General features: G+C 29.3%; 55 protein-coding genes (1 of these 55 running past the window's edge). 12 read left to right on the forward strand and 43 right to left on the reverse strand.

Going from position 1 to position 57,671, the window contains the following annotated elements:
• Positions 1-563, forward strand: a 563-nt coding sequence (locus BUB51_RS00020) for an integrase core domain-containing protein (RefSeq protein WP_073194330.1), incomplete at its 5' end; no start/stop codon positions are given.
• 34 nt (positions 564-597) lie between these two features.
• On the opposite strand, the gene BUB51_RS00025 is transcribed toward BUB51_RS00020, so the two are convergent.
• From BUB51_RS00025 to BUB51_RS00055, 7 genes are all read right to left on the reverse strand, one after another.
• Positions 598-813 (reverse strand): hypothetical protein, encoded by a 216-nt coding sequence (locus BUB51_RS00025; RefSeq protein WP_073194333.1) that lies wholly within the window; start codon positions 811-813, stop codon positions 598-600.
• Between the two features lie 41 nt (positions 814-854).
• Positions 855-1,037, reverse strand: a complete 183-nt coding sequence (locus BUB51_RS00030; protein ID WP_073194335.1) for a hypothetical protein — start codon at positions 1,035-1,037, stop codon at positions 855-857.
• A gap of 742 nt (positions 1,038-1,779) precedes the next feature.
• Positions 1,780-2,598: an ABC transporter permease gene (locus tag BUB51_RS00035; RefSeq protein ID WP_073194340.1), complete on the reverse strand. Its 819-nt coding sequence runs from the start codon at positions 2,596-2,598 to the stop codon at positions 1,780-1,782.
• Positions 2,591-3,280, reverse strand: coding sequence for an ATP-binding cassette domain-containing protein (locus BUB51_RS00040; RefSeq protein ID WP_073194343.1), 690 nt, complete (start codon positions 3,278-3,280; stop codon positions 2,591-2,593). The genes BUB51_RS00035 and BUB51_RS00040 overlap by 8 nt, the downstream gene beginning before the upstream one ends.
• Complete coding sequence (locus BUB51_RS13525) at positions 3,244-3,516, reverse strand: ATP-binding cassette domain-containing protein (protein ID WP_073194345.1); 273 nt, start codon at positions 3,514-3,516, stop codon at positions 3,244-3,246. The genes BUB51_RS00040 and BUB51_RS13525 overlap by 37 nt, the downstream gene beginning before the upstream one ends.
• 356 nt (positions 3,517-3,872) lie before the next feature.
• Complete coding sequence (locus BUB51_RS00050) at positions 3,873-4,283, reverse strand: transposase (RefSeq protein WP_143153522.1); 411 nt, start codon at positions 4,281-4,283, stop codon at positions 3,873-3,875.
• A complete protein-coding gene (locus tag BUB51_RS00055) occupies positions 4,210-4,611 on the reverse strand; it encodes a hypothetical protein (RefSeq protein WP_073194348.1) in 402 nt (133 codons plus the stop codon). The genes BUB51_RS00050 and BUB51_RS00055 overlap by 74 nt, the downstream gene beginning before the upstream one ends.
• A gap of 744 nt (positions 4,612-5,355) precedes the next feature.
• Here BUB51_RS00055 and BUB51_RS00060 point away from each other — a divergent pair.
• The 6 genes from BUB51_RS00060 to BUB51_RS00085 all read left to right on the forward strand — a co-directional run bounded on the left by BUB51_RS00060 (position 5,356) and on the right by BUB51_RS00085 (position 10,190).
• Positions 5,356-5,772, forward strand: a complete 417-nt coding sequence (locus BUB51_RS00060) for an acyl-CoA thioesterase (RefSeq protein WP_035164049.1) — start codon at positions 5,356-5,358, stop codon at positions 5,770-5,772.
• Between the two features lie 105 nt (positions 5,773-5,877).
• Positions 5,878-6,273 (forward strand): FxsA family protein, encoded by a 396-nt coding sequence (locus BUB51_RS00065; protein ID WP_035164048.1) that lies wholly within the window; start codon positions 5,878-5,880, stop codon positions 6,271-6,273.
• 12 nt (positions 6,274-6,285) lie between these two features.
• Positions 6,286-7,302 carry an aldo/keto reductase gene (locus BUB51_RS00070; RefSeq protein WP_073194351.1) on the forward strand — a complete coding sequence of 339 codons (1,017 nt, stop codon included), beginning with the start codon at positions 6,286-6,288 and terminating at the stop codon, positions 7,300-7,302.
• 122 nt (positions 7,303-7,424) lie between these two features.
• Positions 7,425-8,786, forward strand: coding sequence for a 23S rRNA (uracil(1939)-C(5))-methyltransferase RlmD (gene rlmD, locus BUB51_RS00075; RefSeq protein ID WP_073194354.1), 1,362 nt, complete (start codon positions 7,425-7,427; stop codon positions 8,784-8,786).
• Between the two features lie 498 nt (positions 8,787-9,284).
• Positions 9,285-9,635 (forward strand): hypothetical protein, encoded by a 351-nt coding sequence (locus tag BUB51_RS00080; RefSeq protein ID WP_073194357.1) that lies wholly within the window; start codon positions 9,285-9,287, stop codon positions 9,633-9,635.
• Positions 9,636-9,779: 144 nt separating this feature from the next.
• The gene (locus tag BUB51_RS00085; RefSeq protein WP_035162931.1) at positions 9,780-10,190 is read left to right on the forward strand and encodes a hypothetical protein; all 411 of its coding nucleotides are present in this window, start codon (positions 9,780-9,782) and stop codon (positions 10,188-10,190) included.
• Positions 10,191-10,415: 225 nt separating this feature from the next.
• Here the strand turns inward: BUB51_RS00085 and pyk are convergent, their stop codons facing one another.
• The 10 genes from pyk to BUB51_RS00135 all read right to left on the reverse strand — a co-directional run bounded on the left by pyk (position 10,416) and on the right by BUB51_RS00135 (position 25,834).
• Positions 10,416-12,173, reverse strand: coding sequence for a pyruvate kinase (pyk, locus tag BUB51_RS00090; RefSeq protein WP_035162930.1), 1,758 nt, complete (start codon positions 12,171-12,173; stop codon positions 10,416-10,418).
• A gap of 18 nt (positions 12,174-12,191) precedes the next feature.
• Complete coding sequence (gene pfkA, locus BUB51_RS00095) at positions 12,192-13,151, reverse strand: 6-phosphofructokinase (protein WP_035162929.1); 960 nt, start codon at positions 13,149-13,151, stop codon at positions 12,192-12,194.
• Positions 13,152-13,330: 179 nt separating this feature from the next.
• The gene (locus BUB51_RS00100) at positions 13,331-16,816 is read right to left on the reverse strand and encodes a DNA polymerase III subunit alpha (protein ID WP_073194359.1); all 3,486 of its coding nucleotides are present in this window, start codon (positions 16,814-16,816) and stop codon (positions 13,331-13,333) included.
• Positions 16,817-16,855: 39 nt separating this feature from the next.
• Positions 16,856-18,154, reverse strand: a complete 1,299-nt coding sequence (locus BUB51_RS00105) for a DRTGG domain-containing protein (RefSeq protein ID WP_035162927.1) — start codon at positions 18,152-18,154, stop codon at positions 16,856-16,858.
• A gap of 84 nt (positions 18,155-18,238) precedes the next feature.
• Complete coding sequence (locus BUB51_RS00110) at positions 18,239-19,297, reverse strand: HD-GYP domain-containing protein (protein WP_073194362.1); 1,059 nt, start codon at positions 19,295-19,297, stop codon at positions 18,239-18,241.
• A gap of 190 nt (positions 19,298-19,487) precedes the next feature.
• The gene (locus tag BUB51_RS00115; protein WP_035162925.1) at positions 19,488-19,754 is read right to left on the reverse strand and encodes an HPr family phosphocarrier protein; all 267 of its coding nucleotides are present in this window, start codon (positions 19,752-19,754) and stop codon (positions 19,488-19,490) included.
• Positions 19,723-20,715 carry a DNA-binding protein WhiA gene (gene whiA / locus BUB51_RS00120; protein ID WP_035162924.1) on the reverse strand — a complete coding sequence of 331 codons (993 nt, stop codon included), beginning with the start codon at positions 20,713-20,715 and terminating at the stop codon, positions 19,723-19,725. The genes BUB51_RS00115 and whiA overlap by 32 nt, the downstream gene beginning before the upstream one ends.
• Positions 20,716-20,743: 28 nt before the next feature.
• Positions 20,744-21,148 carry an NUDIX hydrolase gene (locus tag BUB51_RS00125; protein WP_035162923.1) on the reverse strand — a complete coding sequence of 135 codons (405 nt, stop codon included), beginning with the start codon at positions 21,146-21,148 and terminating at the stop codon, positions 20,744-20,746.
• A gap of 169 nt (positions 21,149-21,317) precedes the next feature.
• Positions 21,318-22,370, reverse strand: a complete 1,053-nt coding sequence (locus BUB51_RS00130) for a DmpA family aminopeptidase (protein ID WP_073194364.1) — start codon at positions 22,368-22,370, stop codon at positions 21,318-21,320.
• Positions 22,371-22,405: 35 nt separating this feature from the next.
• Complete coding sequence (locus BUB51_RS00135; protein ID WP_073194367.1) at positions 22,406-25,834, reverse strand: pyruvate carboxylase; 3,429 nt, start codon at positions 25,832-25,834, stop codon at positions 22,406-22,408.
• Positions 25,835-26,408: 574 nt separating this feature from the next.
• Here BUB51_RS00135 and BUB51_RS00140 point away from each other — a divergent pair.
• The 4 genes from BUB51_RS00140 to BUB51_RS00155 all read left to right on the forward strand — a co-directional run bounded on the left by BUB51_RS00140 (position 26,409) and on the right by BUB51_RS00155 (position 29,812).
• The gene (locus tag BUB51_RS00140) at positions 26,409-27,233 is read left to right on the forward strand and encodes a transporter substrate-binding domain-containing protein (protein WP_073194369.1); all 825 of its coding nucleotides are present in this window, start codon (positions 26,409-26,411) and stop codon (positions 27,231-27,233) included.
• Between the two features lie 29 nt (positions 27,234-27,262).
• Entirely contained in the window at positions 27,263-27,922 is a 660-nt protein-coding gene (locus tag BUB51_RS00145) for an amino acid ABC transporter permease (protein WP_073194373.1), read from the forward strand.
• Positions 27,906-28,628, forward strand: coding sequence for an amino acid ABC transporter ATP-binding protein (locus BUB51_RS00150; protein ID WP_073194376.1), 723 nt, complete (start codon positions 27,906-27,908; stop codon positions 28,626-28,628). Before BUB51_RS00145 ends, BUB51_RS00150 begins: the two co-directional genes overlap by 17 nt.
• 89 nt (positions 28,629-28,717) lie before the next feature.
• Positions 28,718-29,812 (forward strand): glycerol dehydrogenase, encoded by a 1,095-nt coding sequence (locus BUB51_RS00155; protein WP_035162915.1) that lies wholly within the window; start codon positions 28,718-28,720, stop codon positions 29,810-29,812.
• Between the two features lie 66 nt (positions 29,813-29,878).
• Here the strand turns inward: BUB51_RS00155 and BUB51_RS00160 are convergent, their stop codons facing one another.
• From BUB51_RS00160 to uvrC, 10 genes are all read right to left on the reverse strand, one after another.
• Positions 29,879-31,258: a tryptophanase gene (locus BUB51_RS00160; RefSeq protein WP_073194378.1), complete on the reverse strand. Its 1,380-nt coding sequence runs from the start codon at positions 31,256-31,258 to the stop codon at positions 29,879-29,881.
• 198 nt (positions 31,259-31,456) lie between these two features.
• The gene (locus BUB51_RS00165) at positions 31,457-32,488 is read right to left on the reverse strand and encodes a gluconeogenesis factor YvcK family protein (RefSeq protein ID WP_081943509.1); all 1,032 of its coding nucleotides are present in this window, start codon (positions 32,486-32,488) and stop codon (positions 31,457-31,459) included.
• Between the two features lie 18 nt (positions 32,489-32,506).
• Positions 32,507-33,358 (reverse strand): RNase adapter RapZ, encoded by an 852-nt coding sequence (gene rapZ / locus BUB51_RS00170; protein ID WP_035162913.1) that lies wholly within the window; start codon positions 33,356-33,358, stop codon positions 32,507-32,509.
• A gap of 4 nt (positions 33,359-33,362) precedes the next feature.
• Entirely contained in the window at positions 33,363-34,109 is a 747-nt protein-coding gene (locus BUB51_RS00175) for a PHP domain-containing protein (protein ID WP_073194381.1), read from the reverse strand.
• Positions 34,110-34,125: 16 nt separating this feature from the next.
• Positions 34,126-35,040 carry a UDP-N-acetylmuramate dehydrogenase gene (gene murB, locus BUB51_RS00180; RefSeq protein ID WP_073194384.1) on the reverse strand — a complete coding sequence of 305 codons (915 nt, stop codon included), beginning with the start codon at positions 35,038-35,040 and terminating at the stop codon, positions 34,126-34,128.
• A 109-nt stretch (positions 35,041-35,149) separates the two neighbouring features.
• Entirely contained in the window at positions 35,150-36,490 is a 1,341-nt protein-coding gene (locus BUB51_RS00185) for an ABC transporter substrate-binding protein (RefSeq protein ID WP_073194387.1), read from the reverse strand.
• A 98-nt stretch (positions 36,491-36,588) separates the two neighbouring features.
• Positions 36,589-37,539: an ROK family protein gene (locus BUB51_RS00190; RefSeq protein WP_073194390.1), complete on the reverse strand. Its 951-nt coding sequence runs from the start codon at positions 37,537-37,539 to the stop codon at positions 36,589-36,591.
• Between the two features lie 13 nt (positions 37,540-37,552).
• On the reverse strand, positions 37,553-38,302 hold the full coding sequence (locus BUB51_RS00195) for a phosphatase (protein ID WP_035162906.1): 750 nt from the start codon (positions 38,300-38,302) through the stop codon (positions 37,553-37,555).
• Between the two features lie 32 nt (positions 38,303-38,334).
• Complete coding sequence (hprK, locus tag BUB51_RS00200; protein ID WP_073194392.1) at positions 38,335-39,261, reverse strand: HPr(Ser) kinase/phosphatase; 927 nt, start codon at positions 39,259-39,261, stop codon at positions 38,335-38,337.
• 194 nt (positions 39,262-39,455) lie between these two features.
• Positions 39,456-41,321: an excinuclease ABC subunit UvrC gene (gene uvrC / locus BUB51_RS00205; RefSeq protein ID WP_073194396.1), complete on the reverse strand. Its 1,866-nt coding sequence runs from the start codon at positions 41,319-41,321 to the stop codon at positions 39,456-39,458.
• A 168-nt stretch (positions 41,322-41,489) separates the two neighbouring features.
• On the opposite strand from uvrC, the gene BUB51_RS00210 reads away from it, so the two are divergent.
• A complete protein-coding gene (locus BUB51_RS00210) occupies positions 41,490-42,179 on the forward strand; it encodes a hypothetical protein (RefSeq protein WP_073194399.1) in 690 nt (229 codons plus the stop codon).
• Between the two features lie 63 nt (positions 42,180-42,242).
• On the opposite strand, the gene BUB51_RS00215 is transcribed toward BUB51_RS00210, so the two are convergent.
• From BUB51_RS00215 to uvrA, 16 genes are all read right to left on the reverse strand, one after another.
• Entirely contained in the window at positions 42,243-44,033 is a 1,791-nt protein-coding gene (locus tag BUB51_RS00215) for an ABC transporter ATP-binding protein (RefSeq protein WP_073194401.1), read from the reverse strand.
• On the reverse strand, positions 44,023-45,813 hold the full coding sequence (locus BUB51_RS00220) for an ABC transporter ATP-binding protein (protein WP_073194405.1): 1,791 nt from the start codon (positions 45,811-45,813) through the stop codon (positions 44,023-44,025). Before BUB51_RS00220 ends, BUB51_RS00215 begins: the two co-directional genes overlap by 11 nt.
• 223 nt (positions 45,814-46,036) lie before the next feature.
• Positions 46,037-46,465 (reverse strand): NUDIX hydrolase, encoded by a 429-nt coding sequence (locus BUB51_RS00225; protein WP_073194407.1) that lies wholly within the window; start codon positions 46,463-46,465, stop codon positions 46,037-46,039.
• 13 nt (positions 46,466-46,478) lie between these two features.
• Positions 46,479-46,598, reverse strand: coding sequence for a GNAT family N-acetyltransferase (locus BUB51_RS13650; protein WP_200791861.1), 120 nt, complete (start codon positions 46,596-46,598; stop codon positions 46,479-46,481).
• Between the two features lie 157 nt (positions 46,599-46,755).
• A complete protein-coding gene (locus BUB51_RS00235; protein WP_073194410.1) occupies positions 46,756-47,427 on the reverse strand; it encodes a LiaF transmembrane domain-containing protein in 672 nt (223 codons plus the stop codon).
• A gap of 57 nt (positions 47,428-47,484) precedes the next feature.
• A complete protein-coding gene (locus tag BUB51_RS00240) occupies positions 47,485-47,880 on the reverse strand; it encodes a hypothetical protein (protein ID WP_073194413.1) in 396 nt (131 codons plus the stop codon).
• A 1-nt stretch (position 47,881) separates the two neighbouring features.
• Positions 47,882-48,637, reverse strand: a complete 756-nt coding sequence (locus BUB51_RS00245) for a hypothetical protein (protein WP_073194415.1) — start codon at positions 48,635-48,637, stop codon at positions 47,882-47,884.
• Positions 48,638-48,676: 39 nt separating this feature from the next.
• The gene (locus BUB51_RS00250) at positions 48,677-49,447 is read right to left on the reverse strand and encodes a hypothetical protein (protein WP_073194418.1); all 771 of its coding nucleotides are present in this window, start codon (positions 49,445-49,447) and stop codon (positions 48,677-48,679) included.
• Between the two features lie 22 nt (positions 49,448-49,469).
• Entirely contained in the window at positions 49,470-49,976 is a 507-nt protein-coding gene (locus BUB51_RS00255) for a hypothetical protein (RefSeq protein ID WP_073194421.1), read from the reverse strand.
• A 56-nt stretch (positions 49,977-50,032) separates the two neighbouring features.
• Positions 50,033-50,530, reverse strand: a complete 498-nt coding sequence (locus BUB51_RS00260) for a hypothetical protein (protein ID WP_073194424.1) — start codon at positions 50,528-50,530, stop codon at positions 50,033-50,035.
• 176 nt (positions 50,531-50,706) lie between these two features.
• The gene (locus BUB51_RS00265) at positions 50,707-51,621 is read right to left on the reverse strand and encodes a Cof-type HAD-IIB family hydrolase (RefSeq protein WP_073194477.1); all 915 of its coding nucleotides are present in this window, start codon (positions 51,619-51,621) and stop codon (positions 50,707-50,709) included.
• Positions 51,622-51,824: 203 nt separating this feature from the next.
• On the reverse strand, positions 51,825-52,487 hold the full coding sequence (locus BUB51_RS00270) for a hypothetical protein (protein ID WP_073194427.1): 663 nt from the start codon (positions 52,485-52,487) through the stop codon (positions 51,825-51,827).
• Positions 52,488-52,520: 33 nt separating this feature from the next.
• Positions 52,521-53,300, reverse strand: a complete 780-nt coding sequence (locus tag BUB51_RS00275; RefSeq protein ID WP_073194429.1) for a sugar phosphate isomerase/epimerase family protein — start codon at positions 53,298-53,300, stop codon at positions 52,521-52,523.
• A gap of 242 nt (positions 53,301-53,542) precedes the next feature.
• The gene (locus BUB51_RS00280; RefSeq protein ID WP_073194432.1) at positions 53,543-54,088 is read right to left on the reverse strand and encodes a copper amine oxidase N-terminal domain-containing protein; all 546 of its coding nucleotides are present in this window, start codon (positions 54,086-54,088) and stop codon (positions 53,543-53,545) included.
• 65 nt (positions 54,089-54,153) lie between these two features.
• A complete protein-coding gene (locus tag BUB51_RS00285; protein ID WP_200791862.1) occupies positions 54,154-56,019 on the reverse strand; it encodes a YgiQ family radical SAM protein in 1,866 nt (621 codons plus the stop codon).
• 11 nt (positions 56,020-56,030) lie between these two features.
• Positions 56,031-57,671: the 3' portion of an excinuclease ABC subunit UvrA gene (gene uvrA / locus BUB51_RS00290; protein ID WP_073194437.1), read on the reverse strand. The gene runs 1,185 nt beyond the window's last position; 1,641 of the gene's 2,826 nt are visible here — the last part of the coding sequence; its start codon lies beyond the right edge, outside the window; its stop codon occupies positions 56,031-56,033.

Genomic DNA, 57,671 nt, shown 5'->3' on the forward strand with positions numbered 1-57,671 from the left:
CAAGAAAGATAGCAATAAATAGAACTATTACAGGTTCTAATCAGCTTTGGGAAGCTGATGTAAAGTATGGCTATATAGCTAGTAGTAAAAAGTTTTTTTATATTTTATCTATCATTGATGTATTTGACAGAAGTATTATAGATTATCATATTGGTTTAAGTTGTACTGCAAAAGATGCAAAAGCAACTTTGATAAATGCATTGATAAAAAGAAATTTGTTATCTAGTAAAACTAAGCCAATTATACGTACTGACAATGGTTCACAATTTGTAAGCAATATATTCAAATATACTTGTGAAAAACTTAATATGCATCATGAGCAAATTCCTGTTAAGACACCAAATAAGAATGCTCATATTGAATCTTTTCATAACCTGCTTCAGAATGAATGCTTAAGATATTTTAGTTTTACAAGTTTCAAAGAAGCTTATAAAGAAGTTATGAAATATATTGATTACTATAATAATATAAGAATTCATTCAGCTATTGGTTATATGACACCTATGGAATTTTATAGAGAAAACTCAAGCAATATTAAGAAAAAGTTAGTTGTTAGAGTTTAATTGTCCAAATTTAAGGGGTCAAACCGAATGCCTTTTAATCGCAAATTCCATTTTTCTTAAAAAATTCTATAGATTTAATTTGCCTCTCTTTATTACGAGCATACTTAGCTGCAACCATAGGCACCCTTAGCCTTTTTAACTTAAATGTATCTATAAACTCTTCTTGAGTAAGAATTTTACTTTCTCTTAAAAAAATATATTTATCTCTTTTTAAATAAACTTGCCAACATTGATGTGGTGATGGAATCATATTGATTAATTCTTGTTCAAATTCTGTTAATTGATCTTTTACTATAAAAAAATTTTCTTCCCATTATAGGTAGTCATCCACCACCCATTACTGAATGAAATATTCCCATTCGATAAAAATTGATTGTAAAAAAGCTGTTCAGTTACATATCCTTCAAGTAATGTGTGTTTGTCTTTTAACAATTGTTGAACTGCTATTTTCTCATTATCAAAAATATTATCCATAATAATGCTCTCCTAATTCCAATTCAAAAAAATAAATTAATTCAAGTTTGTCCGTATTTTTTGTATTATAAACTCACTTTTCAAAATTGTTCTAATGAATCTATTCGTGTTCTTTCTCTCATTCTTATATTAAAATTTTAAATAATTTTTTATTGAATTTATAGCAATCTATTATTTAAAAATCTGTAATTTCTAATTATATTAGATAATGTTCACTTGCTTTTTTTATATTAAAAATGGATCTACAAGTTTAACACATAATTCATTTACTAATAACTGTAACTACTAATTCTATAACTACTACAATTTTTAAATTCTATTATTACAGTTAATTTCCAATAATAGATTTATAGAGTATTCTATATCATTTTAACATATATAAGTGTTTTGTTTTTATATAATTAAGCAACCCCTTTCTGCATAAATGAACTTAACTCAAAAATACTTTTCACATTTATATTCATTAATTTAAATTAATTATGATAAATAACTAGTCGTTTTCTCTACTCGACCAAGGAAACATATCAAAACAATAAAAACCCCGCAATCACTTGCGGGAACTTACTTTCTAACTGTGTTTTCTTTTAATCAATACTACTGGCTCCACATGCATAGTTATTGTATTTTGGATTAAAAGAAAACACCTCATGAATATTTCTACATATGAGGTGTTCAATCCTGATGTCCCATTTGTTTTGTAATTTGTGAATTTGTAAATCCTGACTCATTAATTTTCAAACTATCAAAAGCTCTGAGATTTCATTTCGGTCTTCCTAATTGCATATATTGCTATGTTAACTAAAAAGCATGTAATTATCAATGCTATACTGAGTATTAGCATGTTAGGTTTCCTCAAAAGAATGCTTCTAATTAGCTCTACAAAATAGGTTAAGGGATTAATTTTTGATATGATATTTACATATAATGGAACATTATCTAACGAATAAAATATTGGGGCTGTAAACGTTATAGGTAAAATTATAATACTTATTAATAAATCACGTTGATGATAATTTTTTACTATCATAGCTAATACTATTCCTAAAGAAGTCCAAAATAAAATAGCTATATAAGATAATACATATGCAATTAAAATGGTTTTTATCGAATATTTTACTAAAAACATAATAAAAGATAATAATATAATAATTGTGCTTTGTAAAGTGAAAACCACAAATGGATATATAGACATTCCTAATATATATGTCAGAGGAGATACACCATTTAGTAACTTCAAACCTAAGAGCCCCCATTGCTTGTCTATAATTGCTCTAAATAAAGAATGCGATAAAAAATTAGTCATAAATATACAAATTAACCCTGGAACTACATAATCTAAATATTGAACATTAAGACCATTATATGTAACCTCTTTCCCAATTAACGACTTAATACCTACCGCAAAAAATAGTAAATAAACCATTGGATTAGTCAACTTTGCAATAAAATCTCCTTTTCTTCCCGATACTGCCCGAAATTCTAAATAAACTACTACTAACAATTTTCTGAAATCTAGCATTTTACTAGTTCTATATTTTGAAATATTTATTGTATTATCCATTGTATGCCTCCTTATTTATAAATAAATATACATCTTCTAGTGATAAATCATCTATTTTTGTTTGTGTTATCTTAACATCATCATTAAGAATATTAAGAATAGTTGTAATCGGAAACTCATCTATCATAATAATTTGCAAAGGTTTAATATTTCTTACAATTTTACATTTGGATTTAATTTTTCGTAAAACTTCCTCTGAGATTTTTCCTTCATATTCAATATAATATTTATTAAATTTGCCATACTTCTTCTTAAAATCATTCATATTTGAGTAAGTAATCATATTCCTTTTTGATAGAAAAATAATACTATCACAATAGTTTTCTAATAAGGATAATTGATGAGACGATATTATTACAGTTTTTCCCTCACTATGAGCTTTTTCTCTAAGAAATGATAATACTTCTATACTTGACGTTAAATCCATTCCTACTATAGGTTCATCAAGAATCATAATCTTAGGGTCATGTACAATAGCTCTTGCTACTTGCACTCGTTGCTGTTGACCTCCTGATAAAGTTTCAACCCCTACATCTTTCTTGGAGTACAAACCAAATTTTTCAAGAATGAAAGAAGTATCTTTTCTTGCTTTAGATAACTTATTCCCTGCTAATAGAGAACCCATTAAAACATTATCATATACATCTAAATACCAATCAAAATCGATAAGTTTTGTGTACAAAATCCAATATTATTAAATTCTCTATTGCCAAGATACTCTTTGTTATAATGGATTGTGCCTGTTGTAGGTATTAACAAACCAACTAACATGTTTATTAATGTAGATTTGCCAGCACCATTTTCTCCAGCTAGTAAAATCATTTTTCCTTTTGGAATATCTAATGTTATATTTTTAACTCCCCATTCACCATTCTTATACCTTTTTGATATATCTTTAATACTAATTACTGTAGTCATATATCCTCCTTCTTTCTTATAAATCTTATTTTGTATTAAATATCTATTCTTTCTTATGAAATCAGCTTCTGTATAACCATAATATTAAATGCTTTTAATTAGCTATTCATTTTATATCAATATAAACTAATATTATCTTCAATTCGTAATATGAAAAATCAAATTTATCTATGCTATACTAAAGCTAAAATAGGTTCAAAGAGTGATTGAATTCCTTCACTACAAGAACTATACAATTTTATAAATTCAAGAAAATTGAAAATTAAAAATACCTATCTCTATAAATTATTACTTTCTTTTCTTTCTTTACATACATACTTCTTTATAGACACTAGTAAACTCTTTTTGGCACACTTTTACCCTTCTTCTGTGTTTTTGTATAGTTGAAAATACATATATTCTATCAATAACATAACTATATGGAATACTATAAAGTTGTATTTTATACTTTTAAAATCTTCTAATTCCCAAAATACTTTTATTTGTCTATAATCTTCTTCTATTTCTGGTCTTAATTCATATGTCTTTATTATTTGCTTTGCTGTCTTGTCTGTATCTGTTGTTAAAAATACAAAGTATTCTTTTTTCTTTTTATCATACACCACACATACATTTATTTTTATATCTTCATCAGGTTTATCACTCTGCCAAAACCTTTCTACAGCTTTAATTAATTGTATTTCTTGTTTTTTTCTACTCTTTGTAGGATGCTTGTGCCATTTTCCTTCTTCTTTTGCTATTTCTACTGCTTGTTTGTATATATCCATATTTTTCTTTGCTGGTACATATACATCTACTTTCCTTTTTTAGCTTGTTTACTATTTCTCTTGATATAAACCCTCTGTCATTTATTAGTATATCTCCCTCTTTTAATACTTTGCTTTTTAATATTAAGTCCCTACATAATTCTAAATCATGTATTTTCATTGAACCAATTACTGTCTCTTCTATTATTCCACTATTGTCCAATAATCCCCTTAAACTTCCTATCTTTATATCTCTTTCTGTATCCCATATATTCCATCCTATTTCTGATAATAATTCTGCATCTGTTATAGCATATGGTATATCTGTTAAACTTGTTTTTATCTTCATCTTTGCTGCAATTGATAAAACTTAAAAGTTAATATTTAACCATAAACTTGTACAAGCTATTTTTAGCATATACAAAATATAGCTGTAGATCAATCACCTTTTTTCTAGTATTTTCTACATTATTCTACAATTCACTTCACTAGAGGAAAATTGAATAATAATAGTATCCTGAATCCGTGATACAGGAAAATAATTATAAAAATAGTACAATTCAACCAGAATATATTTTAAAAAAGGTGCGCTATCCCTAGGGACTAGTATAATTGTAAATTTATTCAGCAAATATGCATATTTAAAGATAATATTAAAGTTTCTTTGATTTTCTTATGTTTTGCTTGCAAAGTTATATCTGTAATAAAATATTTCATATAAATTTTTTATAAGCTCGAACCATTTGCATCATCTACCAAACTCTATAAAATGTCTTCTAGCATGTTTGATCAGTTTTTCAGCCATCAAAACTATATCCCTTATTACTGATTTAAGCCTTCTTCTATGAATTTTTTTCTTAGTTGGAGCATTAGAGCCATTTAGACTACTTTACCCAATGAAATGTAATATATTGTATGCAAAGATTCCTAACGCATTAATCTCCAATGTTTTAAGTAGGCTTCTCTTATTTTATCACTTTCTACAAAGGCCTCAATCACAATGAGGTTTACCAAAATATACTATATCCACAACATATACAGAGTATTTTTTATGATATAATATTTTTAAAGATTGAAAAAAGGGGTGAAAGCTTTGAATTCGACTGAAACAAAGATAATTGCAAGATATTCTGAAACAGATCAGATGGGTATAATATATCATGCAAACTATTTTATTTGGTTTGATGTAGCTCGTACAGATTATTTAAAGAAACAAGGAGTAAATTACAGACAAATGGAGGAAAATGGTATATTACTTCCTGTAATTGAAGCAAACTGCAAATATAAAGTATCTGTAAAGTATGACGATGAGATTATTGTAAAGACACGTATAAGTGAATTAAGCCGAACAAGAATAAAGTTTTATTACAAAATATATAGAGAGGATATTTTTATAGCAGAAGGTTTTACTGAACATGTATTTTTAAGCAAAGAAAAAAACAAGGTAGTAAATTTAAAAAAAGAGAGAAAAGATTTATTTGAAAAACTTTTTAATATATATAATAGTTAGAATATCAAATGTACTTTAAATAGTGATTTTATTCTAGCAATAAATTTATGTTCTTTGGAACCCATTAATTTTAATAGGATAATTATTATATGTTAGGAGGTAAATATGTTTTTTAAATTAATTTTGCTTTTTACAATAACCCCGATAATCGAATTATTTATACTAATACAATTGTCGAAAATAACTAGTGTATGGACTACTATTGGAATCGTATTGGCTACAGGTATAATAGGTGCATATCTTGCTAAAAGTGAAGGTAAGTTAGTTTTAAGTAGAATCAGAACTGAACTAAACTATGGAAGAATACCTGGCAATGAACTTCTAAACGGACTCTGTATTTTGATAGGTGGTGCATTATTATTAACTCCTGGTTTAATAACCGATACATTAGGTTTTGTATTAGTAATACCGGGTACAAGAGAGATATTTAAAAGTATTTTAAAGAAAAAGTTTAAAAAAATGATTGAATCAGGAAATATATATTTTTACTTTAGAAGGTAAGGGGGATTTTGAATGCACAAAAGAAGGCTGGGAAAAACCAATTTTGAAGTTTCTATAATAGGTTTTGGGGGAATTCCGATTCAAAAGGTAAGCAAAGAAGAAGCAATAGAACTAATTATGACTGCAAATAAACAAGGGATAAACTTTATAGATACTGCCAGAGGATATGGAAAAAGTGAAGAGCTAATAGGTTACGGTATTGAAAAATGTGGAAGAGATAAATTTATAATAGCGACTAAATCACCGGTTAGAGATTATGAAGGAATGAAAAAAGAAATAGAAACTAGTTTAAAAGCATTGAGAACTGATTTTATTGATTTATATCAATTGCATTTGGTTAGAACAGAAGAACAATATAAAATGGTTATGAGTGAAAATGGTGCATTAAGAGCTTTAAAAGAAGCGAAATCTAAAGGACTTATAAAGGAAATAGGAATTACAAGCCATGATGTTTCTATATTAGGAAAAGCTATTGAAACTGGAGAGTTTGCTACTATTCAGTTTCCATATAGTCCAGTTGAGAGACAAGGTGAAAAATTATTTGAAAGAGCTAATAAGCTAGATATAGGAGTAATTATTATGAAACCTGTAGCAGGTGGGGCAATAAAAAATGTTACTCTTTCATTAAGGTTTATAATAGAAAATCCTAACATTTCAGTAGTAATTCCAGGAATGGATAAAATAAATCAGGTTATTGAAAACAGTAGTGTAGGAAAAGATGTAAAACCTTTAACCGATGAAGAAAGAACAGTTTTAATGAAGGAAGCAGAAGAATTAGGCAGCGAATTTTGTAGAAGATGCGGATATTGTGCTCCATGTCCTCAAGGCATAGATATACCTACTCAATTTGTACTAGAAGGCTACTATTTAAGATATGATTTAAAAGACTGGGCTAAAGAGAGATATCAAAAATTACAGTATAAAGCTAGTGATTGTATTGAATGTGGGCAATGTGAACCTAAATGTCCTTATAATTTACCTATAAGACAGATGCTTAAACGTGTATCAAAAAATCTTGGTGATGATTAGAAAAATAAAATCTTGTTAATAATATATAGATAGTTTGGTATAATAAGGGCATACTGATTCTAATTTATCGGCACACCATAGGTGTGTCTTCTTTTTGATTATATTTGGGAAGGAGTTAAGGGATGAGCGTAATTAAATTAAATGAAATATATGAAGTAAAAATAGAAGATATTAATCATAAGGGACAGGGAGTAGCTAAAATAGAAGGGTTTACAGTATTTATAGATGGAGGATTACCAGGAGATAAATGTAAAGTTAAACTAGTTAATATTAAGAAAAATTATGGAGTTGGAGAAATTGTAAGTATAATAGAACCTTCAACAAAGAGAGTTATACCTAAATGTAAAATTAGTTATGCTTGTGGGGGTTGTCAAATACAAGGACTTGATTATCAAGAGCAATTAAAAATAAAAACTAATAAGGTTAAAAATGATATTAAAAAGATTGGACATTTAGAAGATGTTTTAATACATGATACTTTAGGTATGGATAACCCTTACAGATATAGAAATAAAGCACAATTCCCTGTAGGAAGAAGAAATAAGAAGATAGCAATAGGTTTTTATAAAAGAGGAAGCCATGAAATCGTTGATACTAATTCATGTATTATACAACATGAAGTAAATGACAAGGTAATAAAGTTAATTAAAGCATATATGAAAACATATAACATAAAGCCTTACGATGAAAAAACAGGAACGGGTTTAATTAGACATATACTCACAAAAACTGCATTTAAAACAGGAGATGTAATGGTTGTTATTATAACAAATGGTGAAAAACTACCATATAAAGATAAACTAATTGAAATTCTTAAAAGCAATATAACAAATTTAAAGAGTGTAATACAGAATATAAATACCAAAAAAACTAATGTTATTTTAGGGGATAAAACTAATGTGTTATTTGGCACAAAAAAAATTATAGATTATATAGGAGATTTAAAATTTAATATATCAGCAAAATCATTTTTTCAAGTAAATCCAGTGCAAACAGAAGTGCTTTATAACAAGGCTTTAGAGTATGCAAAACTTGAAGGAAATGAAATAGTATTTGATTTATACTGTGGCATAGGAACAATCTCGCTATTTTTAGCCCAAAAAGCAAAAAAAGTGTATGGAATTGAGGTTGTAAAGGAAGCTATAGTTGATGCTATGGAAAACGCTAGGATAAATGGTATTGAAAATGTTGAGTTTTATGAAGGTACAGCAGAAGAAATATTCCCAAAGCTATATAATCATGGTATAAAGGCAGATGTAGTTGTAGTTGATCCACCTAGAAAAGGGTGCGACAAAAAAGTATTAGATACAATAGTTAAAATGTCGCCTAAAAGAGTCGTTTATGTATCGTGCAATCCATCTACATTGGCAAGAGATTTAAAATATTTAGATGAAAAAGGATACAAAACTATTGAAATACAGCCAGTAGACATGTTTCCACATACCATGCATATAGAAACGGTGGTGTTGATAGAAAAGAAATAACTTGATCTCAAAGGTTTTGAAGGTTTTTAACTAAATATAGATGTGTATTTTATGTTCCTTCAGACTAAATGTAAAGCCAATAGAAAAATTTGATATAGATTTATTCTTTAGTATTAAGTATTATTGAAAATATGACGGTGTTTGAAGGGAAGAAGATAATAGTAAAACATAACATTATATTATATAACTTTCTGTCATTTTATTTCGGAAAATATTTAAAATGAAATTATTGACAAATTTAGAATGAGAGTTATAATGATACTATACATTAGCAAATGGAAATAATTAATATACCCTGATACTATTATTTCTATAGTTTTCTACAGGAGAGGAGAGCTAATTTAGATATTTATGAATATAAAATATATTATTTAAACGTAGTATGTGTAAATAGTGTATCATCTGGTGACTTATTAAACTTTGGCGAAAAGTATTAATTCTAATATTTTCATAATATAGAGTTAATAAATACAATAAACTAAAAAAGGAGGTGGTAGATTGATTCCTACTCAATTTGGAATTATTGACAAGATAGATAAAAATAAGAGATATATTGAATATGAACCAGAAAAGTATAATTGTGTAACAATTGATGATGATATTTATATTGATGATTGGTGGGAAGAATTAACCAAAATGAAAACATATGTAGGTGGTGATTTGAATAAACCTAGTGTGGCTTTAGATCGACTTGGAGTTACATTAATACCACCTGAATCATTACCAATATTTGAAACTATAGTTTCTAATGATCCCAGAATTAAACAAGATTATAGTCTTATGGAATTGTTGAAACTAATCAGAAAAGCAAAACAAGAGAATAAATATATGATTCATTTTGGTGTTTAATGCTAACTGGATTTATGTCAGTAATTAGACAAAAATTAAGCTTATTATTATTGCTAAACAGAAACAAAAAATATTATAAATATGATAATTTTGACAACACTCAAACATAAACCAACAAAATCTTTTATTAAGAAGGAGTATTTTATGAAATTAAATAATAAGTTAATTTTAACATGTCTTGCTGTTATATTAGTTCTGACATTCATTGTTTTCAAATATTTGAATGATAATAAAGCTAAAAAAATATTCAATTCACCTATATCTTCCATACAGTTGCAAAAAGGAATTGATGGAAATTTAATAACAATTAAAGAAGATAATCAAATTAATTCATTTATAAAAGACTTAAAGTTTGATAAATGGAAGTTGATTAAAAATTGGGAATATAAAAGCCTTCCCGAAATTTATATATTTGTTCATCAAAATGAAAAAAGATATGATATAGGTTTTTACCTAATAAATAAAAATGTTTATTGTAGTATTACCTATAAAACGGTAAATAGATATTATAAAGTTCCGAATGATGTATATGAAAAAATTATAAAACACTTTTGAATATAACCCCTTGTAAATTATAATGGTTATAATAGCTTTGATAATATGGATTTTGTAAATGGCGGTCCTATAAAATATACGGGTGATTCAACTAAAAAAAGTAGTGGAATAAAACCACTACTTTTTATAACACATAGAAAATTATATTTCTAATTTTATAAAATATAATTTTTGTAATGTGTTTCAAAAAAGTCTACCTTGAAAATATTTTAATAGAAGACTTTTTTATAATACCTGTGTCTTTCCTTTATATACTAAACCTCTTATACAATCTACTGTTACAGTTTCTCCGTCTTTTAGTTCTTTAGTTGCATTTTCTGCTCCTACTATTACAGGTTTTCCTATATTAATACCAACAATAGCAGCATGTGAAGTCAACCCACCTTTTTCTGTTATAACGGCAGCTGCTCTTTCCATATATTTAACCATTTCTTTATCAGTATTCACTGTAACTAATATATCTCCATCATTAAATTTCTTTTCAGCTTCTTCTGCATTTTCCGCTATACATACTTTACCGATTGCTGTCTTATTACCTATACCAGTACCCTTTAATACTACATCTCCTACTATGTGTACTTTTATTAAGTTTGTACTACCAGCTACTCCTACAGGAACTCCAGCTGTGATAACTACTAAATCACCATTATTTATTAATCCTTTTTCAAGTGCTTTTCTTACAGATACCTCTATTACTTCATCAGTTGACCCTGAATGCTGAGCATATATCGGATATACTCCCCAAACTACAGCCAATCTTCTCATAACTTGCTTATCTGGTGTAGCCGCAATAATCGGAGCACTTGGTCTGAATTTCGATACAGCTTTTGCTGTATATCCTGATGAAGTTGCTGTTATAATTGCTGTAGCTCCTAAATCTTCAGCTGTTGCACAAGTCGCATGACTTATCGCATTTGTAATTGTAATATCTTTACCTACTGTTTTTGATCTTAAAATCGCTTTGTAATCAAGTGATGCCTCTGTTCTCTTAGCTATATTAGCCATTGTTTTAACTGCTTCTACAGGATATTTACCTGCCGCAGTTTCACCTGATAGCATTATTGCATCAGTTCCATCCATAATAGCATTTGCTACGTCAGTAGTCTCTGCTCTTGTAGGTCTTGGGTTTCTTATCATTGAATCTAGCATTTGAGTTGCTGTAATTACAGGCTTACCTAATTCATTACATTTTCTAATAATCATTTTTTGTACTAATGGCACTTCTTCTGTTGGTATTTCGACTCCAAGGTCTCCCCTTGCAACCATTATACCATCAGATACCTCTAGAATTTCATCTATATTGTCTACACCTTCTTGATTCTCTATTTTCGAAATAATCTGTATATGTTCGGCATTATTCTCTTCTAAAATCTTTCTTATCTCTATAACATCTGCAGCCTTTCTAATAAATGAAGCAGCTATAAAATCTATTCCATTTTCAATACCAAATTCTATATCTTTTATATCTTTTTCAGTTATAGCAGGAAGATTTACTTTTACTCCCGGTACGTTAACCCCTTTTTTATTCTTAATTGTTCCAGCATTTTTTACAATACATTTTATATCAGTACCATCTATAATATCTACAACTTCTAAACCAATTAATCCGTCATCTATAAGTATAGTATCGCCTTTTTTCACATCATTAGGCAATCCCTTATAAGTAATACTACAGATTTTATCGTTTCCTAAAACGTCTCTTGTTGTAAGAGTAAATTCCTGACCTTCCTTTAATTCCTCTACTCCTCTTTCAAAGTTGCCAGTTCTAATCTCTGGCCCTTTAGTATCTAACATGATAGCCACTGGCATATCTAATTCTTCTCTTAATTTCTTAACTAAGTCTATTCTTCTTTTATGCTCTTCATGATCGCCATGTGAAAAATTTAATCTAACAACATTAAGACCATTTAAAATAAGTTGTCTTAAAACCTCTTCTTTTTCTGATGAAGGCCCTATCGTACAAACTATTTTTGTGCGCTTCATTTATATAACCTCCTGTCATTATATTGAAAGTATCTTAGTTAAATTATACATACCTTTATCAAAATCTTTTTCTAATGAAAGTGCTTCATCAATATCCATATCAAATAACTCATTTCCCTTAACGCCTATCACTCTAGCTGATTTACCTTCTAATAATAATTCTACAGCTTTAGCTCCCATTTTACTTGCTAAAATCCTATCGAAAGCTGTTGGACTTCCTCCTCTTTGAATATGTCCTAATACAGTAACTCTAGTTTCTATACCCGTTTTTTCCTGAATCTCTTGACCTAATTCATAAGCCTTACCTACACCTTCTGCTAATATAATTATACTGTGTAGTTTACCTCTATTCCTTCCTTGAATTAATCTCTTACATACGTCATCTATATTAAAACCTTCTTCAGGTACAATTACACTTTCTGCTCCTCCGGCAAGTCCTGAATATAAAGCTATGTCTCCACAATGTCTACCCATAACCTCTACTATTACTGCTCTACCGTGAGAAGTTGATGTATCTCTTATTTTACTAATAGCATCTAAAACTGTATTAACAGCTGTATCAAAACCTATTGTATAATCAGTATAACCTAAATCATTGTCTATAGTACCCGGAATACCAATTGTAGGAATACCTAGCTCACTTAATTTTTTCGCTCCCTGGAATGAACCATCTCCACCTATAACTACTAAACCTTCAATCCCGAAAACTTTTAAAACTGTAAGTGCTTTCTTTCTACCTTCTTCAGTCTTAAATTCTTCACATCTTGCTGTTCTTAATATAGTTCCACCTCTATGTATAATGTCTGCTACGGATGATAAGTTCATCTCCTCAATATTACCGCTAATAAGCCCATTATATCCTTGCTTTACTCCCATTACCTTAAGTCCATTATATATTGCTGTTCTCACAACTGCTCTAACGGCAGCATTCATACCAGGAGCATCTCCGCCACTTGTTAAAACGCCTATAGTTTTCATTTCTATTACCTCCTCACTTTTCTACCATCATGGTCATAAAATGTCCCATATATTATAAAAAATATTTTTTTGTATAATATTACAATTTTTTATTCTACCCTAACCAATTACATATTTCAATATATTTTCTAAAAATTAATACGCCAAATAAAACCAATATATTTATTATAACATATATTCTAACAAACTTTAACACAATCCTGCCCTAATAGTTTTTTCAAATTATCTATCAATTTATCATTTGTTACATCTACCCAATAATCTCTCTCTGCCATTATTGTTTTATTCTTATTCTCTAAATATACATATACGGGAACATTCCCTGTATAATTTGAAAGTATATTTTTGATTTCATTTAGTACACTTAACGACTTATTTTTAGACACTTTTAAATACAATCTTTCTCTATTTATTTTAGCAAGAGGACTAAAACTATCACAAATAATTTTAGGTTCTTCCTCTTCATGTATGCTTAATCTACCTCTCACTATTACCAAACTATCCTCGTTTATATAATTTGAATATATTTCATAAGTAGTAGGAAAAATTATTAACTCTATAGAACCATATAAATCTTCAAGAGTTGCAAAAGCCATAATATTGTTATTTTTAGTAATTTTATTTCTCTTACTTGTAATAACTCCTCCAATGACAACTTCCTTACCATCCAAGAATTCAAAATTCTCATTTTCATTTTCAGTTTCTTCTAATGATTCATATATTTCACTTGTAGTTATATTTGAAATCCTTTTTAATTCTTTTTCATAAGATGCTAATGGATGTCCACTTAAATATATGCCAAGCATTTCCTTTTCCATAGATAGAAGAACTTTATCAGGAAATTCTTCTATATCTGGTAAATCATCTGTATAAATCTCTTTATCAGAATTAGAAATAGATTCAAACAATGAAAATTGTCCCTCTATATTTCTCTTCTTATCTTGATGTATACTTTCTATAATTCTCTCGTATACTGCTAAAAGTTGAGCTCTCTTTACTCCTAACGAATCGAATGCCCCACATTTTATTAAACTTTCTACGGTTCTCTTATTAACATGATTTAAATCTACTCTCTTACAAAAATCTGTAAAACTTTTAAATTTACCACCTGTCTCCCTCGCTCTAACAATAGCTTCAATAGCAGGTATCCCTACATTTTTTACAGCCGCTAATCCAAATCTTATCTTCCCTTCGTTAACCGTAAAATTACTATAGCTTTCATTTACATCTGGCGGCAAAATCTTAATACCAAGTCTTTTACATTCTTGTATATACAATGAAACCGAATTCGTATTTCCCATAACGCTAGATATTAATGCAGCCATAAACTCAACTGGATAATAACATTTAAGCCATGCCGTTTGATATGCTAAAACAGCATAAGCAGCAGAATGCGATTTATTAAATGCATACTTTGCAAAGTCTATCATTTCATCATATATCTTATTCGCTGTTTCTTCGTCTACACCATTTCTTATTGCACCGGGAATCTCAACCTCTCCATTTTCATTTAACTTACCATATATAAAATGTTGTCTTTCCCTCTCCATTACTTCCATTTTCTTTTTACCCATAGCTCTTCTAACTAGGTCTGAACGCCCCATGCTGAAACCACCAATATCTCTAACTATCTGCATTACTTGTTCTTGGTAAACCATACAACCATAAGTTACTCCTAATATTGGCTCAAGTTTCGGATGGGCATATTCTATCTTGCTAGGATTATTCTTATTTTCAATATATTTCGGTATTTGCTTCATTGGACCCGGTCTAAATAATGAATTTGCCGCTATTATATTTTCAAACGATGTAGGTTTTAATTCTTTGAGAAATTGCCTCATTCCAGAACTTTCAAATTGAAATACTCCTAGCGTTTCACCTCTACTAAACATTTCATATACTTTTTTATCATCGTAATTAGAATTAGAAAAATCCACTTCAACTCCATAATTTTGTTTAATTAGCTCAATAGCATTTCTAATTACCGTAAGCGTCCTAAGCCCTAAAAAATCCATTTTTAGTAATCCTAATTCCTCGAGTTCAGTCATAGTAAATTGAGTAGTTATTGAATCATTATTCTTTGATAAAGGGACATATTCTGTTATAGGCTCTTTTGAAATAACTACTCCCGCAGCATGTATTGAGGTATGTCTCGGCATTCCTTCGACAGCCCTTGCCAAATCGATTAATTCTCTTACTTTTTCATCTTCTTGATATAAATTAAATAGTTTGTTATTAGTCTCTAATGCCTTATCAATAGTTATTCCTAATTCCATAGGTATCTGTTTCGCTATATAGTCTACATCTCCATAGGGCATATCTAAAGCTCTACCAACATCCCTAATAGCACCTCTTGCTGCCATAGTACCAAAAGTTACTATCTGCGCTACCCTATCCTTTCCATATTTATTTATAACATAATTTATAACTTCTTCTCTTCTTTCATAACAAAAATCTATATCTATATCAGGCATAGTAACCCTTTCAGGATTTAAAAATCTCTCGAAGATTAAACCGTATTTAAGAGGATCTATATCGATAATTCCTAAAGTATAAGAAACTAGACTCCCTGCTGCCGACCCTCTTCCAGGACCCACCATTATTCCATTATCTTTTGCAAACTTAATAAAATCCCATACTATCAAGAAATAATCAACATAGCCCATACTTTCTATAATATTAATTTCATAATCAAGCCTTTCTCTTATCTCATCTGTAATTACTTTATACCTTTTCTTAAGTCCTTCATAACATAATTTTCTCAAGTATTGTGAATTTGTATATCCTTCAGGTACATCATATTTAGGTAAATGTAAAGTATTAAAATCAAACTCTACATTACATCTTTGAGCTATTTTTACTGTATTTTCAATTGCTTCAGGTATGTTTGGAAATAAACTTGACATCTCTTCAGGTGATTTTAAATAAAATTCAGAAGTTGGAAATTTCATTCTATCCTTATCGTTAATTGTTTTGCCAGTTTGGATACACAAAAGAATGTCATGCACTTTAGCATCATTTCGATTAATATAATGAACATCGTTAGTAGCAACAAGTTGTATACCAGTTTCTCTACTCAATCTGATTAGCTCATTATTTACATATTTCTGATCTTTCATCCCGTGGTCTTGAAGTTCTAAATAAAAATTATTCTCACCAAATATTTCTCTATATTTAATTGCTACTTCTTTAGCTTTTTTGTAATTATTATTAAGTATATGATACTGAATTTCTCCCCCAAGACAAGCACTCAAAGCTATTATGCCTTTACTATATCTGCTTAAAACAGTTGAATCTACTCTCGGCTTATAATAATATCCATTTATATAGCCTTCTGAAACTATTTTAATTAAATTAGAATATCCCTCGTTATTTTCGGCAAGTAATACTAAATGATATTGGAACTTATCTCTATTTGGGTCTTTTTCTGTATATTTACCTCTTGAAATATACACCTCACAACCAATAATTGGCTTTATTCCATTTTTTAATGCAGCTTTATAGAACTCTACAACCCCAAACATGGAACCATGATCAGTAATAGCTATGCTATCCATCCCTAATTCCTTAACTCTATCCATGAGTTTACTAATTCTAGCAGCTCCATCTAATAGGCTATATTCAGTATGGACATGTAAATGTACAAATTTTTTTGCATTTTCCATATTAACACATCCTCATATGTAAAATATTGGGCTTTAAACTTATCTTTTTAAAATTTTTGCCGACATCATTGCCTTAGCCACTACATCTTTGTTGTGTAATATTTCTATATCAACCTTACAAAAGTTCCGCCCCATATCTATTATATCTGTAACTATTTCAATTTTATTGTCAACTTGTAAAGGCTTTATAAAGTATACCATAAAACTATCCGTAAATACATCATGATGTTTTTTTTCTTTGAGGGTAATAGACCCTGCTGCTGCCATAATCATAGCCATCGTACCGCAGCTTGCAGCACCTAACTGATTTAACATAAGAGGAATAACCTCTCCTTTAAATCTCAATCCATTGCTCATTATTTCCAGATTAAAATTATCGATAATCATATCTTCTACAGTTTCACCTATATGCGGCTGGCTTTTCATATACCTTAAAGCTCTAATTACATCTTGTCTATTTACAACTCCTATTAATTTTTTGCCATCTACTATCGGAATTATTTCTATGTTTTCCCAAGTCATTATATGAGAAACATAGGCAACAGAAGTCGTTCTTGGTAAGGTAATTGGCTCTTTAGTCATTACATCTTTTAAAAGTACTTTGTCTTCAATCCATGTAACATCTTTAGGAGTAACTATTCCAACTACATTCATATCTTTATCAACAATTGTAAAACTGCTCAACTTACGTGCAATTACATTTTGTTTCCATTCACCAATACTTTGATATTCAAACATATATGGGGGATTTTTATCCATTATATTTTCTACTAATAAGATATCTTTCTTTATTTTTCTCTCATATATAGCCTTATTTATTATAGTAGCTATCGTAAAAGTATCATAAGCTGTTGTGATTATAGGAAGTTTTTTTATATTCGCTTTCTCCTTTATATGTTCACTGCATCCAAATCCCCCTGTTATCAATATTGCACAACCTTTGTCTAACGCTTTCTCATAAACTTCTTCTCTATCTCCAACTATAACTAGGCTGCCGGGCTGTAAATACTTTTCCATTTCCTTTATAGTCATAGCTCCTATTATAAATTTATTTAACATTTTATGAATTCCTTCATGTCCCCCAAGTATAGAACCTTCTACTATATTAACGACCTCGGCAAATGACAATTTCTCAATATTACCTTTTTCAACTTTTTTTATTCTAACAGTTCCTACTCTCGGCATCGTTTTAACAATTTCTCTACTCTCTGCTTCTTTTATAGCTCTATAAGCTGTACCCTCACTAACATCTAACTGCTGTGCAATACTTCTTACTGAAATTTTTGAGCCAACTTCTAATTCCTCTATATATTTAATTATTTTTTCATGTTTAGTCATCTAATCAACACTCCTTAAAGGGGGCAGAAATTGGATAGAAAAAAAGATAGTGATAAATCACTATCTTAATTATACCAAAAAACATTATTCTATATCATCAACAGTATCTATTATTACTTTTGAATTTTCAAACATCAAATCAACATCTGTTGGTTTAGCCAGTCTATCACCTTTACTGTCATATAAAATCCTTATAACAGGTCTTGTTGGAAAATCTCTATTAACCTTTATTACAACTCCTTTCTCACCAGTATTTAAAATCACACCTTCTCCAATAGAATATAAAGCTATATTGTTAATAAATATTTTTGTAATATTATAGTCAAACTGATGTCCTCTCATCGACAACAAATATTCAACAGCCTGATAATTTTTTATCCTCTTTTTATAAACCCTATCAGAAGTTAAAGCATCATATACATCTGCTATCGATACAATTTTTGCAAATTCGTGTATTTCATCTCCTCTTATACTTAAAGGATATCCTTGACCATCAACTCTTTCATGATGATATAAAGCTATAAGTCTACTCGTTTCACTTATGTCCTTTATAGTTTTAAGTATCTCATAACCATAAATTGTATGTTTTTTAATTTCATGGAACTCCTGTTTTGTAAGTTTATCCGGCTTATTTAATATACTATTAGGTACTCTAACTTTTCCTATATCATGAAGCATTGCTCCAATGCCTAATTCTTTTAATTTTTCTTTTGTGTACCCCAAACATGCACCAGTAATAATTGATAAAACAGATACATTAACAGAATGTCCAAAAGTATATTCGTCTACCGCTCTAATTTCTTCTAATCTTATAAAAAGTTCATCTTTAGAAAGCATTTCTTCTATAATCTGATTCACTATAATAATGATTTCATCAATATGTACTTCACTCGAAACATTTAATTCATTTATTACATTCTTTACCAAATCTTTAGCCTTATCTCTAGTATCTCTTTTTATTATGTTTTGATTATCTTCATCGTCATAAACGTATATCTGCTTTATGTTTAGGGCCTTTAGTTTTTGTATATATATATCTTTAATTACCATTCCTTCACTCAGTAAAACGCTACCATTCGATTTATATACAGGCTTCGCTACTCTCATTCCCTGTGTCAAATTCTCTACTGCTATTAATTTCATGTTTACCCAACCTTTTCATAATGATTGTTAATAATATTATAAACTAAATCTTCCTTATTGTCTAAATTATATCAAAAAATCATTTGATTTATACATAAAATAGTACTATATTCCCATTAAGCAATTTCATATAGAAAATATAATTACTACTCAATATATAAACGAGCAACAAAAAAAGAGTAGGTATTTCCTACTCTTCATTCAACTTATTCTCTAATAAGTCTACTAAAGCCTCTACAGCTTCTTTCTCATCTTCACCTCTAGCTATTATAGTAACTTCATCGCCTTGAGATACTCCCAAAGCCATGATTCCCATTATACTCTTTGCATTAACTTCCTTATCATCTTTTTTTACAGTAATTTCACTTAAAAACTTACCAGCTGTTTGCACAAATAGTGCCGCTGGTCTAGCATGTAGTCCTGTTTTATTTTTTATTGTAATTGTTCTTTTTTCCATCTAATTCCCCCCTCTCTTTTTTTATTTCTTCTGCTATTTGTTCTATTTTTCTTAGTCTATGGTTTACACCAGATTTACCTATAGGAGGATCTAGCATTTGCCCTAATTCTTTAAGGCTTGCTTCTCTGTTAATCAATCTTAATCTTGCAATATCTATCAAATTCTCTGGTAATTTATCAATACCAATAGTTCTCTCTATGTATTCTATATTTTTTATCTGTCTCAGTGCTGCATTAATTGTCTTACTTAAATTAGCAGTTTCACAATTAACTATTCTATTTATATTATTCCTAACATCTTTAAGGATTCTGATATTTTCCAATTTTAATAATGCAGTATGTGCACCTATTATATTTAGTAAATCAACTATTTGTTCTCCCTCTTTTATATATACCACAAAATTATCTTTTCTAGTTACAATTTTTGAATTTAAACCAAAAGAATTTATTAATTTGCATAAATCTTCACTATGTTTAGCACTGTTAGTAACAAATTCTAAGTGATACGTCTTTTCAGGATCACTTAAAGAACCTCCTCCTAAAAAGGCACCTCGAATATATGCTCTTTTACAACATCTATTTTTCACTAATCTATCTGGTATACCATAATTTATTTCAAAATAGTTAGCACTATCCTTTTTAAAAATACCTGTATCCTCTAATATTCGCTTTGCCTCATCTACATTATTTACAATCATCAGATAGCTATTATTTTTCTTTAACTGCCTATTTTTTCTAACCATGACTTCAGACTGAACGTTATATAATTTTTTTAATAAAGTAAAAATTCTTCTAGCTATAGCTGCATTTTCTGTTGAGAATTTAATATTTACTTTTCCCAAACCCATCATTTGTATAGAACCACTCATACGTATTAAAGCTGCCAATTCTGATATAAGGCAACATTCATTATCTATTTCTAATCTAGATAATTCATTTTTAGTTTTAGATGAGAATGACATTTTACATCTACTCCTATATTAATCAATATTACATTTCCTTTATCGCTTTGACAATAATCTTTCTCTCATCATCATATTTAGCAAGTTCTGTAGCTCTATTTATATGAACAAACCTTGCATCTATAAATCCCTCTTTTTTTAAGGGTATACAATCCATATTTTTTGCAGACATTAAAAACCAATGTACTGTTTTATTAACCATTTCTTCACTTTCATTTATATGTCTAAATGTATAATTTATTTTGCCTAAATATTTTATTATTTCTGCTTTAACACCGCCTTCTTCAAACACTTCCCTAGTAGCTGCTTCTTTGAGCTTCTCATTATTTTTTACTTTTCCTTTAGGCAGTACCCAATCACCATTATATTTTCGAAGTAACAAAATAGCATTTCCAAAATAGACTACGCCACCAGCGCTAATCTCTTCTCTCATTTATGCCACTCTCCTAGCAAAAAACAGAAAATAGAAGATAAATAATGTTTAATATTATTATAACACATAATATAATCCTTTCAATTATACTTTTAATAAAGCATTCTGGTTATTAAATGTTTTTTCTAATCCATTATTTGTCCTAAAATACTCATTAAACGATAACTATCTATAATATTAAACCAATATATTCTTTTAACGAGTATCTTATATGACCATCTCTGCCTTCAGTAGTATCAGCACAAATTAGAGAATTTAAAATAGCTTCTTCTGTAGCTTCTGCCACAGCTCTAAATACTACATCTATCTTATTTTCATTAAACATTTTTATATTAGTCGTAGCCTCTTTTTCATAATGACTGATTCTATTCGATGTAGTAAAGCCTATTACTATCTCTCCACTTCCATTTCCCATATATGAACCGGTTCTGTTAAGGCCTATGACAGCTCTTCTTGAAATCCTTTTAAGCTGTCTCGAAGTCATCGGTATATCTGTCGCTAAAATGACTATTATAGAGCCTTTATCACTCTCATTACATTTAACTTTATTTTTTTCACTAATCATCTTACCAATTCTAATACCATTTATAGTTAAATCTTCTTTTCTGCCAAAATTAGATAAGACGAGTATTCCAACTGTATATGTTCTATTATCCAATTCAATTTGTCTCGAGGATGAACCTATTCCTCCTTTTAATCCATAACATGACATTCCAGCTCCAGCTCCTACAGCCCCTTCTTCAAATTCAACATCTGCATTCTGTATAGCTTCAAATACATGTTCTTTCTTCACATATCTCCCTCTAATGTCATTAAGATATCCATCATTGCACTCACAAACTACAGGATTTACTGTTCCTGTTGTAAATCCTATATCTTCATTTTCTTTTAGCATATACTCAATTAAAGCATCAGTTGCCAAACCAACACTAAGAGTATTTGTTAAAATTATAGGAGTTTCAATAGTTCCAAGCTCCTCGATTTGAATAGTACCTATAGTTTTACCAAACCCGTTTATTACATGACTTGATGCAATCACTTTATCTTTAAATATATTCCCCTCATGTGGCAAAATCGCCGTAACACCAGTTTTAACAGACCCATTATTTAAAGTAACATGTCCTACTTTTACACCTTTTACATCCGTTATAGCATTCTTTTCACCGGGTTTTAATTCTCCTATAATAACACAATAGTCCCTTATTCTCTTCTGCCCTTTCAAAAATCTCCACTCCCCTCTATATAATCTTCATAACTCTATTTCAATTTAATTAATAGTTCTCCAGTCTTAACCTGTTGTCCTTTTTCCACAGTTATTAATTCTACTATACCAGATAAAGGAGATTTAATATTTGTTTCCATCTTCATAGCTTCTATTACTATCAGAGTTTGATTTTCTTTAACTTCGTCCCCTTCATTTACAAGCACCTTTACTACAGTTCCCGGAATACTAGCTCCTATCTCTAATTTATTTGAAGGATCTGCCATTTTAGTAAAGTTAGTTTGATTCCTAATATTACTAGCCTTATCATGTATCTTTATTTCTCTTCTGTTGCCATTTACTTCAAATACAACAGTCCTATTTCCTTCATTATCTAATCTACCTATCTCCAAAAGTTTTACAACTAAAACTTTACCTTCAGCAATCTCTATTTCACAAGTCTCACCCTCATATAATCCGTGGAAAAAAACATCACTGCCCATTCGGCTCAAGTCCCCGTATTCCTCAATATATTTTAGATAATCTTCAAATACTTTAGGATACAGTGCATAACTTAACAAATCTCTTTTAGTAGGTTCTATATTAAATTTTTCTTTTAAATATTTCTCTATTTTTTCAAAATCCTCGGGCTCTAATAATTCACCGGGCCTACAAGTAATAGGTTCTTCGCCTTTTAAAACTAACTGTTGAAGCTTTTTAGAAAAACCTCCCATTGGTTGCCCTATCATTCCCTTAAAATAAGCTACTACTGAATCAGGAAAAGCCATGTCTTTAGCTTTTTCGTATATATTTTCAGGAGTTAAATTATTCTTTACCATAAATATTGCCATATCTCCTACCACTTTAGAAGATGGAGTAACTTTTACAATATCTCCTAACATTTCATTCACTTTTTTATACATTTCCTTAACTTCATTAAATCTATGCCCTAACCCAAAACTTTCAACTTGAGGTTTTAGATTTGAATACTGTCCTCCGGGTATTTCATATTTATAAATTTCTGTTGTGCCAGATTTTAAATCCGATTCAAATTGGCTATAAACAGGTCTTACTGCACTCCAATAATCAGAGATTTTCTGAATATCATCGAGATTTATTCCCGTATCTCTATAGGTATTCTCTAAAGCTGCCACTACAGAATTTAAAGCCGGTTGACTCGTTAGTCCTGACATACTGTTAAAAGCAGTATCTACAATATCGACTCCAGCTTCTGCTGCCATTAAAACCGTTGCAACTCCATTTCCGCTAGTATCATGGGTATGAAGGTGTATCGGTATCGATATTTCTTCTTTTAGTGCTTTAATAAGTTTAAAAGCAGCATAAGGTTTTAATAAAGCAGACATATCTTTTATACCAAGTATATGGGCTCCCATTTTTTCAATCTCTTTTGCCATATTTATATAATATTTTAAAGTATATTTATCCCTTCTATCATCTAAAATATCTCCTGTATAACACATACAAACTTCTGCTATTTTCCCATTTTTCAGCACTTCATCTACAGCTATTTCCATTCCCTTTAACCAGTTTAATGAATCAAATATTCTAAACACATCTATTCCACTAGCTGCAGATTCTTTTATAAATTCTCTTATAACATTATCCGGATAGTTTTTATACCCCACTCCATTAGCTCCTCTTAGTAGCATTTGGAATAAAATATTAGGTATTCTCTTTCTCAATTCTTCTAATCTAATCCACGGAGACTCTTTTAAAAATCTATATGCGACATCAAAAGTAGCCCCTCCCCATATTTCCAGGGAAAACAAATCTTTAGCCAAAACAGATGTAGCCTTTGCAATTTTCAGCATATCTCTAGTCCTCATTCTCGTAGCCATTAGTGATTGATGCGCATCTCTCATAGTGGTATCCGTTAATAATAATTTTTGCTGCTCTTTAATCCATTTTACAACTCCTTCAGGCCCTTTTTCATCTAATAATTGTTTAGTACCGTTTAAATTTTGTGGTATCTTTACTTTAGGTACTATTGGTACATCAAACTCCCTTTTATTCCCTTTAGTCTCATTTACTACTTTTTCACCAATAAATTTAAGAACTCTAAGTTCTTCATCGGCTTTTGGAACTATATCAAATAATTCTGGATTGTCAGCAACAAAATTAGTATCACACTCGCCCTTTAAGAAAGTCTCATGATTTAATACATTTATTAAAAAGGCGGCATTAGTTTTAACTCCACTGATTTTAAGTTCTTTTATGGAACGAATAGCCTTTCTTACAGCATCCTCAAAAGTTCTAGACCAAGAAGTAGTTTTTACTAAAAGGCTATCGTAATAAGGACTTATAATCGAACCTGTAAACCCATTTCCTCCATCAAGCCTTATACCAAATCCCGATCCCGTTCTATATACGTCAATTCTACCTGTATCTGGAGCAAAGTTATTTGAAGGGTCTTCAGTTGTTATCCTGCATTGGATAGAATATCCTCTAATATCTACATCACTTTGAGAATAAATACCTATTTCCGGTGAATTTAATGGATATCCTTCGGCTATCAGAATTTGACTTTGAACAATATCTATACCTGTAATCATTTCTGTTACAGTATGCTCAACTTGAATTCTTGGATTCATTTCTATAAAATAATGATTTCCATACATGTCTACCAGAAATTCTACTGTTCCAGCACTCCTGTAATTTACCGCTCTAGCTATTTTTAAAGCATCATTACAGATAGCCTCCCTTTTTTCTTTTGAAAGAGAAAAAGCAGGAGTAAATTCAATAAGCTTCTGGTGTCTCCTCTGTATAGAACAATCTCTTTCATACAAATGCACAATATTTCCATATTTGTCTCCTAAAATTTGTACTTCGATATGTTTAGGCTTTTCGAGATATTTTTCTATAAATATATCATCTATTCCAAAGGCTTTTTTAGCCTCATTTTTTGCACTATGAAACTCTTTTATTAAATCTTCTTCATTTCTCACTATCCTCATACCTCTTCCACCGCCACCAGCAGCAGCCTTCAAGATAATTGGATAGCCACAGTATCTTGCAAATTTTATAGCTTCTTCTTCAGAACTAATAGGTTTTTCAATTCCAGGTATAACAGGTACACCAACGCTCTTTGCTACTAATTTTGATTTTATCTTATCTCCTAACTGTTCCATCATAATATGAGTTGGCCCGATAAATTCTATTCCTGCTTCCTCACATTTCTTTGCAAATTCCGGATTTTCTGATAAAAATCCGTATCCAGGATGTATTGCATCTACACCTTTCTTTAATGCAAGATTTATTATTTCATCAATACTTAAATACGCTTCTATAGGCCCTTTATTTTTGCCTATCAAATAGGACTCATCTGCTTTAGTTCTAAAAAGAGAACACTTATCTTCATTAGAATAAACAGCTACAGTTCTAATTCCCAATTCATTACAAGCTCTGAAAATCCTTATAGCAATTTCACCTCTATTAGCAACTAATATCTTTTTAAATTTTTTCAATAGGCTCACCCACTTTCAAAATAATTCTAAATTTTCTGTGTATTTATCCTGATATAAACAAAGCATATAGATTCATATGAATTATAAGGAATTATCTCACAAGGTTAAATTAATTATACAAAAAACCTTCTGCATATGAGCAAGAAGGTATAATTTCTCACAAAAACAAGTTAAAAGTCTTTCAGACAAAAATACCATAATATTTATAAAATGTCAATATACAATTAATGTGATTAAATGTAAGATACTGTAATATTCGTTTTCTATATACAAAATCAAAAATTGCTATTCCCCTAAATATAGCAAAATTTCGCAATTTATAAATGTATATTTATACATCTATTAATATTAATGCATAAAAAATTTTTATTATTTTTAAAAAACAAAATAGTTTTTAATAACGCATATTAGTATTTTACTAATATGCAGTCCATATAATCAAAATTAATTTTCTGTTTTTTCTGAAACTAGTAACTTTTTTTCAAAAACATTTTTCATATTTAAAAAAAATATTGCAAATATATACATATCATTGTATAATGCTATGTAAATAAAATAAAGGAGGAGATACTCAATGCTTAAAAAAAACATAGCTAAACTAATAGCAATTCTACTTATAATCCCTATAATTCTATCATTATCCGGATGTTCACAAAAAACTGAACTAGAAAAAAAAGAATCAAAACTTACTTCAATTAAGAAAACCGGCAAAATAATAATTGGAACAAGCGCTGATTTTCCACCATATGAATTTCACAAAGAAATAAATAACAAAGATGAAATTGTAGGTTTCGATATTTCCATAGCAAAAGAAATTGCAAAAGATATCGGAGTAAAACTAGAAATCAAAGACATGAATTTTGATGGACTATTAGCAGCTTTACAAGCCGGAAAAATCGATTTCGTTATAGCCGGTATGAATCCAACAGAAGAAAGAAAAAAGAAAGTTGACTTTTCAAAAGTTTACTATACAACCGTTCAAGGCATCATAGTTAGGGCAGAAGACAAAGACAAAATTAAATCATTAGAAGATTTGAAAGATAAAATAATAGGCGTTCAAAAAGGTTCTATTCAAGAAAAAATAGCTAAAAAACAGATTACTGGCTCAAAAATTAAAGCTATTGGTAAGGTATCTGACCTTATACTACAGCTAAAAAATAATAAAATTGATGCACTGATTGTGGAAGAATCAGTTGGAAAAGCATATATAAGCAAAAATAAGGATTTAAAATTATTAGATATAAAAATTAAGGCTGAAGATGATGGATTTGCTGTAGCTGTAAAAAAAGGAAATACCGATCTTTTAGAAGCAATAAATAATACTCTTGATAGATTGATAAATGATAAGAGTATAGAAAAATTTATTATAGAAGCAACTGAACTAGCTGAAAACAAGTAATCTTGCTAAACATTAGGAGGTAGGACATATTGGATTTCTCATTTTTAGCTAAATATTATATGTTTTTTATCTATGGACTTAAAAATACAATTCTACTAGCTATTTTTTCAGTATGTCTTGGTGTTATACTTGGTATTTTTCTAGCATTAATGAAAATATCTAAAAATCGTATTTTAAATATAATATCTACATCTTATATAGAATTTATAAGGGGAACGCCTCTGTTAGTACAATTGTATATTATCTATTACGGACTTCCTAATATAGGAATAGATTTACCAGATTTTTTGGCGGGCATTATAGCTCTATCTATAAACAGCGCTGCCTATGTAGCTGAAATAATCCGTGCAGGAATACAAGCCGTAGATAAAGGACAAATGGAAGCAGCAAAGTCTCTAGGAATGACTCATAATATGACAATGAAATATATAATAATCCCACAGGCATTTAAAAATATTCTACCTGCATTAGGTAATGAATTTATAGTCGTTATAAAAGAATCTTCTATTGTATCTATAATAGGTATACATGAACTTATGTATAATGCAGATACAGTAAGAGGTAATACTTTTCAACCATTCGAGCCTTTAATCGTAGTAGCATTAATTTATTTCATAATTACATTTACCCTTTCTAAATTACTAGGGCTTGCTGAAAGGAGGATGCGAGTAGGTGATCAGAGTATCTAATCTACACAAAGAGTTTGGAAATACACATGTGCTTAAGGGAATAGACATTCATATAAAAAAGGGTGAAATAGTTGTTATTATAGGGCCAAGTGGCTCTGGAAAGAGTACTTTCTTAAGATGTCTTAATCTCCTTGAACAGCCCTCAAGAGGTGAAATAATTTTTGAAGGAATTTCTATAACAGATAAAAATAATGATATTAACAAACAGAGACAGAAAATGGGTATGGTTTTTCAACAATTTAATCTTTTTCCTCATATGACTGTTTTAGACAACATTACATTAGCACCAAGAAAGGTTAAAAAAGTCAATAAAGAAGAAGCAGAAAAAGTTGCTTTTGATTTACTGCGTAGAATTGGTTTAGAAAATAAAGCATATAGCTATCCTAATCAACTTTCAGGAGGACAAAAACAGAGGATAGCTATTGCTAGGGCATTAGCTATGTCACCTGATGTAATTCTTTTTGATGAACCGACTTCGGCTCTTGATCCAGAAATGGTAGGAGAAGTTTTAGATGTTATGAAGGAATTAGCATCTGAAGGCATGACAATGATAATCGTTACCCATGAAATGGGTTTTGCAAGAGAAGTAGCAAACAGAGTCGTTTTTATGGATGAAGGAAAAATTATTGAACAAGGACATCCCAAAGAAATATTTAATAACCCTCAACATCCAAGAACAAAAGACTTTTTAAGAAAAGTATTATAAGTCCTATAAGATAAATCCCCTTGACAAAATTTTATCAATAATATATCATAGGCTATAATAAATAATTAACAAACAAGGAGCTGATTTGTATGACTAAAATTATTATGTCCCCTAGCAAATATATACAGGGGGAAGGAGAATTATCAAAAATAAAACAACATGTTTCTAATTTAGGGGATTCGTTTTTAATTATTGCTGACAAGTTTATCATGTCAATAACAAAGAACATAGTAGAAGATAGTTTCAATGGTAGTAATTTAGCTTTAACATTTGAAAAATTTAATGGAGAATGTTCAAGACAGGAAATCAATAGGTTGATAGACGTCTGCAGTTCAAACAATTGTAACGTAGTTGTTGGTATAGGAGGAGGAAAAACGCTAGACACAGCAAAGGCAGTAGCTTATTATAAAAAACTACCCGTAGTTATTGTCCCAACTATAGCATCTACAGACGCTCCTTGTAGTGCTTTATCTGTTATATATACTGAAGAAGGCGTTTTTAGTGAATATCTCATCCTCCCTAAAAATCCAGATTTAGTTTTAGTAGATACAAGTATTATTGCAAAAGCCCCTGCAAGATTGTTAGTTGCAGGTATGGGAGATGCTTTAGCAACATATTTTGAGGCTAGGGCATGCGCAGAAGCTAATGCCACTAATATGGCAGGTGCTCAATCAACTAAATCTGCATTAGCTCTTGCGAAACTTTGTTATGAAACCCTTTTAGAAGATGGATATAAAGCTAAACTTGCAGTAGAATACAACATTCCTACAAAAGCTTTAGAAAATATAATAGAAGCAAATACATATTTAAGTGGAATCGGATTCGAAAGTGGTGGTTTAGCAGCAGCTCACTCTATTCATAACGGTTTTACAGTACTTAAAGAATGTCATCATTTGTACCATGGTGAAAAAGTTGCATTTGGTACAATTGTTCAGCTGGTATTAGAAAATAGGCCTATTGAAGAAATTGAAGAAGTTATAGAATTCTGCATTAGCGTTGGACTCCCTATTACTTTAGAAGATATGGGCATAAAAGAAATAAATCACGATGATATTATGAAAGTTGCAAAAGCTTCATGTGCTGAAGGAGAAACTATTCACAACATGCCATTTAAAGTTACTCCAGAAACTGTTTATTCAGCAATTCTAACTGCTGATGCAATAGGAAAACAATTCAAACTGTAAAAATTAAAAGTCTAAAAAAATAGATAGGCCTGTAGAATAACGGAGAGAGAAAAAATCTCTCACCCATTATTCTACAGGCTTTAATCTAGCTGTAAAGTGTCTTAAAATTTTAGGCTCATACTCAAATTCATATCCTCTCATTTGTTCTTTTCTTTTAGCTATATTAATAAGTGCTTCCGCGACAACATCCATATGATTGTTTGTATATACTCTTCTAGGAATTGTAAGTCTTAATAACTCTAATGGAGATTCTATTTGTTCTCCTGTATCGGGATCTCTACCTAGTAAGAATGAACCTATTTCTACTGCTCTTACTCCCGCCTCTTTATATAATTCCACACATAATGCTTGAGCAGGGAATTGATAATATGGAATGTGTGGTAGTAATTTTTTAGCATCAACAAATACAGCATGTCCGCCTACAGGCTTTTGTATAGGAATTCCTGCTTCTTGTAATCTTCTTCCTAGATATTCTACTTGGCCAATCCTTGCACTCAAATAAGCCTCATCCACTACTTCTCTTAATCCTCTAGCTAACGCTTCCATGTCTCTACCGGCTAATCCACCATAAGTAGGAAATCCTTCAATCGGTACTAACATCTGTCTAACTAGGTTATATAGTTCTTCATCTTCTTTAATTGCTATCATACCGCCAATATTTACTATACCATCTTTTTTAGCACTCATTGTCAAGCCATCGCCGTAAGAGAACATTTCTTTAATAATCTCTGGTATACTCTTATCTTTATATCCTTCTTCTCTCTGTTTTATAAAATAAGCATTTTCAGCAAATCTTGCAGCATCAAAAAACACTCTCAATCCATATTTGTCAGCTACTTTTCTAACTTCCTTAATATTCTGCATTGAAACAGGCTGTCCACCTGCGCTATTACATGTAACAGTTATTAAAATAAAAGCACAATTTTCTGCTCCCTTTTCTTCGATAAATCTGTCTAATTTTTCAATATCGAAGTTTCCTTTAAAAGGATGTTCTTTTTGTGTATCAAAAGCATCTTCAATTATTAAGTTAACCGCTCTTCCATCCTTCAACTCAATATGAGCCTTAGTAGTATCAAAATGCATATTTCCTAAAACATACTGGCCTTTTTTTATAAGAATTTGAAATAAAACGTTTTCCGCACCTCTACCTTGATGTGTAGGAACTACATAATTATAACCAATTATATCTTTAACGGTATTTTCTAAATTATAAAAGTTTCTACTGCCTGCATAAGATTCATCTCCAAGCATAATCCCAGCCCATTGGTTATCACTCATAGCTCCTGTACCACTGTCTGTAAGTAAATCAATAAAAATATCTTCTCCTCTTAAACCAAAAACATTATACCCTACTTCCTTAATTTTCCTTTCTCTTTCTTCTCTAGGAATTAGTCTTATTCTTTCAACCATCTTTATTTTATATGGTTCTGCCATTTTATCATACATAATTTTACCCTCCTTGATATTATTTTAAAATACGTTAACAACACTTTAATATATTCTATAAAAAAATATAATAATCCTTTAAAATTTAAGTAAATTAAACAAAATCTTTATTTAATTTAAGGAAAATCTTATCTATTATCCGCAATTTAATAATAAATAACAATTCTCCATAGAATAAAACAATGCGGCCAACGGCCGCTAAATATTTCTTTCCGATATTAAACTAATCAATATCTCACTAACTCTCAATGCATCATGCCTAATATAATTTTTCTTTATATCTACCAGATTATCCTTTATTACATTTATGCCTTTTGCTTTTAATTTCTGTTCTTGTTGTTCATCTATAATAACAGGTTTTGCCCCATCTTTATAATACTTTAATAAAGTTTCATCTGGTATTTCTTCTTGATTTGCTATAACATAATCTATTAATCCATCTTTGCTATGCTTTAATATAGCATTTACATGATCTAAAACATCATATCCATCAGTTTCTCCCGGTTGTGTCATAACATTTACTACATATACTTTTATTGCAGCCGACCTATATATTGCATCACTCAAACCATTTACTAATAAATTAGGAATAACACTAGTATAAAGACTACCAGGACCTAAAACGATACAATCCGCATCTTCAATAGCCTCAATAGCTTCCCTAAGTGGATAGCTTTCTTTAGGCTCTATATAGACATAATCTATTCTACTGCCTATTTTCCTATTTTCAATCGGAATATTCGACTCTCCTTCAATAACTTTACCATTTTCTAATTTTGCATATAACTTCACATCTTCTAAAGTCATAGGTAACACTTTCCCTGTTACAGCTAATACATTACTCATTTCTTTTATTGCAATTTCAAAATTACCACAAATACCATTCATAGCAGCAATAAACAGATTGCCAAAACTCTGTCCCTTAAGCTTACCATCTTCAAATCTATACTGCAATAATTTCTCCATTATAGGTTCTGTATCGGCTAAAGCTAATATACAGTTTCTTATATCTCCCGGCGGTAGCATTCCTAAATCTTCCCTTAAAACACCAGAACCCCCACCATCATCTGCAACAGTAACAATAGCCGTTATATTTGTAGTATGTTTTTTTAATCCTCTCAAAAGCACCGAAAGACCTGTACCGCCACCTATAACTACTATTTTAGGCCCCTTATTAAGCGCTTTTCTTTTAATACTAAAATCCGACTTTGCTTGCCCATTTGATTTCATACTTAAACACCTCTTATGCTATTTACAATCTCTATGAGATATTACTACTCTATGTTCTTTATCTTTAAGTGTTTCATATAATACATTTGCGATAGTAACAGACCTATGTCTACCGCCAGTACAGCCTATTGCAATAACAAGTTGTGTTTTACCCTCTTTTATATAATATGGTATTAAGAAATCTATTAAATCAATGAGTTTATTAACAAATATTTTAGTTTGTTCCCAATTCATTACATAATCCCTTACACTCTTATCATTACCAGTATATTCTTTTAGTTCTTCTATATAGTATGGATTAGGCAAAAATCTCACATCAAAAACTAAATCTGCATCTAAAGGAAGTCCGTGTTTAAATCCAAAAGAAAGTATCGATATTGTTAGGTTTTGTGCTTCTTTTCCCTCTAGAAAAATTTTCCTAATTTCCTCTTTTAACATTCCTATAGTAAGCTTTGAAGTATCAATTATATGATTCGATTTTTCTTTTACCTCTTTAAGAGCCTTCCTTTCTTCTTTAATACCATCTATAATTCTTCCATCTTTACTTAAAGGATGCTGTCTTCTCGTTTCTTTAAATCTCTTGATTAAAACTTCATCAGATGCATCTAAAAATATAATTCTATATTTAAAACCTTGTTTTTTAAGTAATTCTAAACTGTGAAATAAGTCATTGAAAAACTTACCACCTCTTATATCAACTACTACCGCTACTCTATCAATAGTTCTTTTAGACTGAAAACATAAGTCAGCAAATTTCGGCAACAATGCTGGCGGAAGGTTGTCCATACAATAAAACCCAATATCCTCCATTACCTTTATAGCTTGACTCTTCCCTGCTCCTGATAAACCAGTAACTATAATAAATTCCATAATTCTATCCCCTTTCTTCTTCATCTGAAACGTTTATTATCTGGTCAGCTTTTAGACCAGCTTTTATAGCCATTTCTATCCCCTTTTCTACATTCCCAACATCATCTGGAGTATGAGCATCACTATTGATTGCAAACTTCACATTTTCTTTCATCGCAATTTTTATATATTCTATATTAAGATAACCATGACTGGCATTTATCTCTAATGCTGTACCCCTTTTTGCTGCTGCTTTTGCAAGCTCTCTAGTATCTATATCAACCTTTGCTCCCGGATGAGTTATTATATCAATATCATAGTTATTTATAGCTTTTATAACAGCCATTGTATTCATATATCTAGCTTTTTCAGCTACAGATGGAATAAATTTGCCTATATAATTCATAATATGAAGGTTATATACATCTTTTATAGTTTTAGGTTTAGCCCCAAAATGGAAACCAACTAACAATATATCTAACATGTCTATTATCTTATCATCTACACCAATTTCCCCATTATAACTTACTATATTTGATTCAACACCTAAAAGAATATTTATATCTTTATATTCTTCATTTAATTTATCTATTTCTTCTCTCATTCTTTTAAATTTATCTATTTTGACACCAAACCCCATATGGCTAGGCCCATGATCGCATATAGCAATCTCCTTAAGGCCTTTTCTCCTCGCACTCTCTACATTTTCTCTAATAGTACCTTTCCCATGACTATATTTTGTATGTGTATGGTAATCAGCAAAAATTTTCATAAACAAAACCTCCAAATTATTTCTCTCCAATTATCTTAACCTCTGTCTTAAGTTCAACTCCAAATTTATCTCTAACTGTTTTCTGAATAACTTTAATCAAATTTAAAACATCATTACAAGTAGCATTACCTAAATTCACAATAAAACCGCTGTGCTTTTCAGAAACTTGTGCATCTCCAAACCTCAAACCTTTTAAACCTGCATCTTCTATCAATTTTCCAGCATAATATCCCTTTGGTCTTTTAAATGTACTCCCAGCACTCGGAAGATTTAAAGGCTGTTTGGTTATCCTTTTCTGTGTAAGCTCATCCATATAGCTCTTTATATCTTCATAATTTCCTTTTTTAAGTTCCATCTCAACTTCTATAACTATTAGTTCTCGTTCATCTATAATACTACTTCTATAGCCAAACTCCATCTGTTCATTCGTAAACTCTATAATTTCACCATTTCCACCAATACATCTTACTAAAGTTACAATATCTTTCATTTCTCCACCATAAGCTCCTGCATTCATAGTTATAGCACCACCTAGCGAACCGGGAATACCGCTTGCAAACTCCAATCCAGTCAAAGAATGTTTTAATGCAATCCTAGATAATTTAGATAATAAAATACCCGATTGTGCTATAATCTTATTACCCTCAACTCTGACATCGCTTAAATTTTCCGAAATCTTAATTACTACACCTCTTATACCTTTATCGCTTACAAGCAGATTTGAACCGTTACCCATTATAAAATAATCTATATCTAATTCTTTGCATAAAGTTAGAACTTTAGAAATTTGCTCAATATTTCTAGGTATAAATAAAATATCTGCAGGGCCTCCTATCTTAAATGAAGTATGATTCTTCATAGGTTCATCTATTAAAAATTTAAATTCTGGAAATTTTTCTTTAAAAATCTCTATAATTTCTTTTTTATTCAAAAAAATCACTCCTACATACAAAATTATATATTTTTGTCATCAACCTGTATAGTTAAAGTATATCCCTTTTATGATTATCAAACAACTATTGTAAATTCAAAAAATGATGTTAATTATCATTTATATACAATTTCTGTATTTGCTTTTTTGCATCATCTAATGCTTCTTTACTACTTTTTTCACCAATCAATGCCGATTTAATTTGGCTTTGAAGAATTCTATCAATTTCTTTCCATTTTTCATGTCTTGGAATTATTTTAGTATATGACAACGAATTTTCTATTCTCTTAACTTTATTATCATACATATATAAATCCGTTATCCCTGTCTTTACAGGAAATACTCCTAAATCCTCTAATTCTCTTTGATATTTTTCTTGAGTAATATATTTTAAAAACTTCACACACATCTTAAGTTTTGCTTCGTCTTCCTGTTTAAATATACCGTATGCACTTACGCTGTTATTAAGTGATACAGGCAATTTCATATCTCCTATAGGATAATTTGCCACAGTAAACTCAAAACCTTCTCCTTTATTTTTAAGATTTTCTAAAACCCTTAAAGCCCAAGTACCAGTCGGATATACCGCTACATTTTTCTTTTTATAAAACATTTCCCACGCTTCATTTTCATTTAATATTCCAAAATCTTCAGGAGTTACTTTGTATTTATATTTTAAATCAATCAATTTATTTAAACCTTTAAGTGCCTTGTCTCCATAAAAAACATACTCGCCGCTATTTTCATCAATTATATCAGCACCATCACTTAGTATAATCCCCCATACATTATAATAGTTAGGTTTAATAAAAGAAGTAAATCCATAATGGTCTATCTCACCATCATTATCTGAATCCCATGTCAGCATTTTCATTTTTTCAACAAATTCCTCATAAGTCCAATTACCATCAATCGGCGGTTCAACTCCTCGCTCTATGAAAAGGTCTAAATTTAAATACATAACATAAGTCGTCATCATAAAGGGTACTCCCCACATTTTACCGTTATATGTAACGGCTCTCAAAGCCTGACATTTGAATTTGTTTTTTTCTTCTTTAGTAAAATAATTATCTAAAGGCTCTAATATACCTTTTTTCATATAATTAAAATCGGCTGCTATTGGGGCAATATCTGGATATCTACCTGTTTTTACAGCTTCTTCTAATTGGGTAGTACCTTTCTTCCAATCAATAGGTTTAAATTCTATATAAACACCAGGATTCTCTCTTTCAAACTTTTTAATTTTATCTAATATCCATCCGTACCTACTACCAGTTTTAACATTTAATCTTGGAAAATCCCAAAGAGTTATTACTCCTTTCCACGGCTCTTCTTTTTCTATTCTCTTTTCATTTATTTGTTTTCTATAATTAACAATTAATAAAGGGCTAGATAATATCAATAAAACTACTATAATTTGCACAAATGCTTGTATTAGCTTTTTTTTCATACTATTGCACCTCCTAATTATAAATATTACTAGGAAGTGCTTAATATGTTTTAACTTCAAATACAAAATACGCGGCCAAAGGCCGCTAAACTTATATCTTATTTATATTCACTCAATAATGCCGCACCGATAATACCAGCATCATTACCTAATTCAGCTAAAAATATTTCGGCATGTTTTACTTCTTTATATAGAACATACTTAGAAACCTCTTTTCTTACTTTCTCTAATAAAAAATCTCCTGCTTTGGAAACCCCACCACCTATAGCTATTACATCAGGGTCCAAAACATTTATTAAATTAGTTATACCTATTCCTAAATACCTAACCATTCTATCGACTACCTTATTAGCCAATTGGTCGCCTTCTTTGGCACTATCGAATATTATCTTGCTATTTAATTTCATTAAATCATTGTTAACCTTTTCCAACAAAGTTGTTTCACATTGTTCTTCTTCTATTAATTTCTTAGCATATTTTATTACAGCCGTAGCTGAAGAAAAAGTTTCAAGACAACCATTATTTCCACAATTACAATCATAAAAATTTTCTCCTACAATCATATGCCCTATTTCTGAACCAGTTCCATGTACTCCACTATATACTTTGCCATCTATTATTATTCCGCCACCAACGCCTGTTCCTAATGTTATAAAAATAGAATTTTTATATCCTTTAGTAACGCCCTTGATGCTTTCAGCTATACCCGCTACAGTCGCATCATTTTCTATATAAATTGGAATATCAAATTCCTTTTTTAAATTTTCGCCAAGAGGTACATTTGTCCATCCTAAATTTGTACAATATATGATTTTATTACCTTCTGGATCCGCTACACCCGGTATACCTATTCCTATAGATTTTACTCTACTACCATTATCTTCTGCAATATTTAATAAACTTTTTATTAAACTAATAATATCCTTTTCTATTTCTGAATATCCTCTTTGTGCTTTAGTATCAATCTGCTTCTTATATACAATATTTCCCTCATTATCTACTAAACCTATCTTTATTGCAGTTCCACCAATATCTATTCCTATGTACATAATAATTCCTCCTCTACATTTCTGGTTTGATATAACTTTCCATAAATCTTTTTTTGCCTCTCGCTTTAAGAAAATTTTTAAATTTTTCCGCAGAAATATTAATTATAAGTTCTTCAGGCATATCAATCATCTCGAATATTTCGACTGCTTTTTCAAATCTTCCCACATCAAATGCAATATGCGAATCGCTACCAATTGCAATTTTTACACCATACTCTTTACACAACTTCGCTATTTTGATACAATTATCTCTGCTTCCTTTTCTACTTTTTAAAAATGAGCTATTATTTATTTCTATAAGCTTCCCAGTTTCTCTTGCTTTTAAAACAACTTTTTCATAATCAAGCGGAAAAGCTGGATTACCAGGATGAACAATTATGTCTACATATTTATTTTCCATAGCCTTTATTATTGCATTTGTGTTTTGCTCAACATTGCCGGGTTCAATACATGGTTCATGTAGTCCGGCTAAAACCAAATCTAATCCACTTAAATACTTTTCAGGAACATCAAGATTTCCATCATAATCTATAATATTGGCCTCAACGCCTTTAAGAATTTCTACACCATAAATTTTTTCAGGTATAACTTTTTGATTACCTATATGAAATAAATGAGGTCCTCCTGGCATATTAGGACCATGGTCGGTTATTCCCACTAATTTTAAACCTTTATTATTAGCTTCTCTAGCTATTTCCATAACTGTACTATATGCATGACCACTTGCAACAGTATGGCAATGAGTATCTACGAAAAATTTCATCTTTATCACATCCTCTCTTTTGTTATATAAATTTAATTCTTATCATGTTCATAAATAGACAAAAGTCTCTTATCCAGCTCTTCTGCTGCATTATATCCCATTCTCTTTTGCCTATGATTTCTAGCTGCTACCTCAACAATCATAGCTAAATTTCGGCCCGGTCTAACCGGAATAGTTATTTTAGGTACTTTCGTATCTAATATAACCGTATATTCTTCATCTAATCCTACTCTATCATATTCCTTTTTATCATCCCAATATTCAAGTTCAACTACCAAATCAATAATTTTAGAATTTCTTACGGCCCCTACCCCATACAACTTTTTAATATCTAATATCCCAATACCTCTTATTTCAAGAAAATATTTAATCAATTCAGGTGCCCTACCTCTTAAAATATTTTCTTCTACTTTTCTTATCTCAACGGCATCATCAGCGATAAGTCTATGTCCTCTTTTAATAAGTTCTAATGCCGTTTCACTCTTACCGACACCGCTTTTACCAGTAATTAATATACCTATTCCATATACCTCTACTAATACACCATGTATAGTTATTTGAGGTGCTAATATATCATCTAAGTAATTTATAAGCCTACTTGTAAATTTCGTAGTTGTCAGCTTCGTTCTTAAAATAGTCCTGCCAAACTCCTTCGCCCATTTTACCATCTCTGGAAAAACTTCTAGGTTTCTAGTGATTATTATAGCTGGTATTCTACATTCTAATAATCTCTTAATTCTTTCATCTCTTGTCTTTTCATCTAATGATGTTAAATAACTCCATTCAACATTTCCAATTAACTGAATTCTCTCATATGCAAAATGATTATAAAAGCCTGTAAGTTGAAGACCTGGTCTATTTATATCTTTTTCAGTAATTTCTATATCAGTTCTTTCAGGTTTATAAATTATCTCTAAGTTCATATCTTTTATTAAACTATCTATTGGTATAGACTTCATAATAACCTCCTATAAATATAAATTTTCAACCATATAGGATAAATATTGTCCCACACTGATTAAATAAACCAAAAAACTTCTCTTTTTAGTACATATTATATACTTTCATAAGGACTAAGTAAATAAGATTAAATTATTAGAGAAACTTTTATTTGTATCTATACAGTTTAACAATTATTATTAAAATTTAACATTTATTCTTTCAATTTTCTAAAATAATTATATACCTCTTCGGCTGCTTTAATATTCATTCCATCTACAGATTTTAATTCTTCTATAGAAGCATTTTTAATTTTTTCTATTGAACCGAAAAATTTGAGTAAAGCTTTTTTTCTTTTTTCCCCAATGCCTTTTATAGAATCTAACTGGGAACTAAAGAGTTTTTTATTCCTCAAACTTCTATGATAACTAATTGCAAATCTATGAGCTTCATCTTGTATTCTTGTAATCAACTTAAAACAATTAGAATTTTTTGATATATTTATTTCTTTATTTTCATATATTATTCCCCTAGTTCTATGAAAATCATCTTTAATCAAACCGCATACTGGAATATTTAAATTAAACTGCATAATAGCCTTTTTTGCTGCATTAACCTGACCTTTTCCTCCATCAACCATTACTAAATCAGGAAATATAGAAAAATTTCCCAAATCCATTTCATTTTCTTTCATAACCTCTCTTTCTTTCATTCCTCTTTCAAATCTTCTATAAATAATTTCTTCCATACTTTTATAATCGTTAGGCCCTGATACTGACTTAATTTTAAATCTCCTGTAATCACTTTTTTTAGGCTGTCCTTCTTGAAAAACTACCATTGAACCTACTGATTCTACACCTTGAATATTAGAAATATCAAAAGCCTCAATTCTTTCTGGTATCTTATCTAACCCTAATAAATCTGCTAATTCATTAAGAGCAGCTCTACTAAGTTGAATCTTTCTTTTGATTTTTTCACTTTGGTTTTCTAATGTTTCCATAGCATTTTTTCTCACCATTTCCATTAACAAATTTTTTTCTCCTCTAACAGGTACCTTTATTTGAACTTTAGAACCCCTCTTTTGACTTAACCATCTACTTATTAATTCTTCATCTTGTATATTAGTTTCTATCAAAATCTCTTTGGGAATAAAAGATGAATTCATATAAAATTGTTTTACAAACGAACTCAATATTTCACTTCTCGTAGTTTCAGATATGTCCGTTAAAATAAAATGCTCCCTACCTACTAATTTACCTCCACGCACAAAAAATACTTGTATGCATACATCTTCTATTCCTCTAGCCATCCCTATGATATCTTGATCTATTAAGGTAGAAGAAACTATCTTCTGTATCTCTAATATATGTTTTATCGAATTCAATTGATCTCTATATTTCGCTGCATTTTCAAAATCTAATTGTTTGGCTGCATTTTTCATTTTTTCTTCTATTAAATGCATTAACTTATCTTCTTTACCTCCAAGAAATAATAAAACTTCATGTACCATTTCCATATATTTTTCTTCATTTACGTTGCCTTGACAAGGCCCTAAACACTTACCAATAAAATAATTTAGACAGGGGCGCTCTTTCTTTTTTATACTATCTAAATTCTTTCTGCAATTTCTTAAAGGATATATGTTTCTAATAATTTCAAGCGTATCATTCACAGCAGATGCGCTAGTATATGGCCCAAAATATTTAGCCTTGTCTTTCTCTATTTTTCTAACTTTAATAACTCTAGGATATTTCTCATTAGTCGTAACCTTTATATACGGATATTGTTTATCATCTCTTAAAAGTATATTATATTTGGGTTTATGTTTTTTTATAAGATTACATTCTAGAATAAGAGCCTCTATTTCATTATCGGTTATTATATATTCAAATTCAGCAATGCTCTTTACCATTGCTTTAACTTTTGGAACTTTAGAACTAGAAGCCTGAAAATACTGTCTAACTCTCTTTTTAAGATTAACAGCCTTTCCAACGTATATAATCTGTCCATTTTCATCTTTCATTAGATACACACCCGGTTTATCGGGAAGTTTTTTTAATTCTTCATCTATATTAAACATATTTAAATCCCCTTTCAAACAACTTACAACTATCAACTTCTTGTATCTCATATCCATATTATATTCCAATCATAATATACCACAATTGCAGTTATTTTGAAATTTATATATAATTAATACAGTAGAATTTATAGTTGCATCTGAAAATACACAAAGGAGGAAATTTTTATGTCAAATACAAAAAAAACTGCAAACTTCATAATGGCTTTCTTTTCGACTATAATGTTTATATCTATTGTTTCTAGAATAATTATGCCATATATCTCTAATTTGAACGAAAACATAGTAAATAATGTAGTATTCCCAATTTTACTCACTATAGCGTTACTATTTTTTGGTTTTTTTCAAGGTTTACTAAGATATTCATATAATAAAAAAATACTAAGAAGCAGTTCAGTCCTTTTATCTGCCAGTACAGACAAGTTCAATTTAAATGAAAGACTTTGGTATTATCTTCTGGTAGCATTAATATATTTTTTACCAATATTAAAAAATCCATTATCTAGTAAAATGATTATAATAAGAATCATTTTATTTATAATAACTCTTGCGCTCATAGAAGTTCTATTAAAACTATCTAATAGAACAATAAAAATTTATTTTCTTAAAAATGGGATTTTAATAACAGGATTTGATATAAGAATAGGTTTACCAATTGTCTATGGAACTCAAATACACAATGATTCTGGATACTATAGCTATAATGACATAGAAAATTATTTTATCTTCCCAGATTATATAGACCTTTATTTAATACTTAAACAAGGTAAGTTAACTTTTAAATCTAATAGTGAACTTGCAAGACAAGTTTCCGGTATTTTAAAACAGAATAAAATAGAAATGAAAAAATTTACTTAAAAATGCTGAGGCTATTCCTCAGCATTTTATTTTTCCCATCATCTTTTCAATTAACTTAGTAATTTAAACATAATATTGAGCCTGTTTCTCCCACATCTTATAGAACATATTATTCTTATCTAAAATAAGCTCTTTAAATGTACCTTCTTGAATTATCCTTCCTTTATCCAATACATAAATATAATCGCACAATTTGCAACTAGACAGTCTATGAGATATAAAAATAGTAATTTTTTTATCCTTATTATTTTCTAAAGTACTGTTTAGCTTTTTATAAATTTCATATTCCATTATAGGGTCTAGTGATGAAGTAGGTTCATCAAAAATCATCACACTTGAATCCCTATATAATGCTCTTGCTATAGCAAGTTTTTGTTCCTCTCCTCCAGAAAACTCTATTCCATCTTTATCAAAAATTCTATAAATATTTGTCTCAAGTCCTTTTTTGAGCCTTCGTATCTTATCAGACAATCCCACATTAGCAATGACTTCTTTTACTTTTCTATAATTATAACTGCTATTTAAGATAATATTGTCTTTTATAGAAAAAGAAAATAATTTAAAATCTTGAAATACGCATGATAATTGTTTCATATAACTAGTATAATCAATGAATTGCAAATCCACCCCATTTATTAATATAATTCCACTAGTTGGTTTATAGAGTTTGCATAATATTTTAATCAATGTTGTCTTCCCCGCACCATTTAATCCAACAAGAGAATAGCTTTTACCTCTCTCTAAAGTTAAAGATACATTATCCAATGTCTTCTCTTTGCTTCTCGGATAATAAAAAGTTATATTTCTAAATTCAATCGTCTTTATTTCATTTATTTCAATACCTTTTTGAAAGTTTTTTTCACTATTTAGATAGTAAAATTCAAAATAAGGCTCTAAATAACGATTAAATATTTTTATATTTAAAAATGAAGCAATCATTCCCTGCAGTGTAGATGATAAGTTTTTGGTAGCACTTATCATAACTACCAATTCACCAATACTAATTTTTTTAGCATAGGCTAAATAAATTAATATAAAACTTACAACGAAAATTTGGATTTGTAAGTTAACGCCTAAAATACCTTTATACGAACCCTGCTTAAGTAATAATTTTCGAAATGCCTGTAAACTCTTTCTTTGATATTTTTTAAGTTTATCAATTATAATATTTTCTATTGAATATAACCTAATATCCTTTGCATATGTAAAATCTGTAATCACTTTCATGTAATATGAAAATTCTCGATTTAGTGGAATAACCGTATTCATAGTTTCCATTTCTACTTTTTTCGATTTTTTTGATATCATAGTATTTATTAATACTACAGTAATAACTACCAGTACTAATCCGAAATGTATACCTGAAATCATTAAAATAATAGCTACCAATGAAAAAATAGATGTAATACAATTACTAATTTCAACAATCATTCGGGGTATTATATTTTGATTTTTTATCGGAAATAGCGCTTTTTCTTTTAAATCCAATATTTCTGGATCTTCTATATTTTCATAGTCCATATTCATTGTTCTTTGTCCCAATTTTAGATTGATTGTTAGACTAATATCCTTACTTTTAACTTTCAACTTTGAATCGAAAAAGTTAATAGCAACGCTTAAAATTGCATTAACAACTAAAAATACTACTATTAAATATACTAATTTGCTATTGTTGTCATTGTATAATAAATTATCAATTACAATTAAAGGGAAATATATATTCATAAAAAGTTGTAAACTTTTTATAACTGCCATAAGTATAATAAAAGGAATATATGTCCCATCTATTTCATTAATGAGTTTAAACATTTTTGATAAAGTTTTTTTATTTAATTGGAACACACTAGAATTCATAATTATCTACCTCTTTGTAATATTGCGATTGTAATGCAAACATCTTTGCATAACTCCCATTTTTTCTCATTAATTCTTCATGAGTCCCCATTTCTTCGATAACTCCATTATTTAGATATATAATAGTGTCGCAAAATTTTGTACTTGCTAGTCGATGTGAGATAAATATAGTCGTTTTATCTTTAACTATATCATTAAATTGTTCATAAATCCTAGCCTCTGCTATAGGATCCAAATTTGCAGTTGGTTCATCAAAAATAAATATTGCCCCATCTTTATAAACCGCCCTAGCTAACATGAGCTTTTGTTTCTCTCCTCCAGATAATTCTATCCCTTCTTTATCCAAAAATTTTAATAACGGTGTATTTTCTTTTAAACTTAATGACTCTATCTTATTTTCTAGTCCGCTTACCTTGATAGCATTATGTAAACGCCGCATATTATCATCATCAAAGGCTATATTTTCTTTAACAGAAAATGCTAAAACTAAACTTTCCTGAAAGATAGTTGAAAATAATTTATAATAGCTATTTAAATCATATTCTGTAATATCATTTCCATTTAATAAAATTTTTCCGCTTGTTGGAGTATACAATCCTGTTAAAAGTTTAATTAAAGTGGTTTTCCCTGCTCCATTAGGCCCAACTATTGCCAACTTTGTCCCACTCTTTAATTTATAATTAATACCTTTAATTATCATTTCCTCTTTATTAGGATAATGGAAAAAAACATCTTTAAATTCTATATCATACGATTTTGATTTTTCAATTTGTCTGTACCGCTTTCGTGAATATTTATTACCGTATACAAACTCTCTAAAGTCTGAAATGACTAAATTCTGTTTTCTTATCTTCACTATATCCTCTACAATATTCCTTATCCATGTATCATAATTATATATAGTCTGGTAATAAATCACGAAATTAGAAATTTGTATTGTTCCATTCAATGTGTTTACAATTAGATACCAAAAAATAAATACATTTGTAAAAAAAGTAATTAACGTATTTATACAAGCAGCTTTATAGTATTTTTTTTCTATAGAAGATTCAACTTTTAAAACATTGTCTTTATATTTGTTAAACTTATTTGTAAATAAATCGGATAAATTAAAAATTCGTATTTCTTTTCCATATGAAAAATCAGTCATGATGTTTTCAATATAAAAAAGAACTCTTTGATGGAATGCAATATCATCTTTTACATCATATTCATATTTTTTAACATTCCATACTAACATATTGTTAATTAAAATACTTATAATCAGAATAGTTATAATAATTGGACTTAATGTTAATAAAATCCAACTATATCCGATTAATACAATTATATTGGTAAAAAATGAAAACAAAGTATGATATACACCCTCTATTCCTTCTGAATTGTTATTTATTGCCCGGAATGCTATATGCATCTGATTAAGTTTGTCCTTATCTTCAGTATATTGATATTCCATAGACATACATGTTCTGCTATAAAGAAGTAAAAATCTATTTCTTAATCTCATAATACGAGCATAAATATCACCATCAAGATACTCTCCAAAATATGTAAATATAATCAAAAATACAGTGAGTATCCCTATCTGGAACAAAAGTTTATTAATAGCAATATCGTTTTGCAACCCTTCTATTATAACTTTAGGATATAATAAAAGGATAATTGGCTTTATTGCATGCAAAAAAGAGTTAATAAAAGAAAGTATAAAAAGCCATTTATCCCACTCGAAAGCTTTCTTTATTAAAAAAGCAATATTCCCTTTTTTTAGTTTATTCTTCATTTTTATCATTCCTAACGTTACCAATTTATCAAACGTTTTTAATGCCTCTACAAAACTTTTGCAATTTATCAATTCGTTGGACTTTCAAAAATCCAATAAAAATATCAAAACCATCTATAATCAAATCTTTACAATTACTATCGTAAACATTTTTGTATAAAGCCTGCCCCTTATATTGTCAAAGATTTTAATGTAACATTCAACTCAACCTATTCGATTTCACTTAAAAATTTTCTTCTACATATTTCTGTACTCTTTTTGCTAAAATTGGTTGTATCAATGGATATGTTAAATCCTTTGGCAATTCATCTACTAATTTTATTTCTGCTATCTCTGTTTGCGGTAATTCTCCAAGTTCCCTGATTTCTGCATAAAATAATTGCCCATACGTCTCTTGCTCTCCATTGTTTACCGAATATATATTAACCGGATAAATTGTAAAATCTATTGCTCCTGTTTCTTCAAAAAGTTCTCTTGACGCTGCAGCTTCTACGCTTTCTGAAGGTTCAATATGTCCAGCAGGTATTTCCCAAGTATTTCTTTCTTTATGTCTTACTAAAACCCATTTATCGTTAAACTTAGCCATTATAACTACAAAAATAAGCTTATTTTCTTCAATTTCATTACAATCATAAAACTTTACTTCAAGCACTACTCTCATCCTTTCAATATAAATTTATTGCACGCTCATTATCTTCCCTTACTTTTAAATTTATTTTTTTAATAATTCCACTAGATTTCGCCCATTCAATTAACTCTTTAATTAATTGCGATGCTATTCCCATGTTCCAATATTCTTTTTTTTACGCTTATACCAAATTCCCCAGCATGTTTTAATCTCCGTCTATTACTACCTTTAAAACTCAAATTTCCTACTATTTCGCCTTCTATTTCAGCAATTAAAAATAATTTATTATCAAAATTATAATATATCATTCAAAATTAATTTTTAATTTTAAATTCGCCAAACACTACAAAACTACTGATTATAAGAGTAGGCTTATCCGCATCAAACTTATTTTTTGTTACTTTATCATTACAATCAGCAAAAATATGTGTTCCTTTTACAATTACATTCCATTCTTCAGGAACGCAAATATTTACTTCTCCAAAAACTATTAAAACATCTATCTTTATCTCCTGTTCTCCTGATATGCAAGCCTCTCTTAAATCAACATCAGCTCCACCAAATACTACTGTAATACTCCCACCTTTGAAATTTCGAGATATATTTTTATTATTAGAACTTGAAAACAAAGTAAACACACCTAAAGTATCTTTAGAACTTACTTTCCAAACACCATCTTTAGAAGAAAATAAAACATACACACCTATTAAAATAATAACTATAGGCCAAAACAAGTTATATTCAAATATGTTAAAATATTGAGAATTTCTTAATTGGAATATCCCACCTATAATTATTAATATAATCCCTGTTGTTTTTGAAATAGAGTCCGTTAACAATTTATATACGCCAATCACAATTAATATCGATGTCCAATACTTTGAGATGAATTCTCCAATAGTTATATCAACCATCCCGAATTCACCCAGTAATAAAAAAATACCAATAAAAACTAACAAAATACCAAATATTTTCTTTCCGTTCATAATTATTCCTCCTTTTATAAGTCCATAGCATTAAAGATTTAAAGTAAAACCTTTCAATTAAACTCTTATAAAATTAATCACCTTACAAATACCATAACTAACTATAAATAAATGTAATATCAAAACAATTCCCCTTGTATATACTAAATTTCTATCTGGTACAATAACACCTTTTGACCCTAAAAAACCAGCAACTAATAATAGTATCAAAGTAGCTTCGAATAAAACAACTAATAACTTTGATATATTACAATGGCTAAATTTTAAAAATAAAAATATAATAAAACAAAATGCAATACTAAAACCATTGAATATAAAATATGTATGCATAGTATTAAGTTCTACATCTTCACCTATAAAAATATATGTCATAAACCAAATTAACATTATAAAAACATATGCAAATATAAAAACAAAATTGAACGCCCTTGAATTAAATATTTTTTTTAACATTTTATGCCTCCTGCAAATAGTTATTTTCATATACTGCCTTTTCAATATCGCTATCTTTTATCCCTTGTTTATATAATTTCTCTAACCACTTACTCATTGACAATTTTTTCATTACTTCATCATATGTCATATTTAAAGGTTCGCCCCATTCTTTATTTAGTACACTTTTAAAAGCTTCAGCAATTTTAAGAGCTTTTTCAGTTTCTAGTTTCCACTCATAATTATAGGCTAAATGGGACAATACAATATAAGTCTGCCAACCTTTCAATGTTAATTCCCACTTGCCATCTTCTTGTTTAATAAAATTATTTTTTGAAAGATTAATTAACTCCTTTTCAATATCATCAATTGGAATATGTAATTTTTCTGCCAATTCCAAAGTTCCAATGCTTTCTGACTTAATACTAATATACTCCAAAATTTTTAATGCATTATAATTCATTAAAGGTTTTAGATATTTTATTAATGTATCTACATCTCTTATTAAATATGGCAAAAACGACGGAGTTATAGTCGTGGAGTACCATCTTGATTTCTTTCCCATACCTTTTTGCCAACATGCCATTACTGCAATATTCTCTAAACCTCTTTCTCTACATAAAGTTTGCAACGTATCTAAAACCACATCTTGTCCACAAACATTACTTGCACACATCACAGCTTTTTCTTCTTCTGACATTAGTTCTTCATCTATCTCTTTCAATCTCGCTTTTAACCTATTAATTTCTGACCTTATTTTATATGCTTCAGAATTCATCAAACCTCTCCAATCTTAATAATTTATAAAATACATTTGTTATTTAGAATTATAGTGATAAGTTAATTGTTCATTTTCTTTCTGGTTAAGAAAATATATCTTTTCGTATATCAAAATTCCATCTTTATCCCATCGTCTTGGTGTATACTTAAAATCACTTGTCCCTTTTGCAATTATCCTTTTCTCTCGGGTTTCAACATTATATATAGTTAAATCAACAGTCCCTGATAACTCAATTGGAGTAATAGGCTGTATATCACTTATAGTTCCTAAAGCTATCCACTTAGAATCATAAGACCATAGCGGCACTCCCGTATATGTAATACCATCAATTATCTTAAAATTATCTGTCGAAACAATAAATCCCCATCGTTCACAAGAAGTGCCCGTATCTACAAAAACATACTTACTATTTGGCGACCATATGAATTCACAAATCCTATCTTCATCTTCTCCTATGCTTACAGGTTTTTTCTTGCCAACTGTCCAAATATACATCTGTCCATACCAACCTTCAGTATCTCCTAGAACGAAAGCAACTTGTCGGCCGTCATAAGACCAAGTAACTGCATATATATCCTTTCGCTCTTTAAGTTTGGCCTCTATATTTTCTCTAGTGCTATTTAATACCTCTAATATTTCATCTTTAGTATTATTTTTTATGGCAATAGATGTATCTTGCTCATTTGGTTCACTTTTTTTATTTATTACTTGGTTTTCTTTAGCACATCCTGACATAAAAAGGAACAGTAACATTACAATAAATATCAATCTATATGATTTTTTATAAAATATATAAAAATCTTTCAAACTGACCCCCCCTTACTAACTGTCAACTTTTATTTATGTACCTTTTTATTTTTTTACTTACTTCTACTGCTTCTTTTCTATTTAAAGCAGGTGCTTCAAAACTATAATGTAACTCCTTACTAAACCTATCTTCTATCTTGTGAAAATCTCCACTACCAGAAATTAAATCAAAATCTTTAGAAACATCTACCAATAATACTGTATTCCCATATTCATCTCTGGATATTAATGTATAATAATTCATTTTAAATTTCATTTCTAAAGCTACTCTTAAATTTCCAGCCTTTAAAGAAGAAACACTTAATTGTTTATTATTAATCATTAAAACACCTTCAAAGACATTTTGTGTTAATATATTTCTAGTTAATTTTCCTTTCAATCTTATATCAATAACTTCTCCTGCATCATCTTTATCTTGAACATATAGATATCCTTGATAACTTTTATCTACTTGCATTGGAATTTCATAAAAAATAATTAAAAATGTAAAAGCAATTAAAACAATTAAATATTTCTTATTTTTAATCAAATTCACCTCCTATATCTATTTGAATTTCCTAATAATCCTGATTATTTTTTATTAATCTAAAAAAGCATTGTAATAATAAACAATATCACTACTATAAACAATCCTAGCATAACAGACTTAATTAAATATTCCTCATGTTCTTTGCTTTTTTTCAAAAAATAATTATCAATAAGATAGCTTACAAGCCCAATCACGAAAGCTATCCCAGTAATAGTTATAAAGTCTTTTGTTGACAATAATGATTTATAAGATGATTTATCATTTATTTTAATTATTCCATTTATGAATAGTAAAATTGATATAATATAAAAACTTACTATACTAACTTTTCTATCTTTTTTCTTGAACACCTCATCTTTTTCACTCGTAATTTTACTGCGTTTAGGAGTTATAAACATGATATACTTACTATAATATTGCTCATCATAAGAAAATAAAACCGCCATAATAAATAAAATTGCTGATAATATAAACATTGTGGTACTTAACCCTAGTAAATAACTCAATATTAAATATAATATAACAATAAAAATCATAAATATAATCTCTCTCACTTCTATTCCTCCAATTAGTGCTCAAATAAAATACCAACCTCTTATTTTATTTTTCATAAAAACATCTAAAATCAAAATAATTAATATAGTTTACTATATTTCTACATTCAATAGCAATATCCTCCACATCTATCTATTTTTGTATAAATTATTTTTAGCAGAAAAAAATACCGAGGTTAATCCTCGGCATAAGCAATCTCTTTTCCTAAAATAAATTTGTTTATAACATGTGCCACTCCATGCTGGTCATTTGTATATGTTACATAATCGGCAATCTCTTTTATTTTAGAAAAACCATTGCCCATTGCTACTCCTAATCCTGCATTTTTAATCATATGTTCATCATTCTCTGAATCCCCTATACAAATTATTTCCTCATTTTGTATTCCTAATTCTTCCGCTATCTTTTTTATTCCTGTCCACTTATTACAGTCTTTATTAATAACTTCTAAAGCAAATTGTAATGGCTTTACTACTGTATACTTATCTGAAATCTTGACTGAAATCTTATCTAAAACATCACATTCTAACCTTTTAATATCTTTAAAACATTTATCTTGTATAATATCTTTTGGACATAATTTTTCTAAAAACTCTCTCGCCTCCATTATGACATCAATACTATCATTTATAATCGTCATTTTATATATTTCAATATCATCTCTTAATGAATTAATATCTACTATTTTCAAAGGTACATTATTAGCTATAGCATCAAATCTACTAAAAATGTCATCTTGAAAAGCTAAAATACTATCTCTGGTATATATATTTAAACTTAAATTTAACTCTTTAGTTAAGCCATAAACATATTTCAAATCATCAATACTTAAACCATTACTCTGAATAATTTTACTCATAGTATTATTCAATACTAATCCGCCAGCACATGATACCGAATAATTGTCATCATTTACTAAATTTAATTGTTTTAAATGAGAAAGCATTCCTCCAAATATACGACCAGATGCTAACACAACTTTAACACCCATATGCAAAGCCTCTTGTATTGCTTCAAAATTTTCTCTTGATATCTTATGTTCTTTATTTAACAAAGTTCCATCCATATCTAATGCCAATAGTTTATACATAGTTAAATTCATCCTCCTATTTATGTTTAAAAATTCTGTGTCACTAAATCAATTTTATAATTACTTCTCATTATATATTATCATAATTTTGTATACAATATTCATTTTTATAACCCAGACAAAATTATACTTTTTGTTAAATTATAGACAATTTTAAATATAATTTTCGTAACGGATATAAACAAAATCTACCCTATATATACTTAATCTAATAATAATTCTAATTCATTTTTAACCTTCTCAGTCTTTGTTTTTTGTGCTAACTTAATAAATAAATTATTTAGCTGCTCATGATTTAAATCTTTAATAGGTATTATACTTTTACTGGCTGCATTTTCATAAACAGAAAACTCATTAATTAAAGCTCTCAAATCACTAACATAGTCTCTAATTTCTTTTTCACTCGGTATATTCTCCTTATCATTTTGTTGAAATGCTATAGCCCATTCTTTTACAACATGCATATATGCCTCAAAAAAATCATCCGCACATCCATTTCCAGTATAATGACAATCGTTTATTGATTTAAAATTATGATATATAGAATATAATCCTATACAAGATTTAACTACATCCAAATCTTCTTCAGTTTTAATTAAAAATCTTATTTTTGTATCAATATTATCCGTCTGCTCTACTATTTGCATATTACTATATGCACTAGCTATATATTTTCTCGACAAAAAAATAACACTCTGAAAATAATTATCTATCATTCTGTTTCTATTAACAACCCCAAAAACTAAATAAACATTAATTACAACTAATACTATTAACGCTATAATTAATATTTTATTCCATCTATTTAATTTATAATTCCGCTCAAAATAATATTTTTCTAATGGTTTTTCTTCCTTATTTTTCACACTAAAAACCTCCTTAATAACATGATACTAATATTATATAATAGTTTTATCAAATGCTTTTCTTACTCTGTTAACTTCTTTAACTATATCGTCTACCCTATACTCTAATGTAATAATGGGAGTTATATCATTTTCTATTAATATTTCACTTAACAAATCTAATTCTTCATCTGAAGAAATACTATGAGAATCATTTTGCCTATTGTTCCAATGCAAATGAATATATTCAATATGAGATTTTAATCCTATAATCCATTCTTTCAAAGTTAGCTTTGAATATGCCAATGCATGTCCAATATCTAAACAAACCCTAACTTGTTCTGAATCAATATTTTCAATTAAATATAATAAGTCTTTATAATTATCGTCATACTCATTTTCAAGCAGTATAGTCAGATTAATATCATGTAACTCCTCTAATAAATCTTGCCAAAATTTTATTTGATTATTAAGTTTCATTTGCCTTATTCTCGGTACTTTTAGTAACGGATTTATTTGACTATGAAATACTACATACAAAGCCCCTAACTTTTTTGCAATTTCTATATATTGAAGATACCTATATCTTGTTACTTCAATTACTTTTTTATCTGTACTTCCTGGATTTAAATCAAATGCAGAACCGTGTAATGAAACTAGTCCTTTATATTCTTTTAATTTGTTTTGAAACTTGCTAATTAAATCTTCATATCCATCATCTAGTATATGCTGAGGAAATGTTTGAATTTCAATACCAATATCATTCTGCTGGAAAATATAAGGCTCAAATTGGTTAACATCAGTTATCATTGTTAAAATTTTAATTTTATTCATTTTTACACCTCATTCAAGCATTGTATATCTAAAAATCTTATTAAACTACAAATAATTTTAAATCTAATTTCTGCAATGAATATATAAGATATTATTTTTTATTTAACCAAAAATTTAATTACATGTTATACTTTCTCTATTTAATAATAATTCCCTTTATAATTAACTACTTTTTGCAATAAATTAATTTTTGGCATATAAAATACCGAGGATAAACCTCGGCATTTTAACATAAATTATTTTTAAATACTAATAATAATTCCTCTAATCTTCCCATATTTATTAATTACTAAACCTACATCATCACCAATAACCAAATCATTGAATTCAATATTCATTTTCTTATCATTTCTCTTTAGAATAATAACTGCATTTTTATCAAGTTCTAATAAAGGTGTTACTTCTACGCTGTTATCATCGAAATGCTGTTCAATTACAATTTGTCTATTTTCATAGTCAATCGAAGTTATCAGTCCATAAACAAACTTTTCTCCTTCTAAATAATTACATTCTGAAAAGTCTTTATAACTTTTTATAAAAACAGTTTTCGTTTCATTATCCCATTTTACTTCTTTACCTAATTTTTCGGCTACAAACCGTATCGGAACATAAACTCTATCATTATAAATAAAAGATTCTGTATCAGTTTCAATTTCACTGCCATCTACATTAATATTTATATTATCAAAGTATACTTTAATATTTTTATAAACGCCATCAGCCAAAACAACTGCTGAAAATAAAAATATAAAAATAAAAGTGAAAATAAATCCCCTGCTCAATTTCATTTCAATACCTCCATAACCCGTTTTCAGGGATTATTTCCACTTATATCTCTTACTATACATAATTATCATCTTTTTCTTTTCTTCCTAGTTTTATTGTTTTGTTTCTTATTTTTATATTTACTATTTTTCAATGTGTCTTTTCCTCTGGGTTTTATCAAACACTTCTTTGAATATCCAACTAAATCTAATCTATTAGTCCTTTTAAGTGCTTCATAAACTAAATCGTAATTTTCTGGTTTCTTAAATTGCATCAATGCCCTCTGCATTGCTTTTTCATGTGGAGATTTAGCAACATACACCTTTTTCATAGTCCTTGGATCAATTCCTGTATAATACATACAAGTAGACAGAGTTCCCGGAGTCGGGTAAAAATCTTGTACCTGCTCTGGCATATATCCCAAAGTGTTTAGATATTCTGCTAACTCAACTGCATCTTTCAATGTTGAACCGGGATGACTAGATATAAAATAAGGTACTATAAATTGTTCTTTCCCAATCTTTTTATTTATTTTATTGAAAGTATCAACAAATCTAAAATAAACTTTTTTATCAGGTTTACCCATCATAAATAGTACATGTGATGATATATGTTCAGGTGCAACTCTTAACTGCCCACTTATATGATATTTGCAAAGTTCATGGAAAAACTCTAGATCTCTATCGTAAACTAAATAATCATACCTTATACCTGATCTTATAAAAACTTTTTTAACACCTTTTATTTTTCTTAACTTCCTTAATAGTTCTAGATAGTCTCTATGGTCAATATATAGATTTTTGCATGGTTTAGGGAACAAACACTCCTTATTTTTACATACTCCATGTTTTATTTGTTTTTCACAAGCTCTATGTCTAAAATTAGCTGTTGGCCCTCCTACATCATGTATATACCCTTTAAAATCAGGTTCTTTTACAAATCTTTCTGCTTCTTTAACTATTGACTCATGACTTCTAGCTTGAACTACTCTTCCTTGATGAAATGCTAATGCACAGAAATTACAATTTCCAAAACATCCTCTACTGCTAGTCAAACTAAACTTAATCTCTTCAATTGCAGGAACCCCACCATATTTTTCGTAAACAGGATGATACGTTCTAGTATAAGGTAAATCATAAATATCATCTAATTCAAGTTGATCTAATGGCTTTGCAGGTGGATTTTGTACTATATAAATATTTCCATAAGGTTCAACTAACGTTCTACCATTTATATAATCCATATTTTGATATTGTATTTTAAAACTCTCTGCAAATTTTAATCTGCTTTTAATTATTTCTTCAAATGAAGGCAGAATAATAGGTTTATACGGCCTGCTTAAATCATTAGTTTTGTAAACAGTCCCTCTGATATAAGTTATTTCATTAATAGGAATACCACTATCTAATGCCTCTGCTATTTCAACAATCTGCCTTTCTCCCATTCCATAGATTAATAAATCTGCTTTTGCATCTAATAAAATTGAACGTCTAACCTTATCAGCCCAATAATCATAGTGGGCTAGTCGTCTAAGACTAGCCTCAATACCTCCAAGTATTATAGGTACATCTTTATATGCCTCTCTAGCTTTGTTAGCATATACTATTGTAGCTCTATCTGGCCTTAATCCTATTTTGCCACCTGGAGAATATACATCTTTTTTCCTTCTCTTTTTTGCTACTGTATAATGATTTACCATCGAATCTAAATTCCCACTCGTTATTAAAAATGCAAGTCTAGGCTTGCCTAGTTTCTTAAAGTCATCTGTACTTTTCCAAGAAGGTTGAGCTATAATTCCAACCTTATATCCATATCTTTCTAACAATCTACTTATTATTGCACTTCCAAACGAAGAATGATCTACATACGCATCTCCTGTAATTAGTATGAAATCAAGTTCAGTCCAACCCCTTTTTCTCATATCCTCTTTCGTAATAGGTAAAAATTCTTTCATAATACCATTCCTTATCTTTCAAGTATTTTTTGCAGAAACTTTCCTGTATAAGACTCTTTTACTTTACAAATCTCTTCAGGCGTTCCTTGAGCCACTATAGTTCCTCCCTTATCTCCACCTTCTGGGCCTAAATCTATTATATAATCAGCAGTTTTTATAACATCTAAATTATGTTCAATTACTAATACTGTATTTCCTGTATCAACTAACTTGTTCAATACATTTATTAATTTGTGTATATCAGCTATATGAAGTCCAGTAGTTGGCTCATCTAAAATATATAATGTCTTTCCTGTACTCCTCTTACTTAATTCTGTTGCCAGTTTGATTCTTTGCGCTTCCCCTCCTGATAATTGAGTTGAAGGCTGCCCTAATTTTATATATCCTAGTCCAACATCGTACATAGTTTTTAATTTATTCTTTATCCTTGGTATATTATCAAAAAACTCTAATGCTTCTTCAACTGTCATTTCTAATACATCAGATATCGTCTTGCCTTTATATTTAACTTCAAGAGTTTCTCTATTATACCTTTTACCTTTACATACTTCACATGGAACATATACATCAGGCAGAAAATGCATCTCTATCTTTATTATTCCATCACCCTTACAAGCCTCACATCTTCCACCCTTAACATTAAAGCTAAACCTGCCCTTTTTATAACCTCTCATTTTAGCTTCAGGAGTCATAGCAAATACGTCTCTAATAAAATCAAATACACCAGTATATGTCGCTGGATTTGATCTTGGTGTTCTTCCAATAGGAGACTGATCTATATTGATAACTTTGTCTATATGCTCTATCCCTCTTATTTCGTCATGTTTTCCTGCCTTTTGTTTACCTCTATGCAATTCTTGAGAAAGCCTTTTATATAATATTTCGTTTACTAAAGTACTCTTACCAGAACCCGATACCCCTGTAACACATACAAATACACCTAGAGGAATTTTAACATCTATGTTTTTCAAATTATGCTCTCTAGCTCCAATAACTTCTATCCATTTACCGTTTGGTTTTCTTCTAGTCTTAGGTACTTCTATTTTCTTTTTACCACTTAAATATTGTCCAGTTATTGATTTTTCACATTTTTTAATATCTTCAACAGTCCCTTGAGCAACAATTTCTCCACCATGAACTCCAGCACCTGGCCCAATATCTACAATATAATCTGCACTATACATTGTATCTTCATCATGTTCAACTACTATTAAAGTATTCCCCAAATCTGTCAAATTTCTAAGCGTTTTTAGTAATCTTTCATTATCTCTTTGATGAAGTCCTATGCTAGGTTCATCAAGAACATATAAAACTCCAACCAAACTAGAACCTATCTGTGTTGCAAGTCTTATTCTCTGTGATTCTCCTCCAGATAGAGTTCCAGCACTTCTAGATAGAGTTAAATAGTCTAATCCTACGTCTACTAAAAATTTCAACCTTTCTTTGATTTCCTTTAAAATCTGATTTGCTATATATTTCTGCCTTTCATCAAGCTCTAGTTTATCAAAAAACTCTAATGCTTGTCTAACAGATAATTCAGTAACTTCTGCTATATTTAACTCTCCAACAGTTACCGCTAAACTCTCTGGCTTTAATCTTGCACCATTACAATGAGGACAAGGATTTATACTCATATAACTTTCAATTTTTTC

Origin of the sequence: Caloranaerobacter azorensis DSM 13643 (genome assembly GCF_900129995.1) — a bacterium.
Lineage (GTDB): Bacteria > Bacillota > Clostridia > Tissierellales > Thermohalobacteraceae > Caloranaerobacter > Caloranaerobacter azorensis.

Excerpts from the sequence above, each read along its gene's own strand:
- BUB51_RS00025 (WP_073194333.1), bottom strand. The coding sequence starts at position 813 with ATGATTCCATCACCACATCAATGTTGGCAAGTTTATTTAAAAAGAGAT.
- BUB51_RS00030 (WP_073194335.1), bottom strand. The coding sequence starts at position 1,037 with ATGGATAATATTTTTGATAATGAGAAAATAGCAGTTCAACAATTGTTA.
- BUB51_RS00035 (WP_073194340.1), bottom strand. The coding sequence starts at position 2,598 with ATGGATAATACAATAAATATTTCAAAATATAGAACTAGTAAAATGCTA.
- BUB51_RS13525 (WP_073194345.1), bottom strand. The coding sequence starts at position 3,516 with ATGACTACAGTAATTAGTATTAAAGATATATCAAAAAGGTATAAGAAT.
- BUB51_RS00050 (WP_143153522.1), bottom strand. The coding sequence starts at position 4,283 with ATGGATATATACAAACAAGCAGTAGAAATAGCAAAAGAAGAAGGAAAA.
- BUB51_RS00055 (WP_073194348.1), bottom strand. The coding sequence starts at position 4,611 with ATGAAGATAAAAACAAGTTTAACAGATATACCATATGCTATAACAGAT.
- BUB51_RS00065 (WP_035164048.1), top strand. The coding sequence starts at position 5,878 with ATGTTTTTTAAATTAATTTTGCTTTTTACAATAACCCCGATAATCGAA.
- BUB51_RS00070 (WP_073194351.1), top strand. The coding sequence starts at position 6,286 with ATGCACAAAAGAAGGCTGGGAAAAACCAATTTTGAAGTTTCTATAATA.
- rlmD (WP_073194354.1), top strand. The coding sequence starts at position 7,425 with ATGAGCGTAATTAAATTAAATGAAATATATGAAGTAAAAATAGAAGAT.
- BUB51_RS00085 (WP_035162931.1), top strand. The coding sequence starts at position 9,780 with ATGAAATTAAATAATAAGTTAATTTTAACATGTCTTGCTGTTATATTA.
- pyk (WP_035162930.1), bottom strand. The coding sequence starts at position 12,173 with ATGAAGCGCACAAAAATAGTTTGTACGATAGGGCCTTCATCAGAAAAA.
- pfkA (WP_035162929.1), bottom strand. The coding sequence starts at position 13,151 with ATGAAAACTATAGGCGTTTTAACAAGTGGCGGAGATGCTCCTGGTATG.
- BUB51_RS00100 (WP_073194359.1), bottom strand. The coding sequence starts at position 16,816 with ATGGAAAATGCAAAAAAATTTGTACATTTACATGTCCATACTGAATAT.
- BUB51_RS00105 (WP_035162927.1), bottom strand. The coding sequence starts at position 18,154 with ATGACTAAACATGAAAAAATAATTAAATATATAGAGGAATTAGAAGTT.
- BUB51_RS00110 (WP_073194362.1), bottom strand. The coding sequence starts at position 19,297 with ATGAAATTAATAGCAGTAGAGAATTTGACACAGGGAATGAGAGTAGCG.
- BUB51_RS00115 (WP_035162925.1), bottom strand. The coding sequence starts at position 19,754 with ATGGAAAAAAGAACAATTACAATAAAAAATAAAACAGGACTACATGCT.
- whiA (WP_035162924.1), bottom strand. The coding sequence starts at position 20,715 with ATGTCATTCTCATCTAAAACTAAAAATGAATTATCTAGATTAGAAATA.
- BUB51_RS00125 (WP_035162923.1), bottom strand. The coding sequence starts at position 21,148 with ATGAGAGAAGAGATTAGCGCTGGTGGCGTAGTCTATTTTGGAAATGCT.
- BUB51_RS00140 (WP_073194369.1), top strand. The coding sequence starts at position 26,409 with ATGCTTAAAAAAAACATAGCTAAACTAATAGCAATTCTACTTATAATC.
- BUB51_RS00155 (WP_035162915.1), top strand. The coding sequence starts at position 28,718 with ATGACTAAAATTATTATGTCCCCTAGCAAATATATACAGGGGGAAGGA.
- BUB51_RS00160 (WP_073194378.1), bottom strand. The coding sequence starts at position 31,258 with ATGTATGATAAAATGGCAGAACCATATAAAATAAAGATGGTTGAAAGA.
- BUB51_RS00165 (WP_081943509.1), bottom strand. The coding sequence starts at position 32,488 with ATGAAATCAAATGGGCAAGCAAAGTCGGATTTTAGTATTAAAAGAAAA.
- rapZ (WP_035162913.1), bottom strand. The coding sequence starts at position 33,358 with ATGGAATTTATTATAGTTACTGGTTTATCAGGAGCAGGGAAGAGTCAA.
- BUB51_RS00175 (WP_073194381.1), bottom strand. The coding sequence starts at position 34,109 with ATGAAAATTTTTGCTGATTACCATACACATACAAAATATAGTCATGGG.
- BUB51_RS00185 (WP_073194387.1), bottom strand. The coding sequence starts at position 36,490 with ATGAAAAAAAAGCTAATACAAGCATTTGTGCAAATTATAGTAGTTTTA.
- BUB51_RS00190 (WP_073194390.1), bottom strand. The coding sequence starts at position 37,539 with ATGTACATAGGAATAGATATTGGTGGAACTGCAATAAAGATAGGTTTA.
- BUB51_RS00195 (WP_035162906.1), bottom strand. The coding sequence starts at position 38,302 with ATGAAATTTTTCGTAGATACTCATTGCCATACTGTTGCAAGTGGTCAT.
- hprK (WP_073194392.1), bottom strand. The coding sequence starts at position 39,261 with ATGAAGTCTATACCAATAGATAGTTTAATAAAAGATATGAACTTAGAG.
- uvrC (WP_073194396.1), bottom strand. The coding sequence starts at position 41,321 with ATGTTTAATATAGATGAAGAATTAAAAAAACTTCCCGATAAACCGGGT.
- BUB51_RS00210 (WP_073194399.1), top strand. The coding sequence starts at position 41,490 with ATGTCAAATACAAAAAAAACTGCAAACTTCATAATGGCTTTCTTTTCG.
- BUB51_RS00215 (WP_073194401.1), bottom strand. The coding sequence starts at position 44,033 with ATGAATTCTAGTGTGTTCCAATTAAATAAAAAAACTTTATCAAAAATG.
- BUB51_RS00220 (WP_073194405.1), bottom strand. The coding sequence starts at position 45,813 with ATGAAGAATAAACTAAAAAAAGGGAATATTGCTTTTTTAATAAAGAAA.
- BUB51_RS13650 (WP_200791861.1), bottom strand. The coding sequence starts at position 46,598 with ATGGGAATAGCATCGCAATTAATTAAAGAGTTAATTGAATGGGCGAAA.
- BUB51_RS00235 (WP_073194410.1), bottom strand. The coding sequence starts at position 47,427 with ATGAACGGAAAGAAAATATTTGGTATTTTGTTAGTTTTTATTGGTATT.
- BUB51_RS00240 (WP_073194413.1), bottom strand. The coding sequence starts at position 47,880 with ATGTTAAAAAAAATATTTAATTCAAGGGCGTTCAATTTTGTTTTTATA.
- BUB51_RS00245 (WP_073194415.1), bottom strand. The coding sequence starts at position 48,637 with ATGAATTCTGAAGCATATAAAATAAGGTCAGAAATTAATAGGTTAAAA.
- BUB51_RS00265 (WP_073194477.1), bottom strand. The coding sequence starts at position 51,621 with ATGTATAAACTATTGGCATTAGATATGGATGGAACTTTGTTAAATAAA.
- BUB51_RS00275 (WP_073194429.1), bottom strand. The coding sequence starts at position 53,300 with ATGAATAAAATTAAAATTTTAACAATGATAACTGATGTTAACCAATTT.
- BUB51_RS00280 (WP_073194432.1), bottom strand. The coding sequence starts at position 54,088 with ATGAAATTGAGCAGGGGATTTATTTTCACTTTTATTTTTATATTTTTA.
- BUB51_RS00285 (WP_200791862.1), bottom strand. The coding sequence starts at position 56,019 with ATGAAAGAATTTTTACCTATTACGAAAGAGGATATGAGAAAAAGGGGT.